Genomic DNA, 57,671 nt, shown 5'->3' with positions numbered 1-57,671 from the left:
GAAAGAGTTCTTGTTTATTATATTTATTTCTTTTGGCTCTTCTTCTATCAAGTTAGTTTCATATGCTTTCTTTATTTCTTTGAAGAAAATTATTTCAGCGCCGTTTTTTCTATTCCCTTCGCTTTCATATACCCTTATAACTATCGAATCATCATCCTCCGACTTTTTAATAGTTTCGATTATTATTGATGGATCATCAATAATTGCAAAAGAAAATCTATTAGGGAGTTTACCTTCTGAATTTTTTTGTGACTTTTTAACAATAATTGGATAATTAAGTTGGTAAGATTCTTTCATAACTTCTGAATCTCTCCATGTCCCAAAGTGGGGTAAAAGCGAATAAGTAAATGTATGTTCTCCTCTATCAGCTGTTTCATCAGGTTCTATAGGAGACTTTAAAAGAGTTATTCTCATTAAATTGCCTTTTATATCATAACCATATTTAGAATCATTCAATAAAGACACTCCATAATTTCCTTCAGAAAGATCAGCCCATTTTTGTGCAGGTACTTCAAATTGTGCTATATCCCAACTTGTGTTGTTCGTCGCACTTCTCTCTATGTTACCAAACTGTATGTTGTAAGTTGCTTTTGTACTTCTTATATTTACTGGAAAAGCTGCTTTTAGTAAAAGTTGTTTCTCTTTCCAATCTATATGAGTTTCAAAATCTATTCTTCTTGAATGATTGTATACGATGACTTTTTGTTCTATGGTTGAATCATAAAATCGCCATTTGAATTTCAAAACACCTTTTAATGAAGAACTTTCCAGTACTTTAACCTCAATTAATTCGTTAACTTCCTTCATCTTTTCTTTGAAGTATGGTGATATATCCCATGCATCAAAGAAATATGGTTTATCTTCAAAAGTTTGAAGAACATTTCCAAACTTCCCATCTTCTAATACTTCTCTTTTGTTTTCTTTATCGTATAATCTTTTTATCTGTCCAACTTCGTTGAATTCTATTGTATAATATTTGTTTTCTATATAATTTTCTTTTACTATTATGTTTTCTTCTTGCTCTTTATCTAATTTTGATTTTTTAACAACTTTGTACCCAAGTGGTGGTATATTTTTTATTAAAAGATTTTTACCTTCTTCTATTTCTATCAACTCGTTTCGTTCAAAAGGCAAAGTGTTAAAAACAACAACACTATCTTCATCAGTTTTTATGACTTTTGAAATAATAGAAACAGCTTTTTCAATCTCTTTGTTCGCTATTTCTTTTATCTTTTTGTAATCTTTTCTAGCATCTTCATACACTTCCCTTATTGATGAACCTGGAAGTATATCGTGAAACTGGTTTAAAAGTAACAACTCCCATCCTTCGTTTAAAGACTTTTGTGGATATTCAAAATCTCTGAGTAAAGATTTAGCTAGTGAATTTAAAAACTCTGCGTTGTGATAAGCTACTTCAGATTTTCTGTTTTCCCTCTTTATGAAAGCTTGAGAAGTGTACGTACCTCGATGTAATTCAAAGTATAGTTCGTTGTCCCACAAGGGGACGTTTTTACCTACTATTCTTTTTTCCAGTCTATCAAAGTAATCTTCTACCTTTCCCGTTTCTACTGTAGGAAGTCCTGGTATGTCTTTTATGGCACGGTAGTTTTCAAGCATCTCATAAGTTGGACCTCCTCCTCCATCTCCCCAACCATATACAAGAAGTAATTCTTCGTTTATATCTTTTTGTTTGTAATTATCCCATATACCTTTCACCGTAAAAGGTTCTAACATACCGTTATACGTGTAAAAATAATTGTGTTCATCAGGAGTAGTAATAAAATGAGCTAATATTTTTGTTCCATCTAACCCTTTCCACCAAAATGTATCGTAGGGAAATCTGTTAATTTCGTTCCAACTTATCTTTGTTGTTGCAAAGTACTTCATTCCAGATTTTTTTATTATCTGGGGTAATGAATACGTGTATCCAAATGCATCTGGCAACCAAATTACTTTAGAATCTATACCAAACTCTTCTTTTAAAAATCTTTTACCAAATAGAATCTGCCTTATTAGAAATTCACCAGGTGATATATTAGAATCAGATTCTACCCACATACCTCCTGTTGCTTCCCATCTTCCTTCTTTTATCTTTTCTTTTACTTTTTCATATAATTCTGGATAATCATCTTTCAAAAATTTATACAGTGCGGGTGATGAATGCATAAACGTATATTCTGGATATTCTTTCATTAGGTTTAAAACTGTTGAAAAAGTACGCTGCGCTTTTTCCCTTGTATGTTTTATTCTCCAAAGCCATGCCATATCAATATGGGAATGACCTGTTAAAACCACTTTTGGAGTATCTAATTTAAAATTATCTAATTTCTCTAATTCTGTTCTTAGGTAATTGTAACTATCTTTTATTGAGTTATAATACTCATCCGATTTTGGTTTGATGAAATTGATTTTATTGTATGAATTGTTCAGAATATCAAACAATTTAATATTCACTATATTGTTTTCATCGAGTTCCTCTAATGTGTTTAGAATATTTTTGGCTAAAAAATAATATTTTTGTGAATATTCATCTATAATATACAATTCTAATCCCGCTAAAGTATAGCTCAAATCCCCTTTTAAACCTGTCCAAGATCTTATATAAATTTCTAATTTCCCATCTTCGGCAACTTCTGAGGAAATTATTGCTTCTTTATGATATTTATCTATTCCTTGAATAAATTTATCATTAACAAATAACAACGATTCTGGATAATTTGGAACAACATCTAAATCTCCATCCTTTTCCAAATTAATTTTCAAAAAAAGTTTTTCACCTTTGAAATCATTAGGTAATTGAACGGTTTTTCTGAACCAATATATCTTGTCGTACCCACCCCAACGTTCTCCAACTTTTATAGTTTTCCAAGAGAATTGTTCACTGAATTGAGGTTTAAATCTTTTTTCTTCATCTTCAAAATACTCAAGAGTATCTATTTCAAAGCTTTCTTTAACTGAGAGTTTTTTTACCTCTTTCAAACCATTTTGGATTTTCTTTTTAGTAATGTTTTTTAGCATTGATTTGTTTCCTCCTACTTATAAATTTTTTACTGACTTCAGAAATTCTAAGACACAGAATTTAACTAACTTTTAATATCTTGTGTTTGAAGTAGTTACCTCCCTACGTTATAATGTTACTCACTTTAGAAATTATGAAACACAGATTCTATAAATGTTTTGACGTTTAGTTTCTCCAAAAATACCTTTCCACTTCTAATTCTTACTAATTCTTAATTTTTTTAACTTTTTCGGTATTTTTACCGAAGGAGGGGGAGAGGGCTCCGCCCTAGACCCAGTTTAAATTCAAAATTCCATTTTTAGAAAATTCTCATTTCTAAAGTCCCTAATAAATTTTATAATTGTGTTTCATATAATTTGCTATGCTAAATCCTCTATACCCTTTATCTCCTAATCCATCACCTATAATCTTTAAATTTTCTTTTTCATCATCTCTTTGTACAATTCTGGCTTTTTTCAATAAAGATCAAAATGTTTTTCTTTTTATCTTTTTTAATAACATAAAATTAAAACTCCTCCTCATAAATTTTTTAATACTGAATCTTCATATCCATTTAATTATCAAATTCTACCAAGAGCGAACTTAGGAAATATGGTTTTGTTTTAAAAGATACGTTATTGTTAATAAATGAAATATCATTTCTTTCCGGCATAATTTTTTCATTAATATCAATCATATAGGCATTTTTTACTTTCCAAAAAAAGGATAATTCCACGTTCTCTTCTTCACCATTAACTTCATATAACCTTATAATCAGTCTATTAAAACTATTTTTTTCTGGCATTTTTATTCCAGAAACTACAACGTTTTTACTTTTCAGTGACATAAAGCCCTTAGAAAGGGGCAGCGTTCCTTTATGAAAAGTCCCGTAAAAGGAGTTAAGAGGATGATTAAAAGTATATGCTTTATCTATTAAATCTTTATTTGAGATAACATTAACTAAAGATATCCCTAATCTAAATTTATGTGATCCAACTTCTGGATAAGGATCAGGATCCGTTGAACTCCTTATAAGAGAAACCGACATAACATTATTATTACAACGAAACCCATATTTTGAATTCGTTACAAGCATCACAGATTTGTTATCTGCTTTTTGATTAACCCCTACAGCAAAACTATTTGCAGGTACATCCATATTCGCACCTTTTCTTTCAATAACACCAAAAGGCACATCGTATTTAAAGGTAATAGGTGAATATGAAAGAGGTAAAAAGAAGTTAAGCTGAGGGACACTTTCTCCAACTTTTCCAAATTCTTTCCATTCGCATTGTACATCATACGTCAAAGTAGGAGAATCTTGATCCAATGATATTTTAATCTTTAATAAAGAATTCATAAAAGATAATTCATAAGTTATACTTTTACTAATATTCTCGTCTAAACACACATCTTTAACTTTTATATCGTTTAAAAGATTTTTTATATTCATGTATCTTCCGACAACCCAAGCAGTTCCTTCATGCTTACCTTCTTCTTCAATTAATCTAAATATCCCAGATGGATGAGATTTATCTACTATTTCCTGATTATTTTCCTTATCTATTAGAGAATTGATAGACAAATTTTTGGAATCAAAAGTAACTTTTATATATTCATTTTCCATAATGAACTCATCAGGTTTTTCGATTCTAGGAGCCAAGACATTAAACATTTCTTCTTTACTAAATTCTAAATCGTTCTCCTCCATTTCACTCATTATATAAGTTGAATACCCGCAAGAAGGAACTTCGGCATTGATGAGTAATCGAAAATAATTATGGCCCCAATAGCTTTGGAAAGTTCTATCAATTAACTGATGGGTTATGATTTTACCCTTCTCATTTTTTATAATAATTTTCTCAAGATCACCATCCCAATCCCAGATAGTAATTTCAACAACTTCTCTTCTAATAAAAGTAGCAGAATTAAATACATGGAAAATCCTTTCTTTTTCGCTATTTTGTTCTGATTGTATAACCTTGAAATTTTCAACTCCATATCCTGCTCCAGCACCCTCTGAGATACTTTCTTTGTTTACCTTTTTGTTTTGTTGAAAGATACCTTCGGTATCTATTCTTCCCGTAATATGGCGTAATGCGTAAGATAGATGCGTGTTAGTAATCGCCATAGTTTTTTGAAATAATCCCATAGCATATTCTTGAGAACCACCTGTACAGGACCCAGGTAGTATATCATGAAATTGATTAAATAATACATTTTCCCAAGCCTTTGAAAAGTCTAATGAAGGATATTTTGAAGAAGAAGTTAATAAGCAAGAAAAAGTGCTAAACATCTCTGCTTCATTTAATGTCTTTTCAGATATCCTATTGGCTTGTTTTAACTTACTTTGTGAAGTATAACACCCTGTAAAAACAAAATTTAATTCTTTTTTTACTTCCTGCATGTTTGATGAGTTTTTATCCAACAATGAAAAATATTCATGATAAGTACCAAACCGAAATTCTGGAAAAACAGGCCAATCATTCATATCAATTATTCTTTCAATATCTCTTCTGGTAGGTCCACCACCATGATCACCTATTCCATATACCTTAAGCATCGTATCAATGTTGTACTTGGTACAAAAATGTGGAACATTTATTGCAGCAGATGAATCAATCGGTGAATTATACCAGAAAGGTTCGTTGTATGCAATAATATAATTTCCAGATGGAGCTAACCACTTATATATATTATAACCTTTGTACCCGCGACAATGATAATAATATTTTATTCCTGCATTAAACAGAAGTTCCGGAATGTTTATACTATGTCCAAAAGTATCGGGTTCAAAATCAATTTGTAAAGATTCTGAATCAATTTCTAATATCTTTGAAAGATATTGTTTTGTATAAAGAATTTGCCTAACCATACTTTCACTACCAGGCATATTTTTATCATGCTCGACCCATGTAGAAGCAGTTACTTCCAATTTTCCTTCTTTAATTCTTTTTTTTACTTCTTCTAACATTTCAAGATCGAATTCTTCAAGAATTTTATATACAGATGCCTGAGATTGAGAAAATTTGAATTTTGGATACTCAGACATTAGTTTTAGAACTGTACGAAACGTTTCAAGGACCACTGATACTGTTTCATCATATCTCCACATCCAATTCATGTCAATATGTGCATGAGCAACACATAATATTTTAAAAGATTTTGATATTTGAGATAACGGAAGTAATAACTTTTCTGTTTCTAGAGCTACGGTTTTGGTAATACTTTTTTCTTTCCTATAGTTTTCATAAAGAAAATCTATTGCTGAGTTCAGAATTTTATTGTAATTGGCATCAAATATTTTATTTAATTCCATGGCATATTCAATCTGAGAAATAATTCTGTTACTCCAGTACCAAGATTGAGATTGCGACCCTAAAAGAGTTCCGGAAAACAAAATGTCTTTATTACGAATAATTTCATCTTTTACCCAATAACCTGCAGGATTCTGTTTTTTTATTTCCTTTAATTTAAATTTTTCTATATTCATCATAATATCAATTTGCTCCTTTAATGTTTGTTAGATGAACATGTTAGCTACTTTTGAATTAGAATTTCGTATTATCTTTTATTCGCAGATTTAATGAATCTGTAAGGATATCTTTCTTCTGGTTCACTAATTGAATTTAACTCATTTAGTTCATCTTGAGTGAGTTCCCAACCCACTGCCCCCATATTATCTTCAATTTGTTTCAAAGTTCTTATTCCTAAAATAGGAATAACATTTCTCGAAATAATCCAATTAAGTGAAATCTGAGCTACCGTTTTATTTCGAGCTTTAGCAATTCCTTCTAATTTTTCAAGTATTTTGAAGTTTTTTTCCGTTGCTCTTTTGTCCCAAGATTCTTCCCAATCATTTTCAGCTACTGCAATTCTTCCTTCTTTTGGCTTTTCTCCAGCTTTATATTTTCCACTTAAAAATCCTCCTCCTAATGGTCCCCAAGCCACAAGACTTATACCTTCTGCGTTACAAACAGGCATAACTTCCATTTCTATATCTCTTACAACTAGGCTATACTGCATTTGAGCTGAAATTATTTTTTCATACCTGTTAACTTCAGATACTTTCAATGCCTTTTCAATTTGCCAGCCTGAAAAATTCGAAATCCCAATATATCTAACATATCCCTTATTTATTAGGTAATCTAAGGCAGAAAGAGTTTCTTCTATTGGAGTGAAATAATCCCAACAATGTATTTGATAAAGATCTATATAATCAGTCTGTAGTCTTTTCAAGCTATTTTCAACAGCTCTTAAAATATTATTTCTTGAAACCCCCTTTTCATTAAAATCTTTCCCTGTTGGGAAAAACACTTTTGTCGCAAGAACAATATTATTTCGTTTTCCTCTTAAGGCACGCCCAAGAATTTCTTCTGATTTCCCTTCTGCATATACGTTCGCTGTATCTATAAAGTTTCCACCATTATCAAAATAATATTCCAAAATTTTATTTGCTTCTTTCTCATCTGCTTCTCTTCCAAATGTCATTGTCCCTAAAGAAACTTCAGATACTTTTAAACCACTTTTACCAAGATTTACATATTTCATAAAATATTCAACCTCCATTCCTGTTTTAACGAATATGCATTTTTACCCTTTGCTGCCAGTAAACTTAATTCCTTCAATTAATTGTTTTTGTGTGAGTATAAAGAAAATCAAAACGGGAATTACTGTAATTGTTGCAGCTGCCATCATCCAATTCCAGTGAGTACCGTATTGATCCAAAAATTGAGGTAATCCCAATGAAAGAGGATATTTGTTTTCATTTGTTAAATAAATAAGAGGTCCTAAATAATCATTCCATGAAGCTAAAAATTGAAATAATCCTACTACCAAAAGTGCAGGTTTTATTAATGGTAGTGCAATTCTAGTATAAATCTGAAATTCTGAGGCTCCGTCAATACGTGCAGCATCAAATAAACTTGTAGGTAAAGATCGAAAAAACTGTCTTAATAAAAAGATAAAAAAAGGTTGTCCTAAAAATGAAGGAATTATTAAAGGCCAAAATGTATTAACTAAATTTAATCTTGCAAATATAACAAAAAGAGGTATAAGTGTAACAAAATTCGGCAACATCATAGTGGCAATAAGTGAATAGAATATAATATCTCTTCCTTTCCATTTTAATTGTGCAAAACTGTAAGCTGCTAAAGGACAGGAAAACAAAACTCCAATTACTGAACCGGCTGTAATTATTACGCTATTTCGAAAGTATTTAAAAAAAGGAAAATATGTTACGGCGTGTTTGTAATTTTCAAACATTAATTTATCAGGCCATAAAGGGGTAGGATATTCGTATAGTTCATGATCAGCTTTAAATGAAGTGGATACCATCCAAAAAAAAGGCAACATATAAATAATTGTAACAATTATCAATAATATTAAACTAATTACAGTTGAAATTATAAAACTCTTCTTTTTGCTTTTCATAAAGACCTTTCCTCCCTGGTTTCTAATCATTTATGTACTCTTACAAAATCAATCATTCCTTAATATACAAATTTTTTTTAATTTTTATAAAAGTTATTCTCCATAAAAAACCCATTTCATAGATGTCCTAAAAAGAACAAAAGACAAAATCAAAGCAATTATAAATATTATCCATGACATTGCAGAGGCATACCCCATATTTGTGTAACGAAAAGCATTTCTATAAATATACATTCCTAATGATAATGAAGCATTGTTTGGCCCTCCTCCTGTCATAATGTTTGGCATATCAAAAAATTGAAGTGCTTGTATAGATGAAGTTATCAAATAATATAGTGTAACAGGACTAATAAATGGGAAAGTAATCCTCCAAAATTTTTGCCAAGCATTTGCTCCGTCTAATGTTGCTGCTTCATACAATTCTCTAGGAATATCCTTCATACTAGCCATAAAAAGTAAAGCTGTTGGACCTGCACCCCATTGTGCTGCTAATACCAATGTAAACTTTACCCAACTTTCATCAGCAATCCACAGAGGACCATTAATTCCAACCCTTGCTAGTAACCCATTTACCAAGCCAAAATATGGATTGAAGAACCATAAAGCTACAGTAGCAAAAGCATATACCGGAACTATGCTGGGAAGGTAAACCATTGATCTAAAAAAGCTTATCCCTTTTATATCTTTTACCAAAAGTAAAGCTAAGCAGATTCCAACAACTAACCCTAATGGAACTAGCAATACTAAATAATACATTGTATTGGAAAAAGATTTTATAAACAAAGGATCGGAAAATAGATTTTTATAATTTTCAAAACCCACCCATTCTGGAGAATCAGTTATATGGTACTCTGTTAAACTATAAAAACCAGAAGCAATGATGGGATAAATTTTTAAAATAACTAATCCTAAAATAGCTGGTAATGCGAATAACACTCCTATCCAAGCTCTTTTTTTACTATGAGACAATTATGAAAACCTCCTTTCAAAAGTAGGGCCTCGCTTATTTATCCGAGGCCCAATAATAATTTACCTTTATTTTCCTAACATCTTGTCTAATTCCGATTGTACTTTATCTTGTGCATCTTTTAATGCAGTCGCAGCATCTTTTTCACCATATAAAACATAATTTCTGGCATCCACTAATTCATCCCACAATAATGCTCCTACTGGTAAAGGAGGTCTACTTTTGGCAACTGTTAATAGATCAGCAAACAATTTTTGCTCAGGATAATTTTCAACAAATTCAGGAATTGCCTCTTTTATTGTCGGTAAATGAGCAGTATCAACAGCATACTTAATTTGCCCTTCTGTAGCCATATAATGTATAAACTCAGCCGCTTCTTTCGGGTGTTTTGCACCTTTAGGAATTACAAGACTCCAACCTCCTGCCCAAGTAGTTGATTGTCCGAGCTCTTCTGGATATGGTATAGGAGCAATTCCATATTCAAAATCTTTTGGTGCTAATTCTCTAATTTGTGCGAGAAGCCAATTCCCGTCTATTCTCATTGATAATTGACCTTGTAAGAAAGGGTCAATAGGAGCTGCACTTCCAACATTTGCTCCAGTAAAACTCATACCAAAAGCAGAGAAAAAAGCTTCTAATTCTTTAATCCCATATTTATCAGCGTATGTTTTTTGCCATTCAAGAGATTTTATAATATTTTCATCTTCAGCAAATATTAACTTTTGATTTTCAGGATCATAGAACTCTCCATCAAATGCCCATCCCCATGTGTAAGGCCATCCTTGACCAACCCATGGTACAAAACCTATTCTTAAGTATCTATTTCCAGCCTTTTTAGTTAATTTATCAGCATATTCATCTAGTTCTTCAATAGTTTTAGGGGGCTTCTCTGGGTCTAGACCAGCTTCTTTAAAATGTTTTTTATTATAATATAAAACACGTGCATCGGTATCCCAGGGTAACGCATATAAAGTTTCATTCCATATACATTCTTCAATTGCAAAATCTACATATTGTTTTTTCAAGCTTTCAATGTCTATCCCAATTTGTTCCAGATACTTGCCTAAAGGTTCTAATTGTTGGTAATAAGCTCTTTGGGCAACTGTAAATCTGTCTAAATAGTAAACATCTGGTCCAGTCCCTCCTGCAATAGCTGTCATTAATTTAGTTGCTTCAGTTTCAGACCCAGGTACTAAAATAATTTCTACCTGAATATTGGGATTCCTTTCATTAAATATTTGAACACTTTCTTCGATAGATTTACGATCCACAGGATTTGACATATTATGCCAAAAAACTATTTTTACAGGTTCTGCTTCCAAAAAACTGATTAATAAAATGGCAAATATAACTAAAACTCCGATCCTCTTCATAACTCTTCCTCCTTTGAAATTTATTAAAATATTGAACCAGAAACATTTTAATACCTTAATGTGTTATTTCATTTTAATCTCCTCCCTTCTAAATATTCAAATGTTACTAATAATTTCATCTTTAAGAAATTTTATTAATCCGAATTTTGCAGCGCCTTTTGAAACTGCATATTCATCTAAGTTTGAATAAGATATATTTATTGGATGCTTGTGAAACAAATGTTCCTTTACAAAAGAATTTAATTGAATTAAAAAATCTTTACCTAAATATCTTGTTCTACCATCTATTAAAATATTTGAAATTCCAAAATAATGTATTAAAGATAGTATTATTGAACCAAAATATTTGGAAAGTTCTATTTTAAAGTCTTTTATTTGTTTATTTTCAGTTTCTGAAATAGATTCTAACTCATTGATGGATTTTATTTGTTTTTTTGATATTTTGTTTAATTTTTGAATAACATTATCTATTCCGTATTCATTTTCAAAAAATTTAAAATTCCCATTGTTATAAATAAGAGTATGTCCAATCTCTCCTGCATATCCATTGATGCCATGATAAAGTTGATTATTTATTATTATTCCTGCCCCAATACCTTTATCATAGAGGATATATATAAAAGAATCTAAATCTTTTCCTTTTCCATAATATTTTTCACCCATAGCTCCCATATCAGCATCATTTTCTAAACATGCAAAAACATTGTATCTTTCCTTTATTTTGTATATCAAAGGAAAATTCACGAATTCAGGAAGTTTTGGTGGTTCTTTAATAACCCCTTTTTCAGTATCTAAAGGTCCCGGAACCCCAAAAGATACTACTTTTACTTTCTTGTTAGTAAGTTCCGCTTTTCTCATAAGTTCATCAATAACTTGGTATACCATATTTATTTGTGGTATTCCCTCTTTGAAAGGATATTTCATGCTATAGATTTCCGTTCCTTCACAATCAATAAGAGAGCCATTTACACCGTCGCGCATTATTCCTATTCCAATTACATGAGCAAAGTTTTTTACAAATTTTAGAGTAATAGAGGGTCTTCCAATTCCATTAGGATTACTTTTGACTTCTTCTATAAATCCGATTTTAAGGAAATCTCTGACTATCTCGCCTATAGTAGTTTTAGTTAATCCAGTTTGATAGGCAAGTTCTATTCTTGACATTTCTTTATTGAATAAAAGATCTAAAACTTTTAAAGAATTATTTATTCTTATAGATTCGTTTTGTGTTTTCAAATTCAAATTCAACTCCTAATTAAATTTAGGTTAATAAGTAAGTCTTCTTTATTAATTTGATTCTAATATAACTTTTAATAAATGTCAAGGTCCAAAATCGACAGATTTTAAATATTAAAAGAAAATATCTTGAATTAGACACAGTTAACTTACAAAATCAAATCTTTTATGATTATTTTTGCTTGAATTTACTTCCTTACATACAATTGTAAATAGAGATATAATAGTTTGACTTAATTAGAAAAATATATTAAAATATAGTATAAATTAAAACAACCAATTTGGACGTCTCCAATGTATATGACCTATATGTGTGTTTCCAATTGAAGAGGTTTTTTGAAAAAATTTAAATCTAAAGCGCATATAAAAATGGATTTTAAATTTTTAAATACAGTAAAAAAAATTATGTAAGGGGGTTGTTATTATGAAAAAGATTGCTATTATAACTTGTATTTTATTGTTCAGTTTACTTCTTTTCTCTGAAGACGTTATAACTTTAAATTTGATCGAAGCATTTTCAAGTCCATACAGAACACCTACTTTAAAAAATATTATACAAATTTTTGAAACTTTAAATCCTGGAGTAAAAATTAATGTTATCTCACCACCATATGAAACGGCTTATCAAAAAATTAATTTGATGATAAGTACAGAACAACCACTTGATATTGTGGAAATTGGAGATTGGAATTTAAGTGCTTTAGCTGCAATGGGAAAATTAGAAGATTTATCGAGTTATATCGATTCTTGGCATGAAAAGGACGATATGATCGAAGGAGTTTTAGAAGCAGCAAAAACTTATCAAGATATTCCTTATTTATTACCACATGGTGTTTTTGTAAAAGCACTTTTTTATAGACCAGATATTTTAGAGAAATATGGTTTTAAGAGTTATCCAAAAACTATGCCAGAAATGTATGATACGGCAAAAAAATTAACAGAATCTGGTAAAAATCAATATGGTTTTGATTTTAGAGGTAAAGGATATCCGACAGCATTCATTGATATTGTTCTCACTTCATTCTTTGATGATATCGATCCAAATAATATGTACCTAACTACATCTGGAGAAATTATTTTTGAAGATCCAAGAGCCATTGAAGGATTAAATTTCTACGTTAGTTTATATAAAGATACAGCTCCAAAAGATTCTATTAATTGGGGTTGGGATGAACAAATTAACGCCTTTGTTTCTGGCATTACGCCTTTATTATTTCAAGATCCTGATACTACAGGCATGTTGAACGAAATGCTTGAACCTGGTCAATATAAAACTGCTCCCATTCCATTGGGGGTAAGTGAAAAGATATACCCAACATTTGGATTTGTTGGGTGGGGAATCCCTACCTATTCTGAACATAAAGATTTGGCTTGGAAATTCATTAAATTTGTTAGCTCAGCCGAAATTAATGGTTATTGGAGTAAAAGTTATGGTGCTTTACCAATACTAAAATCAGTTTATACATACGATTCATATTTTAGTTCAGATATTTTTGAAGGGTGGACAAAGATGTTTGAAGATAGTGAACATTACCAATTTACACAATATCCGTTAGATAATGAAAATTGGGGAAAGTGGAATGAATTCCAAGAAAAGACCATGCAGCAAGTATTGCTTGGAAAACTTTCTGTAGAAAGTTGCTTGAAAGAATGGGCTGACTTTTGGAAAAAGGCCGGAATTAAATAAAAAAGGTGGTTTAATGAAGAAAAGAAAATTTATCTTTTTTATGTTATTACCTACTTTTCTTTTAATTTTATTTATTATTTTTTACCCCACTATAAGTGGGGTTTTGTTATCTTTTAAAAATTACTCTCTTTTTAATTTTAAAAATATTGAATGGATAGGTTTTGACAATTTCAAGGAAATCTTTTCCGATCCTTTTTATGGTAATATTATTTGGAATACTGTGAAATGGGTTGTTTTTTCTGTATTTTTTCAATTGATATTGGGTTTTATATTAGCTCTTTTAATGAAAGAACCTTTTAAAGGAAGAGGAATATATGCTGGTTTCGTGTTTTATCCTTGGGCTATTTCAGGTTTTGCTATAGGCTTAAGTTGGTCTTGGCTTTTAAACGGACAATTTGGAGTTATTAATGATATACTGATGAAAATCGGATTTATAAATGAAGGCATCAATTTTCTTTCAGATCCTTCTTTAGCTATGTTTTCAGTTATTTTAGTTAATGTATGGTATGGAATACCTTTTTTTGCTATTATGATTTTAGCTTCATTACAAACTGTACCCGATTCACTTTATGATGCCGCAGAAATTGATGGAGCGGGTTATTTTACTAAACTTTTTCACATTACTATTCCATATATAAAACCTACTTTGATAAATACCATTTTGTTGAGAACGATATGGATTATGAATTTTCCGGATATAATTTATGGCATGACGCGTGGTGGGCCAGCAGGAAGTACAGAAATTTTATCCGTTAAAATGATAAATACTGTTTTTTATGAATCAGACTATAGTAAAGCAGCTGCCCATGGAGTTGTTATCGTTTCAATTCTTTTCATTTATACAATCATGTACTTAAGATTAACTTCAAAACAGGAGTTCAGTTTATGAAAAAGAAAACTTTCAAAAGTATTATACGCATAATTTTATTAATTATCTTTTTTGTTTTTGCGATTTTTCCGTTATATTGGATTATATTAACTTCATTAAAACCCACACATGAATTATATTCTTTTCCGATTAGGTATTGGACAAATAATCCTAGCTTATATGGTTATAAGAAATTATTTGAATTTGTTAATTTTCAACGCTATTTTTTAAATAGTATAATAGTATCTTTAAGTGCTTCATTTGTTTCAACAATATTTGCTATGTTGAGTGGTTATATCTTATCAAGGGGTGAATTCAAATGGAAGTACCCTATTATTTTGTTTTTGTTTTTTTCTCAAATGATTCCAACTTATTTGATCATGGTTCCTCAATATACTATGTTTCTAAAACTAAATTTAATCAATAAACTTGCAAGTCTAATTATCATATATAGTGGATTTGGAGCTGCTTTTAGTACAATTATGGCAAAGGGTTTTTTTGATAGAATTCCAAGAAGCATAGAAGAGGCAGCCTTAATCGACGGTTGTAATGAAGTCCAATCTCTATTCAAAATTACCTTACCTCTAATGGTTCCTGGATTATCCGCCATACTTAGTTTTTCTTTTGTAAATAATTGGAATGAGCTGTTCACCGCTGTAATGTTTTTAAACACTTCGGATAAATACACCGTACCTGTAGGATTATACTCTATTGTATCAAAAGCAGGGGTTCAGTGGAATGTTTTAGCTGCAGGTATTGTAATAGCTCTTTTACCAACCATTATAGTATTTGCTTTCGCACAAAAGTATATTATATCCGGACTTACTCAAGGAAGTTTGAAAGATTGATATTATTTTTGATGATAACATTTTAGATTTTTAACTAAAAAGCACATATTTCTTGAAAAGGAGGTAAGGGCAACTCTTTCCAACCAGTTATATTTGCCCAATTTTAGATGAAGAACCATGAAATCCTATTCATAATTAATCCTGCGGCTTCAGGTGGAAAAACATTAAAAGATTGGAATAAAAAAATTTATCCTCTTTTAAAAAAGGAAAATTTTTCTTTTGATTACGAATTCACAACAAAACCTTTCGATGCTTTTGAACTTGCTCTTGATGGTATTAAAAAAGGCTATAGAAAGCTGATTTCAGTTGGTGGCGATGGAACAGTTAATGAAATAGCTAATGCAATTCTGACCCAAAGCGTAATAGATTCGGTCGAAATAACCTTAGGCTCTATCGGAACAGGTACCGGAAATGATTGGAGAAAAACGGTAGGGATTCCAAAGGATTACGAACAAGCAATAAAGGTTATCAAGGAAGGGAAGTATATCTTACAGGATGTAGGAAAAGTTAATTATTTTCAAAATGGCCAAGAAAAATCACGATTTTTTATAAATGTTGCAGGAATGGGTTTTGACGCAGTTGTTACTTATAAAGCTAATTCAAGAAAAAAGCATTATTTCAAAAAATTTGTTTATTTCATTAATTTATTTAGTACGTTATTCTCATTTAATGATCCGTATATTGAAATTAAAATCGATGGCAAAAAGGTTTATGAAGATAAAAGCTTGACTTTAAATGTCGGCATCTGTAAATACAGTGGTGGTGGAATGATGTTTACTCCAAATGCAATATATGACGATGGATTATTTGATATAACCGTTATTGATAAAATTTCGATTTTTAAGATTTTAATTAATTTAAGAAAAATATACGATGGTTCTTTTATAAACAATGATGCTGTAAAAAATTTCAAAGCTAAAAATGTAGAAATAACATCCAAAGAAAAACTATACTTAGAAGTAGATGGAGAATCCTTAGGCCATTGTCCATTTTATTTTAAAATATATCCAAAAAGACTTAAGGTGATAGTGAGTTAATAATAAGTAGGTTTTTTATAAGAATTAGGGTAATGCTACAAAAATTACTGTGGCATTACCCTAATTTATTTGTTCGAAACTTTAAACAGGAACTTTAGCTACAAACTTTCGTTTTTACATACTAATTTCTACAAAAGACTGAATATCTTCTACTCTTACTGGTTTATATTTGTTTATATTTATCTTTCCTTCATTTGCCAGATTTTTAACCAATTCGTGAAGATCTTCATCCCATTCATTTCCTATTATCTTCCAATTATTTTCAAAATCAGGAGTGAGAACGCCTTTTTTAACTTCAATAATATATTTTTCGATTAATTTTCTCATATCTCCTCCACTTATCGCTGAAAATTCTGGCATATCCTCCGTTCTTCCTAATAATTTTGGAAGTTTTTCTCCTTCTTTAAAAATTGGTCCGTAATTCAGTAATTGCGTATTTGCTCTGTAATTGTTTACCGCTAAAGTCAATACATCATCGTCTTTGATAGGTGTACCGTCATTTTTCCTTAGATTAACGATTCTTTCTCCAGCAGGCTTAGATATATCAATTTCATAAGAAACACCCTTGAATATATCATAGTTGTAGCCAGGGATTTTTTGATTAAAAGATATAGTTAAATCTCCAGAGCTAAATTGATTGTAAAAAGCTACAGACCATTCCATATATCTTTTGAGCTGAGCTCCAGTTACTTCAAGAACATACAAAGTGTTATCGTATCTGTAAATTAAGGATATATCAGATCTTTTTATTGGACCTTCCTTTATGTTGGCATCTTCTCTGAATGGTGCTGCACCTGATACGTCAATTTTTTTGCCTATAACCTGTTCACCATAATACATTTGAACAGAATTTATCAAATCTATCATAGCAGTTGGTTGAATCCAAACCTGAGGAATTCCTTTAATTTCGTCCTTAGGTACCAAATCTCCGCCTTTTAACTCACCAATAACTTCATTAGCATAATCAAGAGCTTTATAATGAAATGGCTGCAATTTTCTTTCTAATTCTTTGTCAGACAAAACAGTTCCACTTGAAGTTTTTACGTCAAAATTGTTTGAACTTTTGTCTATTATAGTATATTTATCTCCTTCTTTTTTAAGGGTTAAAACAACTTGAGATAAAGTCCTTCCCCAGTTCCCAGGTTCCACTATCAAAGTACCGTTTAATTTAACTTCTTGAGTAATATCGTTTTCTTCTTCATCAAAGATTTTCCCATTAATTGATTGATACAATTTACCATTATAGTAATAAGTTTCAGAAATTTTTTGGTGAGCATGCCCTAATATCACAACATCTAAATCTGGAGAAGCTTTTAAAATATCTATTGCTCCAGAACCGTAGGTCCCATATTCCTGATCGTATCCCAAATGGAACGCACCTACAATAACATCCACCTTACCCTTTAATTGGGCAACAGCAACTCTAACTTCATCAACAGGATCTACAACAATATAATCTTTTAAATTAGCTGCATCCCATCTTGTAATGTTTGGTGTAACCATTCCTATTATCCCAACTTTTATTCCATCATTAGTTGTAACTATTTTATAAGGGGCAGCTAATCTTGTTCCATCAGGATTATATACATTCCCACTCAAAACAGCATCATAGCTCCAATCTCCTGGAATAAACTGTCTCATAATCTTTTTAAGAGTAGGCACTCCATAATTAAATTCATGATTCCCAAGAACCCATACATCATATTCCATTTCATTCATAGCAAAAACCATGGGATGAAGGGCGTCTTCAATAAAGATGTTTGATAAATTTTCTTGAATCGTATCACCATTGTCGATTAAGATAGTATTGTTAGGATATTTGCTCCTTAGCTCTTTAACGATCGTTGCCACTTGAGCTAAACTCCCACTGTCGTTAACCTGATTTAAAGCATAATCATAAGGCAGAAAGCGCCCATGCAAATCAGAAGTGGCTAAAATTTGTAATTCTATGTAATCATCAACTGCAAAAGCAATAGAAAAAATACTTAGACAAAAAACAATTAAAAATAAAATACTTTTTTTGACCTTACTCTTCACAAAAATCACCCCTTCCTAAGAATAATTTTTTCGAATTCGGTACTTGTCCGCTTCATTTTTAAAGTATAAAATAAAATTATAAATACTTTTTTTTAATTTAATAAAAAATATAAAAGTTTTATTAAGAAGTATATTATAAAGAATATTTCAAAGAAAGTCAAATGTGAAATTTAAAAGTAGTAGAAAGATAGAAAGGAGTAATTTCATTTTGAAGCAATTAGAATAAGAAAGCTTAGTTTTTTAAAGTAATAATTTAATAAAAAATAATACCAAAAATTCCTGTTGCTAAGATAATAATTATTGGGCTTATTTTGGTAAATAGCAAGGCTAACAACACTATTAAAAAAATGAGAAAGTTTGTTAAATTGGAAATATTAGTCATACCAATTGTAAAGGCTGAACCTAAAATTAATCCTATAACAACAGGTTTCAAAAATTTAAGGATATTTTGTTGAATTATGCCATTACCGTTTTTAAAATACTGAGCAATGAATAGACCGATTATCAAGGAGGGAGTGACTACTGCCAAAGTTGCAACCAACGCTCCTAAAAAACCAGCCACTTTGTATCCAACAAAAGTAGCGCTGTTTATAGCTATTGGTCCGGGAGTAACTTCCGCTATAGCTATTAAGTCAAGAAATTCTTCTATACTCATCCAATTTTTACGTTCTAAATGAGTTTGTATAAGTGGAATCATTGCATATCCTCCACCAAATCCAAATAGACCAATTTCAAAAAAAGAAAAGAACAAACTTAACAAAGTTCTCATAACTTTAATCTCCTAATCTTTATTTTTCTTGTTCATTCCCGCAAGAGTACCTATGATAAAAGTTATTACTATTATATAAATAGGATTTATTTTGAGGATTCCAGTTAGTAAAAATGATCCTAAAAAAAACAATAAAACTATATATGACCATTTTATCGATTTCGATAAACTAATTGCAGCATACACAATTAAGGCAGCTATTGCCGGTCTGATACCTTCAAAAGCACTTTCTAAAATAGAAAGGCCCCCACTTTTCGTGAGAAGAATAGCTATTAATAATATAATAATAAAAGACGGAACAGAAACACCAATCATGGATATTATTGCCCCTAAAATGCCTTTTATATTATATCCAACCAAGATAGACATATTAATAGCTACCGCTCCAGGAATAGTTTGTGTCAAAGATACAGTATCAGAGAACTTGTCTTTAGAAAGCCATTTTTTATTTTCAACAACTTCTTTTTCCATTAGGGGAATCATGGCATATCCTCCCCCAAAAGTGAAAAGTCCAATTTTCAAAAAGGTGACAAATATCTCTATAGTTTTTATAAAGTCTTTTTGTTTTCTCATTATTATGCAACCTTCTCAAAGATTTAATTCTGTAAAAAACCTAAAATGATCTGCTCTTATTAAACTTTCTCTGAATTCAACTAATCGATCGTCAGGATCATAAGTGTACCTCGTAGTCTGAAAAAGAGGTATATTTTCTTCGATTTCTAAAAGTTCCTGTGCTTCAATAGAAGGTAAAGTAGGCTCAAGATATTCTCTTGCTTTTACGCATCTAATTCCTTCTCTTTCAAGTAAGTCGTATAGTGATTTAGATTCGAGCTTTTTCTTATCAATTTTTTTAAAATATTCACATGGAATATAGGAAGTTTCTAAAATAAGGGGAATTTCACCAACTAATCTTAATCTAGTTATTTCCCATAACTCTATTTTTTTATATTCTCCTAAGTCTTCTAACCCTTCTTCCTTTCTAATAGAAATAAGTTTTGTTTTTGAATTTTCAAGCTGAGTTGCTATGCTTTTTCCAAAGCTGTAAAATTTTAGCAAGCTTTGTTCCCAAAACAAACTTTGCACTTTATAACCTTTTCCTTGATAACTTTTTATGGTACCTTGTTGCTTTAACAAGCTTAAAACTTTTCTAATAGTTGTTCGTGTTACATGAAACTCTTGTGCTAACTCATTTTCCGATGGAAGAAAGGAATTTAAAGGATATTCACCATCATATATGCGAGAAGTTATTTCGTCTGCTATTGTTTTATATATGGGTAATTTATCGTCTGACATCTGGTTACACCCCTCCTATTAAGTACACAAGTTTGTGTATACAAGTTTGTATACACAAAGTATATCAAAAAAATAAAAGTAAGTCAAGTATTTCGAATACAAAATGAAAAGACGTTATAATTATCATCGAATCTTTATTTTTATTAACTAAAATTAGAAATTTAAATAATTATATTATCTTTGTTTTCTTATGGAGAAATTTTATACAAAACATTAGTTTACTGATCAAGCCGGTTCCCGGTAACTGTAATCTCAACTGTAAGTATTGCTTTTACAACGATATATCAATTAAAAGGGAAAAACAGTCTTATGGAAAGATGAATTATATAGAACACTTGAAAATGTTGTTAAAAAGATTATTGATTATTTTGATTATGCTTGTACTTTTGCATTTCAGGATAGAAAATTTCAATGAAATATTAAAAAATCAAAAAGGTCAAAGCTTTGTTTTATCTTCAATGAATATACCAAATGAATGTAAGAATTGTGAATGGTATTCTCTATGCAGAAATGGATGTAAAAGATATAGGTACGAAAATGGGAAGTATTACTATTGTGAATCTTATAAAGAGTTTTTTAATTATTCATATAGTTAATTATTAGAAATATTGAAGTCGGTATTTTAAGTTTTAAAAGAATTACATGCTCATTCATAATTACAATACTCAAAATAATTGTGTGTCTTTTTTATAAAATTTATGAAAAATTAAGAAAAAAATATTTAATTATATTTAATCACTCGTAATTATTTTTAATCATCTGTAATCGTTGATAATCACATTTTTATTTTTTAAATTTTTGGATTATAATTGTTTGTATAGAAAACAAACTAATATCTGAGGTGATTCTTAAATGCCTTCACAAAAATATTCTAATAAAAAAATAAAAAACAATAATCTAAAATTAGTTCTTATGGAAATCCTTCAAAATGGACCTATTTCACGTGCTGATATTTCAAAAAGAACTCATCTTACTAGATCCACTGTTTCACAATTAGTTGAAAAACTAATTGAAGAAGGACTTGTTAAGGAAATGAATAAAGAAGAAAAAAAAGAAGGACCTGGTAAAAAAGCTATCTTGCTTAGTGGAGAGAATGAAAAATTTTATGTTATTGGTTACGATTTAACAATCACTAATTCTAAGTTAATAGTGATGAATTTAAAAGGAGATATAGTGAAAAAAAGTTCTTTTTTGCCTTTAAAAGAATTGATATCAATTCAAAATATTGAATTGATAGTGAAATCGTTTTATAAATCTATTGAAAGTATAAAAAAAGAATTAAACATTTCTAATGATGCAATAAGAGGCATAGGTGTTGCTTTACCTGGTTTAGTTAGTCATAAAAATAAATCTATTTCTTTTACCCCAAATTTGGAGCAATACTTTGATTTTCAATCTATAGAAAAATTTTCTGAAAAATTAGATATACCTATAATAATAGATAACAATGCAAATATGAAGGCTTTAGGAGAACTCATTTATGGAATAGGCAAAGAATTTAACAATTTTTTATTTGTAAATGTAAGTTATGGAATTGGAGCTGGCTTGATAATAAATGGCCAATTATTTAGAGGAAAATATAATTTAACGGGAGAAATAGGACATGTAAAAGTGGTAGAAGATGGTGATGTTTGCAGTTGTGGTATGAGAGGTTGCTTAGAAACCTTTTCTTCTGTAAGAAGCATAGTAAAAAAATATTATGAATTGTCTGGAAAAAATTTAGATAAAAAGTTTAACATCGATACAATTGTAAAAAAAGCAAGAAAAGGCGATGAAATAGCTATTAAAATAATACGAGATTCGGGATTTTATCTTGGAAAAGTTATAGGTAATACCCTAAATATTATAAACCTCGAAACTGTAGTATTTGGTGGAGAAATCATTGAATATTGGGATATTCTTGAAAATGATTTTTATAGAGGACTAAATGAAACAGCATTAGATTTGGTAAGAAAAAATATAACTATACAACTATCTAAACTTGGCGATGAAATAACAGCTATAGGAGCAGCTTCTATTGTTTTAGAAGATATATTTAGATGAGAATAAGTAGGAATTTTAGAAATGATAATTTTCTAAAAATAGAATTTTGAATTTAAAATGGATCCAGGTTGGAGTTCTCTCCCTTTTCCTTCAGTTCAAGTACCAAAAAGTTAAAAAAATAGGAATTAATAGGGATTATAAACAGAGAGGTATTATATAAAAATTCAAATCTAAAACATATATAAAATAAGGATTTTGGAATTTCTAAAGCGGGTATACTTTACTTTAAAAGGAGGTTTTATTATGGCATTGAGAAAAGTTTTTAGTTTGATGGTATTGATGTTAGTTGTGGTTTTTGCAACAGCTCAGGTATCTATAGAAATTGGTTTGTCAACAAGAGAAATAGGGGCTGTAATGGATGAACATATTGCAAATTTCGAAGCTCAAAATCCAAATATAAATATCAAATGGTTAAAAGTTCCAGGAGTACCTGGGCAGCAACATAGCCAGTATGTAACTTTGTTTTTTGGGAAAAGCGATAAACCTGACATCATAGCAATGGATATTATTTGGCCAGGCGAATTTGCTTCAAGAGGATGGTTGGAACCTCTTGATAGATTTTTCCCACCATCTGAGCAAGGAGAGTTTATAGAAAATATGATAGAAGCGGCAAAATACAATGGAAGTGTCTATGGGGTGCCATTATATATTAATGGACTTCATTTCTATTATAGGACAGATTTATTAGAAAAATACGGTTTTAACCCTCCGGATACGTGGGAAGAAGTTGTTAAGCAAGCTACTTATATTGTTGAACATGAAAATGATCCTAACTTGTATGGATATATAAGTATGTGGGGGAAAATAGAAGGACTTTTTATGAACTATTTACAGTTCCTATGGGGCAAAGGCGGAGACTTTTTCGATGAAAACGGTAATTTAAATATAACAAGTAGGGAAGCAATTGAAGCTTTACAATTCATGGTGGATATGATATACAAATATAAATTAGCTCCTCAAAGTATTGTAACATATACTCCTGATGATGCAAGAATTTTATTTCAACAGGGAAGAGCAGTTTTTATGGTTGTTCAAGATTTTGTTTGGCCAATGTTAACCGCTCCTGATTCTATAGTACGTGACAAAGTTGATTTTAAAAGGGTTCCATACTTTGAAGGTCACCCTGATACATATACAGTATGTTTAGGTGGTTGGTTATTAGGTATTAATGTAAATTCAAAATATAAAGAAGAAGCATGGAAATTTATAGAATATTTAACCTCTCATGAAGCACAGCTTAAGACCGCAGTTGTAACTGGTTCCCTACCTACAAGAAAATCTGTATACGATGATCCAAAATTACTTGAACAGTTCCCTACTGCAAATAAACAATTTGAAGATTTTATGGTAGGTAACGTTCGGCCATCAGCACAGTTAGGAGAAACCTATACAAGAGTTTCTGAAATAATGCAGCAAGAGATTCAAGCCGCTTTACTTCGTTTGAAAACTCCAGAGAAAGCTTTAAATGATGCCGCAAAACAAATAGCTCCTTTACTGAAATAACTAATGTTGGGCCCTTAGATTTTTTCTAAGGGCCACCTTTGGGAGGTATGTGAGGGTGAGTAAAAGAACAGGGTTACTATTGATATTACCTGCTTTTATTATTTTAATAGCTATTTTTATTGGACCAACCATTTATACTATTGTATTAAGTTTTTCTTCGTATTCTATGTCAGGAATTCAATTTGTTGGGATGAACAATTTTATTAGATTAGTGAATGACCCTAATTTTTGGACCTCTTTTTTCAATACGTTAATCTTTGTAGGAGTAACCGTTCCTATAGAATTGGTTTTAGGTTTCGTTTTAGCTTTAGTTGCAAATAGAGCTATTAAAGGCAGAGCTTTAATAAGAGTAGCCTTGCTTATTCCATGGGCTTTACCAGCTGCGCTTGATGCTTTAGCGTGGAGATGGATGTACAATACAGATTATGGTCTATTCAATTCTATATTGATCAATTTAAGTATCATAGATAATCCAATTAATTGGTTGGGACAAATACCTTTAGCTATGATTTCGATGATGATAGAATCGATTTGGAAAACAAGTTCCTTCATGGCTTTACTTATTTTAACAGGTTTACAAACTATTCCTTCCGAATTATATGAAGCAGCTAAAATTGATGGAGCCTCAAGTTGGCAGTCTTTAAGGAAAATTACAATTCCTTTAGTTATGCCTTCAATAATGGTTTCCTTACTTTTTAGAACTGGTGACGCTTTCAGAGCGTTCGAATTACCTTATAATTTAACAGGTGGTGGCCCGGTTAATTCTACTATGACTTTATCAGTTTATGCTTACAATAATTTTTTCCAATATCTTGATTTTAGCTACTCTTCAACTGTTGCTCTTGTTCAGTTTTTAATATTACTCGTTTTGGCAGTATTTTATTTAAGAACTTTAAGGTGGGATGTCTATGAGTAAATCAAAAATTTTTAGGATATTTGACTATATTATTGCAATTGTTCTGGTTTTATTTTCTATATTTCCAATTCTGTGGTTACTTTTAACCTCATTAAAACCTACAAGTGAAATTTATAGTTGGCCAATTAAATATTTCCCATCAAAACCTACTTTTCAGAATTATATAAATCTTTTACAGAGAGGTGATTTTGGAAGATACTTTTTAAACAGTGTTATAGTTTCTGGAAGTGCCACCATTCTTATACTAATAACGGGGACTTTAGCTGCCTATTCATTTGCAAGGATTAATTTTAAGGGGAAAAGAACTTTGATGATGATTATTTTGGCACTACTACTATTTCCATCCGTTGCCGTTGTTCCACCATTGTTCTTAATTTTTAGAAATCTTGGTTTAATAAATACTTATATAAGTTTAATATTAGGACATACTGCTTTATATCTACCTTTAGCAATATGGATCTTGACAAACTATTTTAGAACTCTACCAAGAAATATTGAAGATTCAGCATTAATTGATGGTTGTACCCCGATACAGATGATTTTTAGAATCTTGCTACCTATGTCTTTGCCGGGATTAGTTGCAGCAGGTTTGATTACTTTCGTATTTTCTTGGAACGAATTTCTTCTTTCGTTAGTTCTATTATCAAAAAATGAAATGAGAACCGTTGTTGTAGGCATCTCTTTATACCCTGGCGAATATTCATTCCCTTGGGAGCTAATTAGTAGTGCTATAATTTTGGCAATTATCCCCATAATCTTATTAACTTTACTATTTCAAAAATATATAATAAGCGGTTTAACTGCTGGAGCAACGAAATACTAAAATACTAAAAATAAGGAGACATTTCATGAAGAATTAAACATTAAAATTTTGATAAAATATAAATTTTATAATTTATAAAGACAGTATATTAAAAACTAAACGCTTTAGAAATAAAAATTTTCGAAAAATAAGCTTTTGAATTTAAAATGTGCCCGGGGCGGAGCCCTCTCCACCTTCCTTAGCTACAAGTAACGAGAATCAATATTATATAATAATTCAAATTTAAAACATACATACAATAATAAGAAGTTTAAAATTTACAAAGACAGTAAAATTTAAAAATTAGGGAGGTTATATTATGAAAAACACTTTTACATCTAAATATTTTGCAAATTTACCTTTGTTTGACCCTGTAGAAGGAATAATGATAAAAGAACCTTATGGCAAAGGAAATGGTTATTGGGTTGGAGCACCGTATGTTTTTTATGATCATATACTGAATAAATTCTTTTTGTATTATAGAATAAGGAAACCTAAACCTATCAGAGGTGGCGAAGTTAGAATTGCTCAAAGTGATGATGGAGTAAAATTTGATGATATTTTGACAATAAAAAAGGAACAGTTAGATAGCGAGTCCATCGAAAGATCTTCTTTTTTAAGATGTTTAGATGGAGTTTATAGAATGTATATAAGTTATGTAGACCCCCAAACAAGAAAATGGCGTATCGATATGATGGAAGCAAACCATCCTAAAAATTTCAAGGTAGAAAATAGAAGAAAAATATTCACTGCGGAAGATTTAGGCATTGAGGGAATAAAAGATCCTTATGTTTTTATTGTAGGGAGAAAGTATTATATGATAGTAAGCTATGCCGAAGCTCTTAAAAATCCTTCTCCAGATATCCAAGAAAAGCTTCATCAAAATGGAGACGTTTACACAACCGGACTTACAAAACATCCTACAGGTCTTGCAACGAGTTTGGATGGCATAAATTGGAAATGGGAAGGTAAGATATTAGAAGTATCTGAAAATGGCTGGGACAAGTATCAAGCACGTATAAATTCAGTAATTTATGTTCCTCCTGTTTTCATAGGTTTTTACGATGGAAGCGCATCAGAAAAAGAAAATTATGAAGAAAGATGCGGACTATGTATGAGTTTTGATTTAAAATCATTTGAAAGTATTACTCCTAATGGGCCAATTTTAGAATCTCCATATAGCACACATTCTGTAAGATACGTAGATTTCTTAGAGAAAGACGATGAAATATGGTATTATTATGAATTTGTTAGAGAAGATGATGCGCATGAGTTGAGGTTAGCAAAAGTAAAAAAATAGAAAAGATGAAAATACTTTTTATAGCTATAAAGATGAAAGAAAAATATCAACAAGTATTTAAATAAACCTAAAAGCCCAGAAATGGGCTTTAATTATTTTTATCTTTATCTTTTTATCATTTTTAGTTTGAAAAACTCTTCTCTGTCAAGTTCTTCCAATGTATCTTGAATAAATTTGATAGATTGTTTCAATTGGGGTATTACTATATTTTCGAGAGCCGAAACTCTCTTTTTAGTCTTTTGAGCTTCATAAGCAAGCTTGTAAACTTTATTTTCTATCATGGCAGCCTCAATAATTAATGACAAAACTGTTTTAAACGATATATATGCTTCATCAAGAGCGGCATCTGTCCTGTATATTTCATAAGGTATTTCTATTTTTGGTTTCTCTTCTCTAAAGATCTCAGGGACTTCTACTCCCATAACACTTCTAAACCTTATTTTAAGCTCTTCGTATTCGGGAATTCCATCAGCATATTCTTCCACGTTTTCAATGCCAAGATCTAAATTAGCTAATTGTAGAGCTTCATAAGCTTTAGCAAATATAATCAATATTCTTTCTTGAATTTCTTTAGCTTGTTCTATTAGATCAACCAATTCTTTCATTATAATATTTCTTTTTCTTTCTAACAAGTCATGGCCTTGTTGAGAAAATTGATATTGTTGTTTTAAATTTATTAAATTGCCTTTTGTAGGAACTGTCTGATCAAAAATCATTTTCTCATCTCCAAAAATTACTTTTTAACATAATATTTTTCAATATATTCTTTTTCAATCCTTGTTAATTCTGAATCAGGAAAAATAGAAAGTACTTGCCATGCTATATTAAGCGATTCTTCTAAAGACCTTTCTTCTTCAAAGCCTTGGTTTAAAAATGTATTTTCAAACTCTTCTCCAAATTTCAAATAAAGTTTGTCAATCTCTGAAAGGTCATCTTCACCTATTATAGAAGCAAGCGATCTTATCTCAAAAACTCTTGAATAACAAGCAAATAGTTGTGAAGCTACAGAAGGATGATCTTCTCTTGTATATCCTTTACCAATTCCATCTTTCATTAATCTTGATAAAGAAGTTAAACTGTTTATAGGAGGATATATGCCTTTTCTAAAAAGCTCACGCGATAAAACTATTTGGCCTTCGGTAATGTACCCTGTCAAATCTGGAATAGGGTGAGTTATATCATCATTTGGCATCGTTAAAATAGGCAATTGAGTTATCGATCCAATCTTATCTTTTATTATTCCGGCTCGTTCGTAAAGAGAAGCCAAATCTGAATAAAGATAGCCGGGAAATCCTTTTCTTCCAGGTAATTCACCTTTATAATTTGATAGTTCCCTCAAAGCTTCACAATAATTAGTCATATCATTTAAAATAACCAGCACCTGATTACCAAGTTCAAAAGCGAGATATTCAGCTGCTGTTAAAGCTATTCTCGGAGTTGCGATTCTTTCAACTACCGGATCACTTGCTAAATTGAGAAATACAACCATATTTTTAATTGCTCCGCTTTCTTCGAAACTTTTAATTATAAAATTTGCATCGTCTTTCTTCAATCCTATAGCAGCAAACACAACTACGAAGTCTTCTTGAATCGTTAATTTAGCTTGCTTGGCAATTTGTACTGCCAATCTGTTGTGTGATAATCCATTTCCTGAAAATATGGGTAGCTTCTGTCCAATGATTAAAGTCAACATTATATCAATTACGGAAATTCCTGTTTGAATAAAGTTTCTTGGATACGTTCGAGAAACAGGATTTATAGCTGAACCGTTAATATCTGCTGTTTTTAAAGGAAGTATTTCTCCTAAATTATCTATTGGTTTTCCTAAACCATTAAAAGTTCTTCCTAAAATGTCAGGAGACAGATTAATCTGTTGAGGTTTCCCTAAAAATTTAATTTTCGCATTTTTTAAAGAAAGACCTTGTGTCCCTTCAAAAACTTGGACTACAGCCATATTCTCATCAACCATTATAACCGTTCCCATTCTTTTTTCATTGCCTTGTTCTATTTCCACAACTTCGTTGTATCCGATATTTTTTGTGTTTTCAATTATAATAAGAGATCCTCTAATCTCAGAAATCTCTTGGTATTCTTTTATTGGCATTTTTCACCTCTTAATTACTATATTCCCTTTCAAGATCTTCAAAATGTTTGTTTATTAAATTTTCAAAGTTATAAAATTCTTCGGTATTTTTTATTTCCTCTTTCATAGTTAACAATTTGGACACTATTTCCGCAGGTAAAACCTTTGTGAAAGCTACCGATTTTTTGATAAAATCGGTTGCTTTATTGTAAACATCAATAACAATTTTAAGAAGCCGAAATTGTTTTTCTAAAGGACAGTATGAGTCAACGTCACTAAAAGCACTTTGCTGTAAAATCCCAATTTTTATTATCCTTGCAATAGATACTATAAGTTTTTGGTTATCTGGTAAAACATCTTCTCCAAGGATTTTTATAGTTTGTTGTAAAGCATCGTCTTGACTCAAAAGTTCCATGGCTTTTCTTCTATAGTGATCCCAATTATCTGATATATTTTTTGTAAACCATTCTTTTAAATCTTCAGCGTATCCACTATAACTGGTAATCCAATTTATTGAAGGGTAATGTCGAGCATAAGCTAAGTTCCTATCCAGCCCCCAGAAGCACTTAACAAATCGGGTAGTATTTTGAGTTACAGGATCCGAAAAATCTCCACCTGGAGGTGATACAGCACCTATTATCGTTAAAGAACCACTTGTACCGTTTAAATTTTCTGTTAAGCCTGCCCTCTCATAAAATTGACCAATTCTAGAAGGAAGATAAGAAGGGAACCCTTCTTCAGCAGGCATTTCTTCTAGACGTGCAGATAATTCTCTTAACGCTTCTGCCCAACGTGATGTTGAATCAGCCATTATTGCAACGTTATATCCCATATCTCTATAATATTCAGCTATTGTTACTCCTGTGTATATAGAAGCCTCTCTCGCAGAAACAGGCATATTAGATGTGTTAGCTATTAATACTGTCCTATCCATCAGCGGCGAATCACTTTTAGGATCTTTCAAATTTGGAAATTCTTCTAATACCTCTGTCATTTCATTTCCACGTTCTCCACAACCAATATATACAATAATGTCTGCATCTGACCATTTTGCTAATTGATGCTGTGTTATAGTCTTTCCTGTACCAAATCCGCCCGGTATAGCAGCTGTACCTCCTTTACTTATTGGAAAGAAAACATCTATAACTCTTTGCCCAGTAATTAAAGGTATATTTGGTTCAAGTTTGCTTTTTATAGGTCTAGGAATTCTCACAGGCCATTCGTGAAACATCTTTATTTCTTCAACTCCATCTTTCGTCCTTATTTTTGCTAAAGTATCTAAGATTCTATAGGTGTCGTTTTGTTTTATCTCTACTATTCTTCCACTCAAATTGGGAGGAATCATAATTTTATGAACTATATTCTGTGTTTCTTGAACTTTTGCAATTATATCTCCACCCTTTACAGTTTCCCCAGCTTTTTTTAGAAACGTCACTTCCCATCTTTTTGAGATATCTAAGCCAAATTCTTCAATTCCCCTTCCAATAAAAGATCCTGTTCTTTCTTCTAATCTGAACAAAGGTCTTTGAATACCATCATAAATGTTTCCAAGAAGCCCGGGCCCTAAAGCTACAGACAACATCTTCCCTGTTCCTTCAATGGGCTCAGAAGGTTTTAACATCGAAGTCTCTTCATAGACTTGTATAGTAGCAATGTTCTCATCAATCGATATAACTTCTCCTGTTAAGTGTAATTTTCCTACCTTAACCATCTCATTTATAAACAACTTTTCAGTATCTTCGACTTTAACTTTAACTACAGGTCCGTTAATTTGTTGAATGTACACTAAATATCACCTACTTCCTCCAAAACAAGCCTAACAATTTCATTTTTATTTTCTTCAAAATAAGAAGATATTGTATTATTAATGCTAAAATGTCTACTTTGTAAAATAATTCCACCTTCAATATTTTCTTCTACTTGAACGTTATGATCCAAAACTATAGATTTTACAATCTCATAGTCGTTTTTATTGCATAGAACTGTAAAATTCTCTTCTACTAAATTTTCAGCGCTTAAATATAATTTTTGATAAAAAAGTTTTTTCTTTGATGGCTCTAAATTTAGCAGTTCATTTTTTATTAACTCTAATATATCTTCTATTAAATCGTTTTTCCTTTTTGATCTTTCTTGTCTTATTCTTAAGTCATATTTTGCCTGTGCTGTTTTTATTATATTTTCAGCTTTTTGTCGTGCTTCTTCAATCTTTTGCTTTTCATAATTTTTTATTTCTTCTTCAATATTTTTTTGTGCTTCTTCTAATTTTTGCTGATAATAACTTTCTAATTTCTGATATTCTTCTTTAAATTTATTATCCAATAATTTAAGCATATTTTCTAATTTGTCGTTTATTTCATTCATTTATTCTCACTCCAATTGCTTCTTCTACATAATTTGTTATAAAATCTTTTTCACCGCGCCATCCGTGTCTATCGGGTATAAGGAAAATTAAAGGTAATTTTCCTGACAGTTTGTGATTTCGTATTTCTTGAGGTATTTTTTGGGCCGCCAATTCGGTAATTAGCAAAACACCTATTTCTTCTTCTTTTAAAGCGTTATTAAAAGCTTCTAATATTTCTTCTCTTTCATGAACAACCGTTCCTACAACCCCGCTCAGTCTTAAGCCGATTGCGGTATCTATGTTGTCACTAATTAGAAAGAATTTCATTCATTATATCCTCCCTAAGATCATAATAGAAATAATCAAACCATAAATAACAATTCCTTCGGCTAGTCCAACATAGATTAAAGTGCTCCCAAGTAGTTCTGGTTTTTCGCTTATTGCTCCAACAGAGGCAGATCCAACTACAGCGACTCCAATACCCGCACCTATTGCAGCTAAACCAGTAGATAGAGCCGCAGCCATTAAACCTAAACCAATATCATTTGTACTATCATTTGTGACATTTGCACTATCATTAGTAGTCCCAATTGTTTGGGCATATGCACTTGTTGGAAAAAAGCTGATTAAAGCAAAAATAATGATAACTGCGAAAATCGCTATATTTCCTCCAAAGATACTTTTTGCAAACCTTTTTGCCTTTGTTGTATTTTTAGTAAAGTAAAAGCCCAAAATAATTGTTATTATTGCCAGGCTTGATAAAGAAATAATATATCCCAAAGTCAACACCTCCACAAAATTTTTTAGATATTTATTTTATAAAAATCATAGTTTCTAAAGTTTTAATATTTTAAAACTTATATGTAATGGGTTTAAATTCCTTTCCATTGCCTTTAAAGAATTTCATAAAGAATTCATAATAATTTAGCCTTAATGTTTGGATGAATACTATAAGACCTTCTAAAGCTATTATTAAAATATTCCCTATGAGTAAAACAATAAAAGAAGCCGCAGGATTTTTTGCCATTTGAGACATCATATAAAAAGCTAAAAACAAACCTGCGTGGTTTAGAGCAAAAGCTCCCAACCTAATAAACGATAAGGTATTACTTAAATATCCTAAAAGTGATTCAAAAAGTTCAAAAAAACTACGAACCATTCTTTCTCCAAGCTTTCCTTTTTCAAAAACAACTCCTCTTATATATATAGCAAAAATTAAAGAAACAATGAATCCCAAACTAACTTTTGAGAGTATACCGTTTTTTAAATAATAGAATATAGTACCTATTGCAATCCAATATAAAGCAAGTCCTGAAAATCCGTTAGGATCGAATAAAACCTCGATCTTTTGTTTATTTTTAAGCTTATTTATAACGTTCAAGATCATAGCCAATGTAACTACTGATATTCCAAAATATATGGAGGTTAATAAAAAATAATCAATATTGTCCATAGGACGTTTCCATAATGAGTTAATAATATTTTCATATCCAAATATACTTCCATACAAAACACCGAAAATCATAGATGAAATTCCTGCACTTCCTAAAATGAAAAAAAAATCGCTTTTTCTTATTTTGTTTATAATAAATCCGAACAGTGACAGTACCAAGCCATGCCCTACATCTCCAAACATCATTCCAAAAAACAATAAAAACAAAACAGTAACAATAGGTGTAGGATCTATTTCATCACTGGAAGGAACACTGAACATTTTAACTATAAACTCAAAGCGCTTAAAAATCCCCTTGTTTTTTAAAAGAGTAGGAGCTTTTTCTTTAAAAGAATAGTCAAGCAACAAAGAATAACTGTTTGAATTTGAATAATCGTATAACTCAGAAAAAAATTCTTTTGTTGTCCAACCCGAAATTATGAAAAAATTCTCAGTAAATTTAAAATTTTGTACTAAATCATATATATTTTTCATAACAAAAACATAATCAGAGTATTGATAAATACTTCTACGATTCTCATAAAATAATTTCCTAAGCGACATATTCAAAATATTGATTTCATATTCTAAAGATTTTCTTTTATCTTGAAGTTGAAACAATATTTCTTCAGCTGTACCTTGATAGCCTTCAGGAATACTATATTCGACAAAATTTGCAAGAGAAAGCACTTTTTCAACTTGAACATTCGATTCATAAACAATAAAAATCCAGACGAAATTTTCCTCTTTTGTGATTTCTACAATCAAAATATCCATATCTTTAATACTTTCAAGTAACCTTTCATAATACGCACTGCTAATTTTACCGATTTTATATTTTAAAATATTCATTTGATGAAGATTCTCCAAATTGAAATTCAAACCTTTTAGTTTTTCGAAAAAATCCAAATGTTTTTCTAAAAGTTCATTTTTTTCTTTTAATTCATACATTTTTTCATTTATCTTTTGCATTTCGTTCTTTAAATTTTTTGAGAATTCTTCTATATCTTTTGAATTTATTTTATATGGAAAAGTCACTTCTTCTTTTTTAGGTTCTGGCTTTTTATCAACTGCACTAAAAATAGCTACAAAATTTTCATAAATTTCATTATATGGATTATAACTTTCGCTTTTTAGGTTCTGAAGGATTTGAGAGTCAACTATCTTTTCCAAAGGAATAATTTCAACACTTTTAGAATCAAGTATTTTTTTTGAAATTATTTCGAGATCATTCGTAGGTGAAATAAGAGTAAATGGCTTTAATTTTTCTTGCATTGAATCACTCCCCTGCCAAAAGTAAGAAATTTCGAATCTTTTCGTTAGGAATCTGATATCTTTTCCCTTCTATGAGTGTTACTAAATCTTTGTATTCATATTCTCGAAGGTATAAATATCCACTCATGGCAAAAAGACCGTTCATAGTATTCGCCATTAATTTTTTTGAATCTTCTAATAATATTTTATCGCATATTCTTTCTATTATGTAAGAAAAGATATTTTTATCCTTGTTTTTAAAATATTTTCCATAAAAAGAAGTCGAAATAACATTGATAAAATCTTCTACGCTTTCTGTATTAACAAGATTTTCAATATCATTTCTAGTTAATTTGAATGAAAATGGAAGTAAAAGGTTTAAAACTTCTTCTCTTGATAGTTTAAACAGAACTTTAGCTCTATATATCCATTGTACATTTATTAAGTCCATTTGTTCGAAAAACAAAAAACTTAAATTTTTTTTGAATTCTTTACTTTTTTCAAACTCTGCTTTTAGTAGCGAAAAGTACCAAAAGTCAAAAGTGTTTAGTAGATATTGTAACTTTTTTGTCTTTTGGTAATTGGAGTATGCAGAGTCTATCACAGATTTGTAAGCGCTATTTCTTAAAACATTCAATACATCGTCAAAAGTTTTCACAGAAATTAAAGAATCTAAATCTATTGTTTTATAAGGAACTGGAAAAAGCTTTTCTTTTTTTACATATTCGGGATGTTCGGCGTGAAGAGATCTTAGTATAAATTTTATATTTTCGACTTCAAATCTTCTAACTATTAATTTAAAAAGCTTTTGCTCTTTTATAGGAAGATAAAAATGAATGTGGTAAAAATCCTGAAGGATAGATTTTCTTAGTAATACTTCAACATCTCTTCTATGCAATAGAGAAACTTCCACATTTTCAAAGGATTTACTATAATGGGTATTGTTTTTTAAATACTCCACTATTTCTGTAACTGATGTTGTGTTTATTAAATTTTGATAGTCTATTTCATTAAGAATTTTCGAGTCTAAAGCTTTCACTTTTGTCATTAAACCAGGGAGTTTCATTCACACCAGCCTCGATTACGAAATCAATTTCTCAACGATCTTTTTTGCGATATCTTTTTTGTTTTTCTCTATTATTTCAAATTTTTTATTTATATTTAGTATATCTTTTTGAGTTTCTTCTAAAATCTTTTGAGCTTCATTTTGTGCTTTTTCTATGATCTCTTTGCATGTATTATCTATCTCTTTAATCTTTTCTTCTTTTTCTTTTTCTAATACAGAAATTTTACTTTTAAACTCTTTCTCAAAGCTTTCTTGAGCATCTTTTAATTTTTTATTAGCTTGCATTTCAGCATCAACAATTTTTTTAATTATCTCCTCACCAGACAATTCCATTTTATCACTCCTTGTAAACCAAGGTCTTTATCGATTTTTGAAAATATACAAAATACTATTATACTACTTTTAATTTGAAAGAAGTAAAATATCTGTATATTTTTATTTATAATTTTGGAAAATTATTTAAAAGAAATTTAATTATTATTTCGTGTATAGATGTGCAATATTTGTAGCAGCAAAAGAATAGGGCTTAGTTTTATAATCATAACCTAAACCTCTTATATAACCAGTTATAGAATAATAAACTTCTTTTGACTTCCCATTTAAACCTATATCAAGATGAATTTCTGGCTTCATCAACTTTAAAATTTTTTCTATAAATTCAGCCGTTTTTAAACTAATTTCAGCCTCTTTTATCAAGCGAGAATACATATCATAATATTTGCTTTCACGAGTAGTATAATAAAAATACGTTCCTCCAGATCCTATTCTGTAAACTACTATTGCAGTTGCATAAATTACGCTACTATTTTTAGCGTGGCTATCTGTACCAATCCATATTTTATAATTCCCTTTTTTTGAGAAGATTTCTATAAATTTTGGAAGTTCATATGGATCAACAAAACCTAATTTTGGATTTTTAAGGGTGAAAACTAACACCTCCAATTTGAGTTTAAGGTTACATTTCTAAAACATTTAAAGTATCTTTTTAATTATACCTCAAAAACAAGTTATTTTTATAAAGAATTTTTAATTTATGTTAGTTAGAACTTTAACATAGTGAAGAATAATATTTGATATAATTTTTCAAAATGAAATTTTTGAGTGGAGGAATATCTTTGGTTAAAGCCTTTCTTAATCTTATATTAGTTACTTTAATCTGGGGCTCTACTTTTCCTATTCATAAAATTGTTTTGACTGATGCTTACACTTTTCCATATCTGTTTGTCAGATTTTTTATTGCTTGTATACTCTCATTTATTATTTGGCGTAAGCAATCTTTTAAATACGGTGCTGTACTGGGTATTGTTCTTGGTATAGCACATGCTTTACAAACTTATGGTATAAATTTTACAGATGCTTCAAAAAGTGGTTTTATAACTTCTTTATACATTCCCTTAACTCCTATAATATCTTATTTAATTGAGAAAGAAAAACCAAATATAATTCAATGGTTATGTTTTCCATTAGCATTGGTTGGCTCTTATATGTTATTTGGCGGTATTTTAGGATTCAACTACGGTGATTTTTTAACCTTATTAGGAGCCGTATTATTTGCTTTGCATATTGTTCTGATAACAAAATTTTCAAAGATTGTGAAAGAAACTTCTCTTTTAGCTTATCAATTTTTGATTGCCTCCATAATAAATTTCTCAATGTCTTTTAATTCAAATTGGTATTTACCTTCATCAATTTGGTTAACTGCATTTTATACTTCTATATTTGCAACTATAATAGTTAACTTTATTCAGGTAAAATATCAGAAAGTCATAGGTTCTAATTCAACTGTACTTATTTTTATTGGAGAACCTATTTTTGCATCTTTGTTTTCTTTTATGTTTTTGGGAGAAAGGTTTTCTTTCATTCAAATTATTGGGGCAAGTATTATGATTTTAGTGATTATTATGACTTCGTTTTCTAACAAAATAGACAAATTTTTACGTCAAAAATTAAAACAAAAAAGTATTTCTATATAACGTTTTGAATCCTTTACAAATTCAAATAAATTTAGGTATTTTAGAAATGATAATTTTCAGAAATTAAGTTTTTGAATTTAAGATGGGTCCAGGGCGGAGCCCTCTCCCCTCTCGGTACAAGTACCGAAAAAGGTAAAGAAATTATGAATTAGTAAGGATTAGAAGTGGGGAGGTATTTTGTAAAAGAATCAACGCTAAAATATACATATAATAAAACGCTAAAATATACATATAATAAAGATTTATAATTTCTAAAGACAGTAAAATAAATTTTTAAGGAGGCATCTTGTGAGATATATTGATATTAGAAGCGATACTGTAACCCAACCAACTCAAGAAATGAGAGAGGCGATGTACAGAGCAGAAGTAGGAGACGATGTCTACGAAGAAGATCCTACGATGAAAAGATTAGAAAAATATGCGGCAGAAGTAATCGGAAAAGAAGACGCTTTATTTGTTCCGAGTGGGACTTTTGGAAATCAACTTGCGTTGTTTACCCATTGTGAAAGAGGAAATGAAGTGATATTGGATGACAGTTGCCATATCGTAATTCATGAAGTTGGTGCATCCTCAGTAATTGCAGGAGTACAGTTAAGAACGATAAAAAGCGAGAAAGGATTAATGTCTCCTAATGAAATAAAAAGTAAAATAAGAAAAGGAGAAGAAGATCTACACTTTCCATCTACAGGCTTAATATGTCTCGAAAACGCTCATTCTAATGGTAGAGTAGTTCCTTTAGAAAATATGAGAGAAATTTATAAAATTGCAAAAGAAAAAAATGTGCCTGTACATTTAGATGGGGCAAGAGTTTTCAACGCTGCTACTTATTTAAAAGTAGATGCAAAAGAAATAACCCAATATTGTGATTCAGTAATGTTTTGTCTTTCAAAAGGTTTATGTGCTCCGGTTGGTTCTGTTTTAGCTGGCAGTAAAGAGTTTATTCAAAAGGCAAAAAAGAAAAGAAAGTTGATGGGTGGAGGATTAAGACAAGCTGGCTTTTTAGCCGCTGCAGGATTAGTAGCTTTAGAAAAAATGAGATTTCGTTTAAAAGAAGATCATGAAAATGCAAAATACTTAGGTGAAAAATTAGCGAAGATCCCTGAAATACTTGTAAATTTAGAAGATATTCATATAAATATGGTCTTTTTTAAAATCAACAAAGAAATTGATGTTCAAAATATTGAAAGCTTCTTTTTGAAAAAAGGTATCAAGATAAATCCACCTGAAAACGGGGAATTCAGGTTTGTTACTAATTACTGGGTAAGCAGAAAGGATATAGAATATATAGTTGAAACTATGAGAGAATATTTAGGAAGTGTTTAAATATGCAGGAAAAACGGAAGGTTGTTGCTTTAAGGTATAAAAGCGGTATAGATGAGGCCCCTAAGGTGGTTGCTAAAGGGATGGAACTAATAGCTGAAAAGATAATTGAAATTGCGCAAAAAGAAAATATCCCAATCATTAAAAGCGAGAAGGCTGTAGAAGAGTTCTACGGATTAGATTTAGAAGAAGAAATCCCGCCTGAATTGTACGATATTGCAGCCGAAATTATCGCATTTGTCTATAAAATGGACAACAAATATCAGCTAAACGACTACAAAGATTATTGATTATTAATTAATAAACTCTAAAGATAGTACTACCGGATCCTGTCATCAAAGAAAAAATAGTACCTTTCTTTTGAGACGTTAATACTTTTTTTCTTTTCAATTCTGGATAGTCTTTAAATACTATTTGTTCAAAAACGTTAAACGCATTTTCTCGGGCAACTTTAATATTATTTTCCTTTAAAGCTTTATACAACACGTATGGATCTCCTTTGTGAATTATATTTTCCCAATTTTTATCTAATTTCTCATACGCTTTTTTTGTGTCTATACTTATACCCATAGGGAATAGTTCGATGTTTATTTTTAAAGGTTGGAGAAATTCTAAAATTTCTCCTTTGCCTTTTCCGATTGCCGTTCCACCTTTTAACAAAAAAGGAACGTCACTTCCTATATTCTCAGCTATTTTAACAGTATCGCTTTCCAAAATATTAAACTCCTTGCTAAGAAAACTCAATACAGCAGCAGCATCAGCACTTCCTCCTGCGACTCCTCCTCCAATGGGAAGACGCTTTATAAGTTTTATATTTAAATTGAAATTCGTTATTCCTGTCTCTTTTTTAAATGTGTCGATGGTTTTTTTTAGTATATTTTTATGCCAAGGTATCTGTAAATCAATGTTTGACTCAAAAAACTCTTTTTCAGAAAATTCTACAAAAATATCATCATACTCTTCAATAGATTGAAAAAGAGTCAATATATTATGATACCCGTCGCTTCTTTTATTTAAAACATCAAGGTATAAGTTAACTTTTCCAAAAGCTTTTATATACATTTTAAAACCTCTGTTAAAAATATATCTACTTGGAAGTTGTAAAACTATTTTAAGCCATTTAATAACAATGGAGCCAACTCTAAAAGGTAATTTTCCAGATTTTCGATCCTTTTTAAAATTATGTATTCAATCCCTGAATAATGAGACAATCCTATAAGCATATTTGAAATAATCTTTATTTCGGGATATTTTATCTCCTTTAGGTCTTTAGAATAACCTTCTTCGTATTTATCGTAATATTCTTGAGCAACATCATTAACGATAAACTCCGCTTCTCTTAAAATATAATAGTATTCACTATGATTTTCAAAAAATTTCAGAAAAAGATAAAGCCCTTGTAACTCTTTTTCTGCTCTATTCAAACCATTGTCTAAATTATAACTAATAAACCAGCGAGTTCTCTTACCAATCAACCTAACAATTTCACTTAAAAACTCTGTTTTACTATTAAAATGTATATAAAAAGTCCCAACAGAAAAACCGGCATTTTTTGCTACGTCATGAATGTCCGTGTTAAAAAATCCGTATTTCCCAAACAATTCTATTCCAGATTGTATAAGTCTTTCACGAGTATTTTCCAAATTAATTTCAAAAGGAATTATAAAATTCTCTTTAAATAAATTGCTTCTTATTTTTAAGTTTTCTTCAAAAAAACCGTTCATAATGATTTTTTTCACAATTTCTTTATCCGAAGGCATATTTTGATATAACGATCTAATAAGCAAAAAACGGATTCCAGAAATGAAATAAATATACTCAGAAAGAGTTAACTCTCTTTTGTAAATCTTTTCTGCTGATTTTTTATATATATCGTTTATCTTTCTATCAAACTCAGGAAAACGATACTGTCCTTCTCTAAAAATAGTTATTAATTTACTATATTCTTTTTTAATTTTGTGAATAGTATTTAAAAATTCTTCTAATCCATCTTCAATATCGACTACTTTTAAATATTTGAACTCTTCTTCCACTATTTCAATAAAATTTTGTAGTAATTTTTTGAAAAGTTCTTCTTTATTATGAAAATAAATGTAAAAAGTCCCGTTTGAAACATCTGCATTAGAGCATATTTGCGAAACTGAAACAGTTTCATACCAATTTTTTGAGAATAAATCCACAGCACTTTTCAAAATTTTTGTGTAAGCAGAGTTTTTGTTTTTTCTTTTTTTTACATGAATATTATCTTCTTCAACTTTCATAGTAATCACCGCTTATCTATTAAATATTTTCAAATTGTAATCTATACAAATCATAATAAATACCTTTTTTGTTTAAAAGCTCACTATGTGTACCTTCTTCAACAACTAAACCCTTGTGAACTACTATTATTCTATTAGAATTCTTTACCGTCGATAATCTGTGCGCTATTGAAATTATCGTAGCCCTTTGAGAGATCTTATTCAAAGCTTTTTGTATAAGGAACTCTGTTTCTACGTCTATATTTGCAGTAGCTTCGTCTAAAATAATTATCTTAGAATCAAACAATACCGCTCTTGTGAGAGCAATAAGTTGCCTTTCACCAGAAGACAAAGTGCTTCCTCTTTCAGTTATTATAGTATTATAAGCCTTAGGAAGTTTTGAAATGATTTCTTCAGCGTACACAAATTTTGAAACTTTTCTAACTTCTTCTTCAGAAATTGACTTATTAAACAATCTCATGTTTTCCAAAATTGTTCCAGAAAATAAAAAGACATCTTGGGGAACAACGGCTATTTTTTTACGAAGCATATTTAAATCATAATCATATAACTCTTTATCGTCTATTAATATTCTGCCTTCTTGATACTTATAGAGTCCGCTGATCAATTTAATTATAGTTGTTTTTCCTGATCCAGTTTCTCCTACTATAGCAACCCTTTCGTTCGGCTCAATTTTAAAACTTACACCTTTTAAGATTTCATTGTTACCATCATATGAAAACTTAACGTTTTCAAATTCAACTTTTCCCTTTTCAATTGTGGTATAAAGACCCTTTCCTAACTCTTCCTGTTTTTGATCAAAAATCTTGAAAATTTTCCCGGCAGAAGCAAAAGCATTTTGCATGATATCGTATTTTTCAGCAATATCGAATAAAGGTCTAAAAAACATGTCTATATATGCTGTAAAAGCATATATAGTACCAAAAGTAGTTTGACCATCTGTTAAAAGTTGTGAGCCAAACCATAATACCAAACTTAAAGTTAAATAGTTCAAAAGATTCATTAAAGGCCTAAAAATTGCAAAAACATACATTTGTTCTACATTTGCTTTATATAAATTATTACTCATATAATTAAACTCGTTTTTCTTTCTTTCTTCCTGATTAAAAAGCTTGGTTACAGAACTACCTGATAAATTCTCAGCCAAATAAGAGTTAAGTGCAGAAACTCTTGTTCTTACTTTATCATAGGCTCTTCTGTCAAATTTTCTAAATATAATAACTGCAATAATTATAACAGGAAACATTATTATTGTATATAAACTCAATTGTAAATCTAAAAGCATCATTAGAATTACCACACCTGTTATTATTGCTATATCTTTTAATAAGCTGGTAACGACATCACTAAAAAAATCTGAAAGGTTTTGAGTATCGTTAACAACTCTTGTTGTAACTTTTCCCGGTGGATTTTTTTCAAAATATTTGTATTCTATCTTCAAAATATGTTTGAATAAATCTTTCCTTATATTATATATAACCTTTTGGCCAACCACATTAGCATAGTATACTTGCCCATAATTCATAAAAAGTTGTGCAACTAACACAAAGATAAAAGTTATACTGAAAACCCTTATACGTTTAATAGCATCATCAAAGTAATGAGCATACTCAGATTCGTTGACTTGGATCATTTCTTGCGTTTGTCTATCTACCATGAAGTAATTGTTATCGATCTTTTTCAAAGAATAATTTCCCGTGTCATCTTGAACAAAATTCCCTTCATAATCTAAATCAAAAAAATATTGAACATTTATAACATTGTCTATGCCGTATCTTATTAAGTAAGGTAAAGCAAGTTCTATCACAGTGGCGATAGCTAAAGTTATAAATGTTAAAGCCAACAACATCTTATATTTTTTTATGTATGCCCACAACCTAAAGAAAGTCTTAAAATCACCTTCGCTTTTCTCTTTTTCTTCTAAAAAGATCTCTTCGTGAACTGATGCCATGACTATTCCCCCAATTTTTCTTCAATCAGCTGTTTTGTGTACATGGAATAATAAATCCCTTCTTTTGCCATAAGTTCCAAGTGACTTCCTTCTTCTACTATTCTGCCATCATCGAAAACAAAAATTGAATCCGAATCTTTTACAGCCTTCAACCTATGAGATATTACTATAAGAGTTTTACCTTTTGTTTCTACTCTCAAGTTTTTAATAATTTTTTCTTCTGTCTCAGTATCCACAGCAGACAAACAATCATCTAATATGATTACTTTAGCTTGTTTAGCCAAAGCCCTTGCTATAGTTACTCTTTGTCTTTGCCCTCCCGATAATGTTGCCCCTCTTTCACCAACTATAGTTTCATATTTTTGTTCAAGATTCATTATATCTTCATGAACGTTCGATATTTTTGCAAATTCTTCTACCGAATTTTCTAATTTTTCATCGGCAAAAGCTATATTTTCTCTTATCGTCATTGAAAATAAGAAGCTATCTTGGGGCACATAAGACACGTTGTCTCTGATAAACCTTCCATTGACATCGTTAATATCTTTACCATCAACGAATATCATACCTCTATCAACAGGATAAAGTTTTACTAATAATTTAGCAAGTGTAGATTTACCAGAACCTATCTTCCCAACAAAAGCAACCATTTCTCCTTCTTTTATATTCATATTAATTTGCTTTAAAACTTCACGTTGAGTATTAGGATATTTAAAAGTGAGATTCCTAATATCATAATTCCCCTTAAAATCAAATTCTTCTCGTGGAGGATCTTTAACCGAATTCTCTTGATTGAGAACTTCTTTAATTCTCTTTAAAGAAGCCTTTGATCTCTGAGTAAGGTTTACAAGATTGCCAAATGCCATCATCGGCCATATTAACATACCTATGTATTGATTAGCCATTATAAAATCTCCGAGTGTAATTTCGTTGCTTATAACCATCGGTCCACCAAAATTGAAAACAAATATCGTCGCTAATTGACCCACCATCATAGCTAAAGGAAACATTAGACCCCAAATTTTAACTAATTTTATATAGGAATTATAGAAATCTTGAGATTTTTTGTCAAAAATGTTTTCCATAATCTCATGGTTTGCGTACAATTTTACAACGTCAACACCCGCTATATTTTCCTCGGTTACATTAGATAGATCAGACGTAATCTCTTGTAACTCTTTAAACCTTCTATGTATAGCTCTTCCAAAAAACAAAGAAATAAAAGCTATAATAGGAAGAGGAAGTATCGAAATAAAAGTTAGCTTCCAATTAATAAAATTCCCCATAGCAAATAATGTCATTACAGTCATGACTAAAGTATCAACAAGCATAATTATTCCAAAACCCATTAAACGTTTTAAACTCAATACATCTGATGTAAACCTTGTCATTAAGTCTCCTGTTCTCCATTTATCAAAGAAGTCTTGATCTAAATCGATTATATGAAAAAACATTTTATTAAGCGTTTTGTATTCAAAAAGATTTGCAGCACCTATTATAGATATTCTCCAGAAAAATCGTCCAATTGCAAGACCAAAGGCTAACATTAAAATACTTAATATTAAAATTTTTATTTGTGCCAAATCAGGAGTTGTTGTATCTAAGATGTCCACTATGTTCCCAATTTGCCGAGGAATGAATATTTGGATAATATCAACAATTATTAAAAAAACTATGCCTATTAAGTATCTCCACCAATATTTTTTTAAAAATTCTTTGATCAAAAAATTCACCGTCCTGAAGTCTATTGCGAATTATAGTTTGGATTACTTACAAAATTATACCACTGATAAAAAGGAATATCAATATATTTTATAGAAAGATTATATGGTTTTATTTTACAAAAAAATAACAATAAATACTTTAGAAATGGTGATTTTTCAGAAAATAAGATTTTTAGAATTATTAAAGTGCGTATTGTATAATATAAGAACGTTAGAAATGAGAATTTTCTAAAAACGAAGTTTTGAATTTTAAATGGGTTCAGGGTGGAGCCCTCTCCCCTCTCTCGGTACATGTAGCGAAAAAGTTAAAGAGATTCACAGTTAGTAAGGATTAGATAAGAACTTTAGAAATGAAACATTTTTAAAAATAAGCATTTGAATTTAAAATGGGTTCAGGGCGGAGCCCTCTCCCCTCTCTCGGTACATGTAGCGAAAAAGTTAAAGAGATTCACAGTTAGTAAGGATTAGATAAGAACTTTAGAAATGAAACGTTTTTAAAAATAAGCATTTGAATTTATAACAGGTTCAGGGCGGAGCCCTCCCCCCCTCTCTTTAGCTACACGTAGCAAAAAATTAAAGAAATTCATATTTTGTAAGGATTAGAGCTGATGAAGTATTTTTAAAAAAAACTAAGCGTCAAAAAAATTATAGAATCTTAGCTTCATAATTTCTAAGGTGAGTATTGTATAATAAAACAAGAGGTGATTAAGTTGTTAGAAAGTTACGAAGGAATTCATAACTTTTGGTTTGAAAACGGAGCGAGTTCGGTTACCTTTTTGGAGTATGATGATGGATTAATAGCGTTTGATAGTTCACTTTACCCAAAGAAATTTGAAGAAATGTCTCAAGTTATTGAAGAGAAAACTTCTAAAAAATTAAAAAAAGTCTTTTTTACTCATTTTCATCCAGACCATACCTTCGGATGCTTATTTAGTAAAATAAATGCAGATATATTTATAAATAGCAAGACTCTTGAATTAACTTTAAACATCGACAAAGAATTTTTAAGAGAAAGCTCACAAATAGCAGATTTTAATTTTAATAATTTAAAAGAAGCTTTAAATAAAAAAAATATTTATGTATTTGAAAGATCTATTTACTCAATTTTGCACAATCAAATAATTATTGGAGAAAATTTGGATGGTCACACTATTGATTCAACGATTTTTGTAATAAAGCCTCAAAATTATATAATAACTGGCGATCTTGTGTTTTCTAATGTACACGCCGAAATATTGAACTCCAACCTTGATGAATGGATTTCAAAGCTACAACAAATGGAAAAACTACAAATAGAAAAAGTATTCCCCGGACACGGTAAAGTTGGCACAAAGACTCTAATAAAGGAACAAATCAAATATTTAAAAGATAAGAAAAAAGGAACTCCTTTAGAAAAAAAATACTCACAGTATTTGTTACCCGAATTAACATATTTAACTTAGATCATCGAAAGATGTGGCAAAATTTTGCAGTATTTTCTATCTTAGAGTTTTCATTCTCTCTCTTAAAGAAACTATTTCAGTTACCCTTATACCAAAGTTTTCATCTATTACAACAACTTCACCACGGGCTATTAGCCTTTCATTTGCGTAAATATCTAATGGTTCGCCAGCTAACTTATTTAGTTGTATTAGAGAGCCTTCGTGTAATTCTAATATTTCTCGAAGCGTCATTTTAACTGACCCTAATTCTACCTTTATTTCTAAAGGAACATCCATTAGTAATTCCAATTTTGAAAAGTCTATTTTTTGCGAAATAGTTTCTTCCTGTCTTCCAAATTCCTCGAACTCTACAGGATTAACTTTTACTGTATCTTCCTTAGATATCTTAGAATTAGAAGAATTTGATGTTTGTTTTCTTTTTGCTTGATAAGATTCATTACTAATTTCTGGCGAAACTTCTTTTTCCTCATTTTTAGAGGTTTGATATACTTTATCCACAAAATCTTTAATTTTTTTAGCGAATTTAACTGGAACAAATTGCCAGAAAAAGGTTTCGGCGATTCCTGTAATTTTAACTTTAAATTTTATCGATATTACATACGCTTCTTTATCCGTTTCTATCGGTGGAAACTCAGTAGTTGGGTTAGAAAAATCTAAGGTCTGAGTGACAGGCGGTGAAATATCTATGTTTGTTTTTATAAATTCTGATAAGGCTGTTGATGCAGTTCCCATCATTTGATTCATCGCTTCAGAAACAGCACTTAAACTTATTTCGTTTATTTCTTCTATTGTTTCAAAAGGATCCTTACCAAGCATTACATTTGCTATGATATTAGTTAAATTAGAAGGAAGTACGAGCGTATTCATCCCATACAAACCTCTTTTATACTCTACAGTAACTACAACATATTCTCCTTGAAAATTGGTTTTTATATTTTTGAACTTAATAATATTAACATCGGGATATTCAATATCTATTTTTCTTTTAAGAATCGTGGACAAAGTTGTAGCTGCAGACCCCATAGTAATGTTAGCTATTTCTCCCATCAAGTCTAAAAGAGAGTCCAAATCCTCGTCCACATTTTCAATATTTTCATTAATATTAGTATTTTTAGTATTTGTAGACATTCCTTTTAACAATGCATCCAATTCACTTTGATTCAAGAAATTATCCGAATTTTGCTCAGGCATTTTCTTTCAACTCCTTTGATTTTACATTTTCCGTATCTTCTTGTTTTTTTAGTTGATCTTTAATACTTTCTTCAACCAAAATTTTTTCTAATAATTCTTTATCCTTTTTTAATATTTTTACACTATAGAATCCTTTAATTTTACCTATTTGAGCTTTAAAAACCTTTTCTCCTTGGATTTCTATATCAATCGGTTCGTTAAAAAAAGAATCGGTACGTATCACATCTCCGACTTCCATATTCAAAATATCGTTTAAAGTTAATGTGGTCCTTCCAAGAATGGCCGTCAATTTTAATTTTGACAATAACAAAATTTGCTTTAAATTTTCTCTTGTTATTTCTTGACGTTTATAAACTTTTGTCCACATACGAGTTGACAATTTATCTGTCAATGGTTCCAAAGTTGAAGAAGGAAAACATAAATTTACAAATCCTTGAACATCTTTTATTGTAACTGATAAAGTAATAAGAATTGTCATCTCATTTGACGAAGCGACTTGAACAAATTGTGGATTAGTTTCTAAATTTTCTAATGTTGCTTCAAATTCCTCTATGTTCATCCATGACCTTGAAAGAGTCCTTAATATTACCGCAGTTTCTTTTCTCAAAATATTCATTTCTAACTCAGTTGGAGTTCTTAACTCTTCTAATACACTTCCGGTCCCGCCCAATAACCTATCTATGATTACATATCCAATATCTAATCCCATTTGAAAAATAGAGCTTCCAGAAAAAACGTCTGCAGAAAAAACGGCCATAAATGTTGGAGAACTGAGAGATTTCTGAAATTCCGAGAAAGTTATTTGATCTACACTTGCGTATTTCACGTCAACAAAAGTTCTACATCTTCCTGACAAATATGTTGAAAGCTCTCTTGCAAAATTTTCATGAACTAATTGCAGTGTTCGAAGCTGCTCTCTTGAAAATTTCATTGGCCTTCTAAAATCGTACTCTCTTATTCTTCTTTCTTCTGTCTCGTATTCTTTAAATATATCTTCAGCGGACTCTCCTAAAGCCATCGACTTTAATATATTATCTATCTCTTCTTGAGAAAGCATTTCTTCGTTTGACATACGTTCACCTTCTTTTACTATTGAGCAGCAGTAATAGTTAGCACGATTAAAACAACATTTGTTACTCCTAAATTACTACGTTCCCCAGTATATCCAATAATTTCATTTACTGTATCCCTAATCTGTCTTTTAGTTAATTCTAAACCTTGAGGAGTAGATATTTCTGCCCGAGTTTTATTCATAAAAATCATTCTAATAGCTTCCAATATTTCCATACGATAGATGCTAATTTTATCTCGAGCATCACTACTTGCCACAGTAAGATGCAAAGAATCTATAATAGCTATATCGTATCCCCCTTTTAACATCATTGGATAACGTGAACCTTCCATAATTAAAGTTACCCTTATTGGCATATCTGATTTGACTTGAGAGGAAGCTCTTCCTGTTTGACCAAGGTTTGAAGTTAATAGACGAACTATAAAAAAAGAAGTTATTGCTGAAACACCTAAAGCTACTACTATTACCAATATCAAAGTAGTAATAAAATTAGAACTCTTTTTTTTATTCTTTTCTTCTAAAATTTCATTTTCTTCATTATTCAAAGTATTTCCCCCCACCATAGGTTTTAATACTGCCTTCAGAAATTCTAAACTTCACATTTTATAAATTAAAAAGTCTATTTTTAAAAATCATCATTTCTAAAGTATCTATAGGTTTTAAAAACATCACTTTTAACGGACCCTTTGCCTTAAAATAAGAATATCTATTCTACGATATTGATTTCTTAATTCTTGAAGCTTCCTTTGAAATTCATTTTCAAGTTCTTGTTGAATTTGTTGAAACTCAGCAGCCGATATTTCTCCATTTTGAAATTGACGAGAAATTAAAGACTTTTTAGAGTCAATTTCTGCTCTTAAGCTGTCTATCTCTTTCCTTATTCCAGTTTCTCCTAATCCTATAGGATAAAATCTCTGTGGATTGTAGAAAAAATCAATATTGAAAAGTCCTTGATTAATCTCACCCATTCTTTCTATCATTCTTCTATTTTTTAATTCTACCGTAAAAAAATTCACTACACTTGCCGCCCTTGCAGCACTTAAATGCCAATTAGAAGGGTAAACACTTGTGGGAAGAACTGGGACATCATCTGTAAATCCATAAATTTCTATCGCATTTGAAGTATGTTCAATAATAATGGTTCCAATTTTATACAACAATTCTTTAGCTTCTGCCGTTAATTCTGCACTCCCTGACCTGAAAAAGGCAATATCTTTCATAGATATTATCGTCCCTTTATCGGTTTCCTCAATAGTTATTTTTCCTTTATACCTTTCATCTTCAACAATTTTTAACAATTCCTGTCTAATTCCAGGATTTGAAGTGATCAAAGGTTCTTCTGAAATGCTCTTTCCACCCACCAAAATTCCTATGGGTTGCCCTTGAAAAGCACTTTGCAAACTTAAGACTGCTTGTTGAAATTTACCAGGTGAAATCGTAGCCATAGAAAATAATGCTATAAACATCGTTAAAAGTAACGTGGTCATGTCGCTAAAAGTAGTCAACCATTTTGCTGGAAGATGCTCAGTTTTCTTCTTTTTAGGCATTGGGGTTCACCCCCTTCATTAAAAAGCATTTTCTCCTTTACTTGATTCATATTGTTTCCTTTCTTCTTCACTTAAAAAGGCTTTCAATTTCTCCTCCATTAAATGTGGATTTTCTCCCTGAACAATCGATAAAATTCCTTCTAATATCATTCTCATCTGGTTTATATTTTTACCGGCTCTTTTTCTCAATTTTTCAGCAGGCGGTAAAGCTATAATATTTGCTATCAAAGATCCATACAACGTTGTTATCAATGCTATCGACATCTTTGGACCAATTGTAGAAGGATCTGTTAATGTGTCTAACAACAAAACCAATCCTATCAATGTTCCAATCATACCAAATGCCGGAGCATACGCTCCCCATGTATCCAGAACAGATATTTTATCTTCTTGTTCTTCATCGTACATATCCATCTTTATCTCAAGGATCTTTTTAATTTCTTCTGGATCCGTTCCATCTACAGCCGCTCTTAAACCATCTCTTAAAAAATCACTTTGTATTGAAGGCAAATCTTCTTCCAAAGAAATCATTCCTTCTCTTCTTGCCTTTTCAGAAAATGAATATAACGTTCTAAGAGTTTCAATATTATCAATTTTAGGATTTCTAATCGCTTCCATTATAATATTAAAAATCTTAAAAGATTTAGAACTTGGATGCGCGATAAAAGTAGCTCCTATGGAACCTAAAACAGTAATAAAAAACGATGGAATATCTATTATAGTTATAAACTCACTACCCACTCCAAAAACTATTGCAACAATAGCTAACGCTAACCCTACTAATGTAGAAATATCCACAGCTATCCCACCTCTATCTACTTTATTGCTTCAAAAAAATGGGTTTAGCCCATAATTTTATTATTATTTCTATGTTTTGAATATCATCCTATTATATTCTACCATCTTTTGAATAACATCTTCAATTTTTTCTTTAACCACATATACATGGCCATTCATCATTGTTATTGTAGTATCGGGATGACACTCAACCTTTTCTATCTGATAAAAATTAATATAAAATTCATCGCCATTTAATTTGGTTAACTTTATCATAAAAACCCCTCATTTATTAGTTTTATCACTCATTTTAAAACTTCTAAGAATTATGTTTTTAATCCTATTCTTACAAGCAACAAACTCCCTTCACACACCTCGATACTTATAGTAAAAATGTTATTTTATCTCTTTATATTAACAAGCTCGTTCAAAATTTGATCGGCTGTTGTTATACTCCTTGAATTAGCTTGAAACCCTCTTTGAGCTATTATCATATTTGTAAATTCTTCGGCGAGATCAACATTAGACATTTCAAGAGCACCAGGATTTATAGTGCCTCTTCCACCTACTCCTGAAACTCCTATTTGGGGTAGTCCACTATTTGAACTCATAGCATACATAGAATTTCCAACAGCTAATAAACCTTCGGGATTGTTGAAAGTTGCCAAAGCAACTTGTCCTAATATTGAAGTTAAACCGTTGGTAAAAGTTCCTATAATTTGGCCATTAGTATTTATTGCAAAAGATTCAAGTGTCCCTTGGGCATTTCCATTTTGTTCAGTAACTGCTATTGAATTTGGAGCTGCAAATTGAGATACTTCTTGAAAATTTATAGATACCAAAACAGGTCCTGCTGCTGCAGCTGAAGCGGGATTTACAGCCGGGTTTAAAGCCGCTCCAGCTTGTGCCGGATCAAACCAAAAACCTGCAGATCCGTCGTTCCCATCTCCAACCGTTTGGTCTATATTTCCAGTTGTGGAATCTATTCTCCACTGAGTAGCGGCAATATTTCCGTTTGCATCAAATGCGATAACACCTTCAGCTGGATCATTAAGCATTTGACCTTCTACTGTGGTTTTATAAACAGGAGTACCATCTGCTAACTCAGCTTTCCAATGCCATGTATTAGCATCGATCTTTGTAAATTTCAAATAAATATTATACGCATTTCCTAAAGAATCGTACACAATCGTAGAGGTCGAAACTTTAGGATTAATATATTCTGCTTGAGCAAAGTTTGTTGGATTATTCAAATCAGTAAGCCTTAGCGAACCTCCAGATGGTGGTTGAATGACTTCTCTAATAGATTTTAAGTCATTGTAAGTACCAGTATTGATTGTATCGCCTGAATCACCACCAATTAATCTTAGACCGGTTAAGGTGTAATCACCATCTGTGATACCTGAAGATAACAGATTGTTAAAGCCCCCTACAGTATTATCAAAAGTCTCATCAAAACTTAGTGGAGTCCCATCTGAACCAGTTAAGCTAAATGTAACTTGACCATTACCATCAAAAACAATTTCAATATTTTCTGGATCATACGCCACTTGCTCACCGGTTATGTTATTTGTCACTCTTATACTCCCTGTAAGTGTGACATTACCTGCATTAGTTGTAACAGTAACAGTCTCGCCATTGGCACCTACCACATTTCCATTCACATCAAAAATCGATATTTTTGTATCAGATAAAGCCTGATCTGTTGCATCATAATTTACCCAACTGATTACATTTCCATTATCATCTAACACAACTCTTCCATTCATTGTATTTGAAGAAGTAAGAGACCCCAAAGTTGAATCAAAAACAGAAAAGTTAAAATCAGATCCTAAAATCTTAGCTTCCCATATGTAGGCATTTTGATTTAAATTAGTTAAGTCTCTTTTGAAACTAAATCTTACAGGTACATTCTCACCTAAAGCACTTTTTACTACTATTGTTGTATCCTGAAGACCTGCAGCTGCGTTTAGATTGTGTGCAAGTCTTACAAAAGATGTTTGTTTTGCAGGTAATACTTGTCCTGCTGATATTTGTATATCTCCTATAGGATCGTTCGTATCTACAACTCTTTGTCCGTCTTGAGTTAATCGCGCTGTCCAACCTTGTAATTTCATTCCTGATGCAGGATCCACAAAAAAACCATTGTAATCTCGTGTGAAATTGCCAGCTCTTGTATAATATTGACCAACGCCATCCGAAAGGATAAAGAATCCTTCTCCTTGTATCATCATATCTGTAGCTTTACCAGTAGACATAGGAGACCCTTGAGTCATGATTTGATCGATAGAAGCTATTCTTGAACCTAAACCAATTTGCATAGGATTCGTTCCTCCCAACATGTTTTGAGGAGCATTTCCAGCGTTGAGAGTTTGAAACAAAGTAGTTTGGAAAGTAACCCTTGAACCTTTGAAGCCTATTGTATTTACATTGGCAATGTTGTTGGCTACAACATCGAGTTGATCTTGAAAGTTTCTTAATCCTGTTATACCGGAATACATTGACCTCAGCATTTTATATTCCTCCTATCTTATTTTCTAGATTCACTTTAGAAATTTTGAAACTTAGGTTTTGTAAATATTTTAGTCTTAAATTCATTCAAAAATATCTCCCGACTTCTAATCCTCATTAATTCCTAATTTCTTTAACCTTTTCGCTACGTGTAGCAAAAAAAGAAGGGGAGGTCTCCGTCATAGACCCATTTTAAATCCAAAACCTTACTTTCCGAAGATTATCTTTTCTAAGGTACCTATCTTAATTTTTTAACTTTTCGGTACTTGTACCGAAAAAGGCAAGAAGGGCTCCGCCCTGGACCCGCTTTTAAAATCAAAATATTATTTTTAAAAAATTCTCCATTTTAAAGTTTTTATCTAATTTCGACCAATTGTTTATTTCTTTAGCTCTTCGGTACTTGTACCAAAATAGGGGAGGTCTCCGTCATAGACCAATTTTAAATTCAAAACCTTACTTTCTGAAGATTATCATTTCTAAAGTACCTATATTTTCTAATTACTTATTCAGAAATTTTGAAACGCTTGTTTATTAGTACACTAAAAAATTTTTATTTATACAATCATACACTAATTTCATTGATAGCTGAAAATGGATAAATTTCTCCATTTACCAAGAGATACAGTTCGTTGTTTAAAAACTTAATCGCTTCGACTATTCCCGTTTTAATTCCCGAAGTTAAAATTTTTTGCCCATTCTCTACTATATAAACACCATATATGTACTCTCCATCAGGCAACGAAGTTCCATCGTTGTTCTTGGCGTTCCATACAAACGAATTCAATCCCGCATTTTTTATACCTAAATCTTGAGAATACACTAGCTTGCCCCTTACATCGTATATTTCTATCATTACCTGTGAAGAAGTATTTAAACCATAAGTGATAGAATCTGAGACACCATTTTCAATAACAAGTGTGTTATCGTTTACAGCCACTGTCTTTCCAAGTAAACTTGCACCTTGAAGTTTTCCAAGGGATAATTGAGAGTTAACCATTTCTTGTACCGCATTACTCATATTCATTATTTGTTCTGTTGATGATAACTGTGAAAGTTGGGCAATTAAATCTTTGTTATTAAGTGGTTCTGTAGGATCTTGATTCTTCAACTGTGTGACCAACAACTCTAAAAAAGCCTCTTTATCTAATTCTTTTTTTATTTCTCTATTCTTAGTTGCTTCATAAGTACTTTTATATATATAATCCATTGAAACTGAATTAAGCATTTAAATCACCTCTTAAATATTCTACAAATTCATATTTCAAATTATCTTCTTCTTGATTTTCATCGTGTTCTTTTTTTTCTTGATTTTGTTGTTCTTGTTTATGTTGATTTGGAGTATTCAAATAATTTTGTTCCTGTTCTACGTTTATTTTTATATTTACAGGTTGATACCCTTCGTCTCTCAAATTTCCAACCAAAGATTGTATTGTTTTTGAAATAATAGATTTCGAATTCTCATTCTCAGTTACAATGTTAATCGTAATGGATTCTCCGCTTTTTATTATTTGAAAATCTACTTTTCCTAAATTAGGAGGGGAAACTTTGACTGAAAAACTTTCGTTAATAAAAGTTTGAGTGTTTTTTGTTACAACAATATCCTTTATTTGCGAATTTAATTCGTTCAAATTTATAGTAGGTAAATTAGTTTGTACAGTATTTTTTAAGTTCATATTTCTATTAAAATTCACATCTTGAATAGATGCACTATTTTTTTCAAAATTAATTGAATTGTTAAAGTTTATATTTTTTGCATCGTTGACTTTCTCTAATTTTTGTTCTAAATTGTAAGTAAATTTTTCGAATCTTTCTTTTTCTATATAAGCATTTTTTCTAATGTCATAACTATTTAAATAAAAACTTCTTTTTTCTTCTAACAAGTTGTTGGTATTCTGAGAACTCTCTTCATTGGTTTGGTTTATGCTATCAACTTTGCTTTTATTAGACATGTCCTGAGATAATAAACTTACTTGATTAATGATGCTTTTTGGATTTTTTTCTTCATTGTAATTATTCTTTGTATACTTCTCTTTTCCCTGATCGTTTAGAAAATACATTAAAAAATTATTCTCTGTTTCAGATGAATTGATAAAATTTTTAAAAGATTCTTTTGAAAATAGCAGGTAATTATCAACTATTTTTTGATTGCTTACTTTTTCAGTTTGGCTATTAAAAGCAACTTCTTTTTTAGAATTTAAATTACTCAAAACATTAAAATCTTTTTCCTGTAAAAGTCCTTTTTCAAAAATTGCAGTTTCCTTTGGTAAATAATTTGGTTGGTCTTGCTTTTTAAACATATCTTCTAAGTTTTTTTGGTTTATATCTTGCTGCTCTAATTTAACAAGGATTCCTTTGTCAGAGATATCCGATCTTGTATTTTGTGGGATAATAACCCTTTTGTTTTCTTTTTCCAAAACCAATAACTTTATTTTTGATTGATCTTTAGTCTTTAAATCAATTATTTTAATATCTACACCGATATTTTCGAAAAAATCTATGAAATCCTCAGGTACCTGTTTTCCTTCATTAAAGTTATCTATGAGAGTTTTAAAGCTTTCATCGATCAATATTGTTAGAGCTTTTGATAAAATATCTTTTTCTTGGTGTGATAGATTATCTTTATTTTCTTTTAATATTAATTCTGCTTTCTTTAGCAACAAACTTTCATTAGTCTCAATATTTTTATCGTTGAGGCTTTTATTTATCAAGTTTAAAAACTTCTCAAAACTAATGGAAAACTTTATTTCTTTATCTTCGTTGGTATTCAAAATATAAATACCTTCTTTGCTTTCTTTTAAGTCAACTTTCAAGTTTTTAAATCCTTTAAAAATACTTGTAATATCAAATAATTCTATTTCCTCTATAATTAGTTTCTCATTTTTATCGTATAATGTAATACTATCTTTAATATTCTTTTTAGAATTATAAGCAGACAATAAACTTTTTTCAAAAGAGTTAAAAGTGGGTTTTGAAATATCGTTCCCAGTTGGTGCAGAATCTATGTTAGTTATATTACTTTTTTGTAATAAAGGAGTTTTTATCTGATCACTTGATATTAATAAATTATTTAAAGACATTTCTTCCTTTTTCCCCCATCTTCGCAATTATTTCTGCTGCTTTTTGTGGATTAACTAAAGCAATAGCCTGAAGAATTTCCGCAGCAGCTTTAGATTCTAACGTCATCAATGTATCTACAAGTAACTCTACACTAACTTCTTCTCTTACAAGTGCGTTAGCAATTTGTTGAGGAGTTGACCTTGACAACCACGTGCCTAATGTTGCTATTCGATTGTTATAATCGTTGAATTCTGCAATTTTTTGTTCGTATTCTTTGCTTAGTTTATCAAGTTCCTCTCTTTGCATCATCAGTTTCTCACTTTCTTGAGATATTCTTGAAAGTAATGTTTCAAGCTCTTGTTTTTGTGTTGCTAATTGTTCTCTTTCGTCTCTTAAAGACTGAAATCGCATATCTAAAAGTTCTTTTTGAAGATAAAGAGGGTCACCAATTTCCAAGTATTCGTACTTTGATAGATTTCTCAAACCTGGTACGAAATCGATTAAATATGCGAGATAACTTCTCCAACTATTTTGTAAATTCAGATTAAAATAAGAAAGCCGTGAATATTCGAAATAAATATAACCAAATCCGAGCAAAAATATTGCTACAATAAAAGCGATTATTAAAAATCTCCACAGTTTACGATGTTTTCTTTTTGTTTTTTCCTTCTTATTTTTTTCGTCAGCCATTAAATTTATCCTCCTAATACAATTCTTCTTTAACAAAATATGAAATTCCTAAAAATACTATTATTAAATTTATTAAATAAAAAGGCGGATAAATCCGCCTTTTTGATTTATAACTTTAAATTTTGTTGCTATTTTGAACTATGTCTGGATTAACATCTCGAACATGTAAGTCTATTTGAGTGAAAGGTATTTCTATATCGTTTTCTTTAAATTTTAATTTTATGGTTTTTGCAACATCCAAGGATGAATTAATAAAGTTTTCTCTTTTTGCCCAAAATCTTACGATAAAATTAATCGATGAATCTCCATAACTGTCAAAAACTATCAAGGGCTGATGATCATCGTCTATGTGCACTAATTGAGCAGATTGAACGGCTTCGTTTAAAACTTTTACTACTTTTTCCAAATCAGATGAATAAGAAACTCCAACTTTTATTTCATTTCTCCTTATATCGCTTGGCCAATAATGTATTATTTTACTTGACCAAACTTCTTTACTTGGCAAGTTAATTTTTCTACCGTCCCATGTTCTAATCACTACATGGTTTATATTTATTTCTTCCACCGATCCGGAAATACCATTTATTTCTACAGCTTCTCCATCAACAACTAAGTGATTCATCATAATTAAAAAACCACATATTAAATTACCTAAGGGTTCCTGTACAGCAAAAGCTACTATAATACCTCCTATCCCTAAACCGGCTAAAAAAGCGCTTAAATTTGTAAATATGACAGATATAATCACAAATCCCGCTAATGTGTACATAGCAATATTTATCATTGTCATTAAAGAATTTTTGTACTGGAGTGTTATATGGCCTCTTTTTTCTGCTGTGCTTATTATTATTCTATAGACTACTTTCCCT

At 30.4% G+C, this 57,671-nt stretch carries 50 protein-coding genes (2 of these 50 cut by a window edge); 14 read left to right on the top strand and 36 right to left on the bottom strand.

Annotated elements, in window-relative coordinates:
- The 7 genes from X924_RS09620 to X924_RS09590 form a co-directional block, all read right to left on the bottom strand.
- Positions 1-3,018, bottom strand: the 5' portion of a protein-coding gene (locus tag X924_RS09620) for an alpha-mannosidase (RefSeq protein WP_121958696.1). It extends 51 nt beyond the left edge of the window; only the first 3,018 of its 3,069 coding nucleotides appear in the window; it begins with the start codon at positions 3,016-3,018; its stop codon lies beyond the left edge, outside the window.
- A gap of 554 nt (positions 3,019-3,572) precedes the next feature.
- The gene (locus X924_RS09615; protein ID WP_199172695.1) at positions 3,573-6,494 is read right to left on the bottom strand and encodes an alpha-mannosidase; all 2,922 of its coding nucleotides are present in this window, start codon (positions 6,492-6,494) and stop codon (positions 3,573-3,575) included.
- A gap of 68 nt (positions 6,495-6,562) precedes the next feature.
- Positions 6,563-7,549, bottom strand: a complete 987-nt coding sequence (locus tag X924_RS09610) for an aldo/keto reductase (protein WP_121958695.1) — start codon at positions 7,547-7,549, stop codon at positions 6,563-6,565.
- 42 nt (positions 7,550-7,591) lie between these two features.
- Positions 7,592-8,431, bottom strand: coding sequence for a carbohydrate ABC transporter permease (locus X924_RS09605; protein ID WP_121958694.1), 840 nt, complete (start codon positions 8,429-8,431; stop codon positions 7,592-7,594).
- 93 nt (positions 8,432-8,524) lie between these two features.
- On the bottom strand, positions 8,525-9,400 hold the full coding sequence (locus X924_RS09600; RefSeq protein ID WP_121958693.1) for a carbohydrate ABC transporter permease: 876 nt from the start codon (positions 9,398-9,400) through the stop codon (positions 8,525-8,527).
- A 66-nt stretch (positions 9,401-9,466) separates the two neighbouring features.
- The gene (locus tag X924_RS09595; RefSeq protein WP_121958692.1) at positions 9,467-10,771 is read right to left on the bottom strand and encodes an ABC transporter substrate-binding protein; all 1,305 of its coding nucleotides are present in this window, start codon (positions 10,769-10,771) and stop codon (positions 9,467-9,469) included.
- Positions 10,772-10,867: 96 nt separating this feature from the next.
- Positions 10,868-12,013, bottom strand: a complete 1,146-nt coding sequence (locus tag X924_RS09590) for an ROK family protein (RefSeq protein WP_121958691.1) — start codon at positions 12,011-12,013, stop codon at positions 10,868-10,870.
- A gap of 418 nt (positions 12,014-12,431) precedes the next feature.
- Here X924_RS09590 and X924_RS09585 point away from each other — a divergent pair, with 418 nt between their 5' ends.
- The 4 genes from X924_RS09585 to X924_RS09570 all read left to right on the top strand — a co-directional run bounded on the left by X924_RS09585 (position 12,432) and on the right by X924_RS09570 (position 16,447).
- Positions 12,432-13,694, top strand: coding sequence for a sugar ABC transporter substrate-binding protein (locus X924_RS09585; protein WP_121958690.1), 1,263 nt, complete (start codon positions 12,432-12,434; stop codon positions 13,692-13,694).
- 13 nt (positions 13,695-13,707) lie between these two features.
- On the top strand, positions 13,708-14,583 hold the full coding sequence (locus X924_RS09580; RefSeq protein WP_121958689.1) for a carbohydrate ABC transporter permease: 876 nt from the start codon (positions 13,708-13,710) through the stop codon (positions 14,581-14,583).
- Positions 14,580-15,410, top strand: coding sequence for a carbohydrate ABC transporter permease (locus X924_RS09575; protein WP_121958688.1), 831 nt, complete (start codon positions 14,580-14,582; stop codon positions 15,408-15,410). The genes X924_RS09580 and X924_RS09575 overlap by 4 nt, the downstream gene beginning before the upstream one ends.
- Before the next feature lie 107 nt (positions 15,411-15,517).
- Positions 15,518-16,447, top strand: coding sequence for a diacylglycerol kinase family protein (locus X924_RS09570; protein WP_121958687.1), 930 nt, complete (start codon positions 15,518-15,520; stop codon positions 16,445-16,447).
- Positions 16,448-16,561: 114 nt separating this feature from the next.
- Here X924_RS09570 and X924_RS09565 read toward each other — a convergent pair whose 3' ends face one another.
- From X924_RS09565 to X924_RS09550, 4 genes are all read right to left on the bottom strand, one after another.
- Positions 16,562-18,484: a 5'-nucleotidase C-terminal domain-containing protein gene (locus X924_RS09565; protein WP_121958686.1), complete on the bottom strand. Its 1,923-nt coding sequence runs from the start codon at positions 18,482-18,484 to the stop codon at positions 16,562-16,564.
- A 253-nt stretch (positions 18,485-18,737) separates the two neighbouring features.
- A complete protein-coding gene (locus X924_RS09560) occupies positions 18,738-19,253 on the bottom strand; it encodes a chromate transporter (protein ID WP_121958685.1) in 516 nt (171 codons plus the stop codon).
- A 12-nt stretch (positions 19,254-19,265) separates the two neighbouring features.
- Positions 19,266-19,826, bottom strand: coding sequence for a chromate transporter (locus tag X924_RS09555; protein WP_121958684.1), 561 nt, complete (start codon positions 19,824-19,826; stop codon positions 19,266-19,268).
- A gap of 15 nt (positions 19,827-19,841) precedes the next feature.
- A complete protein-coding gene (locus X924_RS09550) occupies positions 19,842-20,546 on the bottom strand; it encodes a GntR family transcriptional regulator (protein ID WP_121958683.1) in 705 nt (234 codons plus the stop codon).
- A gap of 317 nt (positions 20,547-20,863) precedes the next feature.
- Here X924_RS09550 and X924_RS09545 point away from each other — a divergent pair, with 317 nt between their 5' ends.
- From X924_RS09545 to X924_RS09520, 6 genes are all read left to right on the top strand, one after another.
- Positions 20,864-21,142 (top strand): SPASM domain-containing protein, encoded by a 279-nt coding sequence (locus tag X924_RS09545; protein WP_121958682.1) that lies wholly within the window; start codon positions 20,864-20,866, stop codon positions 21,140-21,142.
- A 256-nt stretch (positions 21,143-21,398) separates the two neighbouring features.
- Positions 21,399-22,589: an ROK family transcriptional regulator gene (locus X924_RS09540; RefSeq protein WP_121958681.1), complete on the top strand. Its 1,191-nt coding sequence runs from the start codon at positions 21,399-21,401 to the stop codon at positions 22,587-22,589.
- A 243-nt stretch (positions 22,590-22,832) separates the two neighbouring features.
- On the top strand, positions 22,833-24,092 hold the full coding sequence (locus X924_RS09535) for an ABC transporter substrate-binding protein (RefSeq protein ID WP_121958680.1): 1,260 nt from the start codon (positions 22,833-22,835) through the stop codon (positions 24,090-24,092).
- Positions 24,093-24,147: 55 nt separating this feature from the next.
- Complete coding sequence (locus X924_RS09530; protein ID WP_121958679.1) at positions 24,148-25,008, top strand: carbohydrate ABC transporter permease; 861 nt, start codon at positions 24,148-24,150, stop codon at positions 25,006-25,008.
- Positions 25,001-25,831, top strand: a complete 831-nt coding sequence (locus X924_RS09525; RefSeq protein WP_158245370.1) for a carbohydrate ABC transporter permease — start codon at positions 25,001-25,003, stop codon at positions 25,829-25,831. Before X924_RS09530 ends, X924_RS09525 begins: the two co-directional genes overlap by 8 nt.
- 298 nt (positions 25,832-26,129) lie before the next feature.
- Positions 26,130-27,110 (top strand): hypothetical protein, encoded by a 981-nt coding sequence (locus X924_RS09520; protein ID WP_121958677.1) that lies wholly within the window; start codon positions 26,130-26,132, stop codon positions 27,108-27,110.
- A gap of 104 nt (positions 27,111-27,214) precedes the next feature.
- Here the strand turns inward: X924_RS09520 and X924_RS09515 are convergent, their stop codons facing one another.
- The 10 genes from X924_RS09515 to X924_RS09470 all read right to left on the bottom strand — a co-directional run bounded on the left by X924_RS09515 (position 27,215) and on the right by X924_RS09470 (position 36,222).
- Positions 27,215-27,826 carry a V-type ATP synthase subunit D gene (locus X924_RS09515; protein ID WP_121958676.1) on the bottom strand — a complete coding sequence of 204 codons (612 nt, stop codon included), beginning with the start codon at positions 27,824-27,826 and terminating at the stop codon, positions 27,215-27,217.
- 17 nt (positions 27,827-27,843) lie between these two features.
- Positions 27,844-29,214, bottom strand: a complete 1,371-nt coding sequence (locus tag X924_RS09510; protein ID WP_121958675.1) for a V-type ATP synthase subunit B — start codon at positions 29,212-29,214, stop codon at positions 27,844-27,846.
- 10 nt (positions 29,215-29,224) lie between these two features.
- Positions 29,225-30,979, bottom strand: coding sequence for a V-type ATP synthase subunit A (locus X924_RS09505; protein ID WP_121958674.1), 1,755 nt, complete (start codon positions 30,977-30,979; stop codon positions 29,225-29,227).
- Complete coding sequence (locus X924_RS09500) at positions 30,979-31,554, bottom strand: V-type ATP synthase subunit E family protein (RefSeq protein ID WP_121958673.1); 576 nt, start codon at positions 31,552-31,554, stop codon at positions 30,979-30,981. Before X924_RS09500 ends, X924_RS09505 begins: the two co-directional genes overlap by 1 nt.
- Positions 31,547-31,861: a V-type ATP synthase subunit F gene (locus tag X924_RS09495; protein WP_121958672.1), complete on the bottom strand. Its 315-nt coding sequence runs from the start codon at positions 31,859-31,861 to the stop codon at positions 31,547-31,549. Before X924_RS09495 ends, X924_RS09500 begins: the two co-directional genes overlap by 8 nt.
- Positions 31,862-31,864: 3 nt before the next feature.
- Complete coding sequence (locus tag X924_RS09490; RefSeq protein WP_233186635.1) at positions 31,865-32,323, bottom strand: ATP synthase subunit C; 459 nt, start codon at positions 32,321-32,323, stop codon at positions 31,865-31,867.
- A 61-nt stretch (positions 32,324-32,384) separates the two neighbouring features.
- Positions 32,385-34,241 carry a V-type ATP synthase subunit I gene (locus tag X924_RS09485; protein WP_121958670.1) on the bottom strand — a complete coding sequence of 619 codons (1,857 nt, stop codon included), beginning with the start codon at positions 34,239-34,241 and terminating at the stop codon, positions 32,385-32,387.
- A gap of 4 nt (positions 34,242-34,245) precedes the next feature.
- On the bottom strand, positions 34,246-35,286 hold the full coding sequence (locus X924_RS09480) for a V-type ATPase subunit (RefSeq protein ID WP_121958669.1): 1,041 nt from the start codon (positions 35,284-35,286) through the stop codon (positions 34,246-34,248).
- 15 nt (positions 35,287-35,301) lie between these two features.
- Positions 35,302-35,619 carry a hypothetical protein gene (locus tag X924_RS09475; RefSeq protein WP_121958668.1) on the bottom strand — a complete coding sequence of 106 codons (318 nt, stop codon included), beginning with the start codon at positions 35,617-35,619 and terminating at the stop codon, positions 35,302-35,304.
- A 144-nt stretch (positions 35,620-35,763) separates the two neighbouring features.
- On the bottom strand, positions 35,764-36,222 hold the full coding sequence (locus X924_RS09470) for a ribonuclease H-like YkuK family protein (RefSeq protein WP_233186634.1): 459 nt from the start codon (positions 36,220-36,222) through the stop codon (positions 35,764-35,766).
- Between the two features lie 179 nt (positions 36,223-36,401).
- Between X924_RS09470 and X924_RS09465 the strand changes: the two genes are divergently transcribed.
- From X924_RS09465 to X924_RS09455, 3 genes are all read left to right on the top strand, one after another.
- Positions 36,402-37,259: a DMT family transporter gene (locus X924_RS09465; protein ID WP_233186633.1), complete on the top strand. Its 858-nt coding sequence runs from the start codon at positions 36,402-36,404 to the stop codon at positions 37,257-37,259.
- Positions 37,260-37,547: 288 nt separating this feature from the next.
- Positions 37,548-38,582, top strand: coding sequence for a low-specificity L-threonine aldolase (gene ltaE, locus X924_RS09460; protein ID WP_121958665.1), 1,035 nt, complete (start codon positions 37,548-37,550; stop codon positions 38,580-38,582).
- A gap of 2 nt (positions 38,583-38,584) precedes the next feature.
- The gene (locus X924_RS09455; RefSeq protein ID WP_121958664.1) at positions 38,585-38,869 is read left to right on the top strand and encodes an EscU/YscU/HrcU family type III secretion system export apparatus switch protein; all 285 of its coding nucleotides are present in this window, start codon (positions 38,585-38,587) and stop codon (positions 38,867-38,869) included.
- 7 nt (positions 38,870-38,876) lie between these two features.
- Here the strand turns inward: X924_RS09455 and ispE are convergent, their stop codons facing one another.
- From ispE to X924_RS09435, 4 genes are read right to left on the bottom strand one after another with little or no spacing between them, the layout of a single operon-like run.
- Complete coding sequence (gene ispE, locus X924_RS09450; RefSeq protein ID WP_121958663.1) at positions 38,877-39,641, bottom strand: 4-(cytidine 5'-diphospho)-2-C-methyl-D-erythritol kinase; 765 nt, start codon at positions 39,639-39,641, stop codon at positions 38,877-38,879.
- Between the two features lie 44 nt (positions 39,642-39,685).
- Entirely contained in the window at positions 39,686-40,840 is a 1,155-nt protein-coding gene (locus tag X924_RS09445) for a TetR/AcrR family transcriptional regulator (RefSeq protein ID WP_121958662.1), read from the bottom strand.
- A gap of 19 nt (positions 40,841-40,859) precedes the next feature.
- Positions 40,860-42,791 (bottom strand): ABC transporter ATP-binding protein, encoded by a 1,932-nt coding sequence (locus X924_RS09440; RefSeq protein WP_121958661.1) that lies wholly within the window; start codon positions 42,789-42,791, stop codon positions 40,860-40,862.
- 2 nt (positions 42,792-42,793) lie between these two features.
- Positions 42,794-44,524, bottom strand: a complete 1,731-nt coding sequence (locus X924_RS09435; protein ID WP_233186632.1) for an ABC transporter ATP-binding protein — start codon at positions 44,522-44,524, stop codon at positions 42,794-42,796.
- A gap of 701 nt (positions 44,525-45,225) precedes the next feature.
- Between X924_RS09435 and X924_RS09430 the strand changes: the two genes are divergently transcribed.
- Positions 45,226-45,957, top strand: coding sequence for an MBL fold metallo-hydrolase (locus X924_RS09430; protein WP_121958659.1), 732 nt, complete (start codon positions 45,226-45,228; stop codon positions 45,955-45,957).
- Between the two features lie 36 nt (positions 45,958-45,993).
- Here the strand turns inward: X924_RS09430 and fliY are convergent, their stop codons facing one another.
- The 11 genes from fliY to X924_RS09375 all read right to left on the bottom strand — a co-directional run.
- Positions 45,994-47,148 carry a flagellar motor switch phosphatase FliY gene (fliY, locus tag X924_RS09425; protein WP_121958658.1) on the bottom strand — a complete coding sequence of 385 codons (1,155 nt, stop codon included), beginning with the start codon at positions 47,146-47,148 and terminating at the stop codon, positions 45,994-45,996.
- Positions 47,141-48,220 (bottom strand): flagellar motor switch protein FliM, encoded by a 1,080-nt coding sequence (gene fliM / locus X924_RS09420; RefSeq protein ID WP_121958657.1) that lies wholly within the window; start codon positions 48,218-48,220, stop codon positions 47,141-47,143. Before fliM ends, fliY begins: the two co-directional genes overlap by 8 nt.
- Before the next feature lie 17 nt (positions 48,221-48,237).
- The gene (gene fliL / locus X924_RS09415; protein ID WP_158245369.1) at positions 48,238-48,765 is read right to left on the bottom strand and encodes a flagellar basal body-associated protein FliL; all 528 of its coding nucleotides are present in this window, start codon (positions 48,763-48,765) and stop codon (positions 48,238-48,240) included.
- Positions 48,766-48,894: 129 nt separating this feature from the next.
- Positions 48,895-49,767 carry a flagellar motor protein MotB gene (locus X924_RS09410; RefSeq protein WP_121958655.1) on the bottom strand — a complete coding sequence of 291 codons (873 nt, stop codon included), beginning with the start codon at positions 49,765-49,767 and terminating at the stop codon, positions 48,895-48,897.
- 18 nt (positions 49,768-49,785) lie between these two features.
- Entirely contained in the window at positions 49,786-50,565 is a 780-nt protein-coding gene (locus tag X924_RS09405; protein ID WP_121958654.1) for a motility protein A, read from the bottom strand.
- A gap of 69 nt (positions 50,566-50,634) precedes the next feature.
- The gene (locus tag X924_RS09400; protein ID WP_121958653.1) at positions 50,635-50,820 is read right to left on the bottom strand and encodes a flagellar FlbD family protein; all 186 of its coding nucleotides are present in this window, start codon (positions 50,818-50,820) and stop codon (positions 50,635-50,637) included.
- A 125-nt stretch (positions 50,821-50,945) separates the two neighbouring features.
- Positions 50,946-53,057, bottom strand: coding sequence for a flagellar hook protein FlgE (locus tag X924_RS09395; protein WP_121958652.1), 2,112 nt, complete (start codon positions 53,055-53,057; stop codon positions 50,946-50,948).
- A 560-nt stretch (positions 53,058-53,617) separates the two neighbouring features.
- Positions 53,618-54,280, bottom strand: coding sequence for a flagellar hook assembly protein FlgD (locus X924_RS09390; protein WP_121958651.1), 663 nt, complete (start codon positions 54,278-54,280; stop codon positions 53,618-53,620).
- Entirely contained in the window at positions 54,273-56,132 is a 1,860-nt protein-coding gene (locus X924_RS09385; protein ID WP_121958650.1) for a flagellar hook-length control protein FliK, read from the bottom strand. Before X924_RS09385 ends, X924_RS09390 begins: the two co-directional genes overlap by 8 nt.
- Complete coding sequence (locus tag X924_RS09380) at positions 56,119-56,802, bottom strand: hypothetical protein (protein ID WP_121958649.1); 684 nt, start codon at positions 56,800-56,802, stop codon at positions 56,119-56,121. The genes X924_RS09385 and X924_RS09380 overlap by 14 nt, the downstream gene beginning before the upstream one ends.
- A gap of 115 nt (positions 56,803-56,917) precedes the next feature.
- Positions 56,918-57,671, bottom strand: the 3' portion of a protein-coding gene (locus X924_RS09375; protein WP_121958648.1) for a mechanosensitive ion channel family protein. The gene runs 83 nt beyond the window's last position; the window shows 754 of its 837 coding nt (coding positions 84-837); its start codon lies beyond the right edge, outside the window — the gene reads right to left on this strand; it ends in the stop codon at positions 56,918-56,920.

Source organism: Petrotoga sp. 9PWA.NaAc.5.4 (genome assembly GCF_002895485.1).
In the GTDB taxonomy this organism is placed as follows: Bacteria; Thermotogota; Thermotogae; order Petrotogales; family Petrotogaceae; genus AZRK01.
This window is presented reverse-complemented; position numbering and strand designations above follow the sequence as displayed.

Coding starts and splice junctions, on each gene's coding strand:
- X924_RS09500 (WP_121958673.1), bottom strand. CDS start 31,554: ATGAATGAAATAAACGACAAATTAGAAAATATGCTTAAATTATTGGAT.
- X924_RS09615 (WP_199172695.1), bottom strand. CDS start 6,494: ATGATGAATATAGAAAAATTTAAATTAAAGGAAATAAAAAAACAGAAT.
- X924_RS09605 (WP_121958694.1), bottom strand. CDS start 8,431: ATGAAAAGCAAAAAGAAGAGTTTTATAATTTCAACTGTAATTAGTTTA.
- X924_RS09455 (WP_121958664.1), top strand. CDS start 38,585: ATGCAGGAAAAACGGAAGGTTGTTGCTTTAAGGTATAAAAGCGGTATA.
- X924_RS09520 (WP_121958677.1), top strand. CDS start 26,130: ATGAAAAACACTTTTACATCTAAATATTTTGCAAATTTACCTTTGTTT.
- X924_RS09560 (WP_121958685.1), bottom strand. CDS start 19,253: ATGAGAACTTTGTTAAGTTTGTTCTTTTCTTTTTTTGAAATTGGTCTA.
- fliY (WP_121958658.1), bottom strand. CDS start 47,148: ATGCCTGAGCAAAATTCGGATAATTTCTTGAATCAAAGTGAATTGGAT.
- X924_RS09400 (WP_121958653.1), bottom strand. CDS start 50,820: ATGATAAAGTTAACCAAATTAAATGGCGATGAATTTTATATTAATTTT.
- X924_RS09575 (WP_121958688.1), top strand. CDS start 14,580: ATGAAAAAGAAAACTTTCAAAAGTATTATACGCATAATTTTATTAATT.
- X924_RS09580 (WP_121958689.1), top strand. CDS start 13,708: ATGAAGAAAAGAAAATTTATCTTTTTTATGTTATTACCTACTTTTCTT.
- X924_RS09610 (WP_121958695.1), bottom strand. CDS start 7,549: ATGAAATATGTAAATCTTGGTAAAAGTGGTTTAAAAGTATCTGAAGTT.
- X924_RS09545 (WP_121958682.1), top strand. CDS start 20,864: ATGAATTATATAGAACACTTGAAAATGTTGTTAAAAAGATTATTGATT.
- X924_RS09515 (WP_121958676.1), bottom strand. CDS start 27,826: ATGATTTTTGATCAGACAGTTCCTACAAAAGGCAATTTAATAAATTTA.
- X924_RS09535 (WP_121958680.1), top strand. CDS start 22,833: ATGGCATTGAGAAAAGTTTTTAGTTTGATGGTATTGATGTTAGTTGTG.
- X924_RS09510 (WP_121958675.1), bottom strand. CDS start 29,214: ATGCCAATAAAAGAATACCAAGAGATTTCTGAGATTAGAGGATCTCTT.
- X924_RS09385 (WP_121958650.1), bottom strand. CDS start 56,132: ATGTCTTTAAATAATTTATTAATATCAAGTGATCAGATAAAAACTCCT.
- X924_RS09440 (WP_121958661.1), bottom strand. CDS start 42,791: ATGGCATCAGTTCACGAAGAGATCTTTTTAGAAGAAAAAGAGAAAAGC.
- X924_RS09380 (WP_121958649.1), bottom strand. CDS start 56,802: ATGGCTGACGAAAAAAATAAGAAGGAAAAAACAAAAAGAAAACATCGT.
- fliM (WP_121958657.1), bottom strand. CDS start 48,220: ATGTCAAACGAAGAAATGCTTTCTCAAGAAGAGATAGATAATATATTA.
- X924_RS09395 (WP_121958652.1), bottom strand. CDS start 53,057: ATGCTGAGGTCAATGTATTCCGGTATAACAGGATTAAGAAACTTTCAA.
- X924_RS09390 (WP_121958651.1), bottom strand. CDS start 54,280: ATGCTTAATTCAGTTTCAATGGATTATATATATAAAAGTACTTATGAA.
- ispE (WP_121958663.1), bottom strand. CDS start 39,641: ATGTATATAAAAGCTTTTGGAAAAGTTAACTTATACCTTGATGTTTTA.
- X924_RS09540 (WP_121958681.1), top strand. CDS start 21,399: ATGCCTTCACAAAAATATTCTAATAAAAAAATAAAAAACAATAATCTA.
- X924_RS09495 (WP_121958672.1), bottom strand. CDS start 31,861: ATGAAATTCTTTCTAATTAGTGACAACATAGATACCGCAATCGGCTTA.
- X924_RS09525 (WP_158245370.1), top strand. CDS start 25,001: ATGAGTAAATCAAAAATTTTTAGGATATTTGACTATATTATTGCAATT.
- X924_RS09485 (WP_121958670.1), bottom strand. CDS start 34,241: ATGCAAGAAAAATTAAAGCCATTTACTCTTATTTCACCTACGAATGAT.
- X924_RS09595 (WP_121958692.1), bottom strand. CDS start 10,771: ATGAAGAGGATCGGAGTTTTAGTTATATTTGCCATTTTATTAATCAGT.
- X924_RS09570 (WP_121958687.1), top strand. CDS start 15,518: ATGAAGAACCATGAAATCCTATTCATAATTAATCCTGCGGCTTCAGGT.
- X924_RS09550 (WP_121958683.1), bottom strand. CDS start 20,546: ATGTCAGACGATAAATTACCCATATATAAAACAATAGCAGACGAAATA.
- X924_RS09445 (WP_121958662.1), bottom strand. CDS start 40,840: ATGAAAGTTGAAGAAGATAATATTCATGTAAAAAAAAGAAAAAACAAA.
- X924_RS09585 (WP_121958690.1), top strand. CDS start 12,432: ATGAAAAAGATTGCTATTATAACTTGTATTTTATTGTTCAGTTTACTT.
- X924_RS09410 (WP_121958655.1), bottom strand. CDS start 49,767: ATGCCTAAAAAGAAGAAAACTGAGCATCTTCCAGCAAAATGGTTGACT.
- X924_RS09475 (WP_121958668.1), bottom strand. CDS start 35,619: ATGGAATTGTCTGGTGAGGAGATAATTAAAAAAATTGTTGATGCTGAA.
- X924_RS09555 (WP_121958684.1), bottom strand. CDS start 19,826: ATGAGAAAACAAAAAGACTTTATAAAAACTATAGAGATATTTGTCACC.
- X924_RS09480 (WP_121958669.1), bottom strand. CDS start 35,286: ATGAAACTCCCTGGTTTAATGACAAAAGTGAAAGCTTTAGACTCGAAA.